Below are 55,114 nucleotides of genomic sequence, written 5' to 3'. Positions count from 1 at the left end.
TCTCGTCGCCCGAGAGATTCTGCCCGATCTCGATGATCTTGCCGCCGTCGATTTTCACGTCAGCCTTGTAGGTGAGGTCGGCCGTGACGATGGCGCCGTTCTTGATGACTGTGGTCATGGCTGCTGTTCCTTTCCCCTCGATCTTATTGCTCTTACGGCTCCACTGCCATTGTGGGTGTGCCGTTTCTAAAGAGGTCCGCACCCTTGGCGATCAGGCTGTAGACGGCCTTCTCGCTTAATTCATTCGGCTTGTCGTGCTTCTCCTCGTGGTACCAGTCGGGCTGATCAAGGACGTCAACGCCGCCGATCGACAAGGACCAGACGCCTTCGCATTCGCGAAAGTAAAAATCCTTGCCGTCGATCAACCCGGTTGACTGTACGGGTTGGCTGCCCTTGGGACGTTCGATCAGTATGCTGGGCATGGAAGCGCCAAGTTCGATCCGAACGACGTCAATGGAACCAGGCCGCCCATAGACATAGTAGGTTTTATGGTGGTCGCGGTCATCTGAAACGGCCAACTGAATGTTAGAAGGCTCATATCGCCAAAAACTCGATATTTGCGGAAGCCTGATCCGTTCGCCTGCCGGGTTGATGCCAATGTAGAAGATCTGCACGGCGGGGACATCACCCCACGGACCTTCGTTCACCGGCGTCGCATTGGCATTAGCCCATGCAAGATCGTCGGCAGTTTGCTGAAAGTAGAACTTAAAAGCATCCGGATAATCGAGATAAGTCGCTGGCAAGTCCGACGCCATCACACCACAATCTCCGCCGTCTCGACCACCGCATGAAACAGCACATCGGCGCCCGCCATCGCCCATTCCTTGGAGATTTCTTCCGCCTCGTTATGCGAGAGCCCGCCGACGCAGGGGCACATGACCATCGTCGCAGGTGCCACTTTGGCGGCCCAGCAGGCGTCATGGCCGGCGCCGGAGATGATGTTCATGTGGCTGTAGCCGAGCCGCTCGGCGGCTTCGCGCACCGACGTGACCAGTTTCGGATCGAAGGTGATCGGTTCGAAGTGGCCGATCGCCTCGATGGAACAGCCGACGCCGAGTGCATTGGTGATCTCAGGCGCCTTTGCCTCGATCTTTGCCCGCATACGGTCGAGCTTCTCCTTGTCGGGCGAGCGGATGTCGACGGTGAAGACCACCTTGCCGGGTAGCACGTTGCGGGAATTCGGCGAGAAGAACACCTGGCCGACACCGCCGACGGCACCCGGCTGTTCGCCCATCGCCACGTCCTGGACCATTTCCAAAATGCGGGCCATGGCGAGGCCGGCATTGACGCGCAGGTTCATCGGCGTCGAGCCGGTATGGGCTTCCTTGCCGGTCAGTGTGAATTCCAGCCACCAGAGGCCCTGGCAATGGGTGACGACGCCGATCTGCTTTTCCTCGGCTTCGAGGATCGGTCCCTGCTCGATGTGATATTCGAAATAGGCGTGCATCTTGCGGGCGCCGACCTCTTCGTCGCCGACCCAGCCGATACGCTTCAATTCGTCGCCGAACAGATTGCCCTCGGGGTCCCTGCGATTATAGGCAAAGTCCAGGCTGTGCACGCCGGCGAAGACGCCTGACGCCAGCATGGCAGGGGCAAAACGCGCGCCTTCCTCATTCGTCCAATTGGTGACGACGATCGGATGTTTGGTCTTGATGCCGAGATCGTTCATCGTGCGCACGACTTCGAGGGCCGCAAGCACGCCGAGCACGCCGTCATATTTGCCGCCGGTCGGCTGGGTATCGAGATGCGAGCCGACATAGACCGGCAAGGCATCGGGATCGGTGCCGGGGCGGGCGGCGAACATCGTGCCCATCCGGTCGACACCCATGGTCAAACCGGCATCGTCACACCATCTTTTGAAAAGACTGCGGCCCTGCGCATCGGCATCTGTCAGTGTCTGGCGGTTGTTGCCGCCTGCTATGCCGGGGCCGATCTTCGCCATGTCCATGAGACTGTCCCAGAGACGGTCGCCATTGACGCGCATGTTCTCGCCTGGTGCTGCCACCATTCTTTATGCCCTCACCTGTTTGCGGCAGTCATGCAAAGAGGCATGCCCGCTCGTTCCCGTGGTCCTTTCCTGCGCCCCCTTATTGGTTTTGTCGAGCGCCGGAAAATCGCCAGTTGCCTTTGTTTTACATCTGACGGATAATTTGACCGATTGGTAAACATTACAACTTCCATCGCCGGGCTCAAGACGAAAATCACGAAAATTGCCGATAAAAATGCGGGCAGTTGCTCAAGGAAGCGGCGAGGGTCGTCCCTAGCCAAAACTTGAGCGAAGAAGTTGAATTTCAAGGGGAAACGACAGCCTGTGACAATACCGAGAGCAGCGAAAACCCTGAGGCGGACGCGAATCCAGGAAGAGAAGGAAGAGCAGATCCTGGAAGCTGCGCTCGATGTGTTTTCGGCAAGCGGCTTTCGCGGCTCGACAATCGATCAGATTGCCGAAGTGGCCGGCATGTCGAAACCCAACTTGCTCTATTATTTCCGCACCAAGGAAGCCATGCACCGGGCGCTGATCGACCGGGTACTTTACACTTGGCTGGAGCCGCTCCGCGCCTTCGACGCCGAAGGCAATCCAGAGACGGAAATCCGCAGCTACATCCGCCGCAAGCTGGAGATGGCCCGCGATTTTCCCCGCGAGAGCCGGCTCTTCGCCAACGAGGTGCTGCAGGGCGCGCCACATATCGAAGACGAGTTGAAGGGGCCGCTGAAGGAACTGGTCGACGAGAAGGCGGAGGTCATCCGCGCCTGGGCGACATCAGGCAAGATCGTCAAATGCGATCCCTACCACCTGATCTTCTCCATCTGGTCGACGACGCAGCATTACGCGGACTTCGACGTTCAGGTGCGTGCTGTGCTGGGGCAGGAACATTCGGGCGAGGGGCGCTTCGAGGATGCGGCGCGGTTTCTGGAACAGCTCTTCATCGGTGGGCTGCGACCGGATACCCTTGGAGGATGAGGCTTTACCCTCTCCTCGGAAGCGACACCCGGGCAAGAATATGCGTCATGCCCTCCATCGTATAAGGCTTCTGCAGCACGGGCGCGTCGGAGTGGCTACTCGCCTGAGCGATGCCCTCCCCATACCCCGTGGCAAATAAGAAGGGCACGCCGTCAGCAGCCAGTCGATCGGCAATCCCGAAACTCGTCTCATCGCCAAGATCGACGTCAAGAAGCGCCAGATCGAAGGACTGTCCGGTCAGGATCTCAATCGCTTCGGCGACACTTGGCGCCGTTGCCACGTCGGCGCCTAAACGGCGCAGGATATCCTCGCCATTCATGGCGACGACTAGATTGTTTTCCACCAGGGCGCTGCAAAGTGACATGCTGACGTTTTTCCGAGTGATATGGCGGCCGCCCACAGTGGACGGTGAATGAGCGGATGTACTGCGCCATCGCGTTATTTCCAGAGAAACGCCTAGGAATAACATGGGTTTCTAGTCGCTCGCAGACCCGCGGCGAGCGCTTCAGCCCATCATTGCCGGCAATCCCGCAGCGAGCGTATCGATCGCGAGCCGCACCTTCGGCAGCATGACCGGTGAGCGCAGCCAAACGGCATGGGCATCGGAGATATTGGCCGGTTCGTGCTTCAATACCTGAATGAGCCGGCCCGCCAGCACCTCCTCGCGGACCAGCCAGCAGGGCAGCCAGGCAAGACCGCGCCCGGCGACGGCCGCATCGGAAATCGAAGCGAGGTCGTCGAGCCGCAGTCGCGCCTGTGGCACCAGCCGCCGCCCGGGATCGGCCGCAGTCGGAAATATCCAACCCTTGTCATCATCGCCCCGCCTGTAGACGATGCCTTCATGCCGCGGAATATCGAAGACCGTCTGTGGCGCGCCGTGTTTTTCCAGATAGGCGGGCGATGCGCAGACGGTCATGCGCTGGCGGGCAATCGCCCGGGCCATCAAATCCGGATTGTCCTCCAGTGGCCCATTGCGGATGACAAGATCGAAGCCGTCCTCGAGCAGGTCGACGATACGGTCGTTGAAGGAAAGGTCGAGTTCGAGGTTCGCATGTTCATCGAGCAGGCGTGCGAGGGTCGGCGCGATGCAGTGGCGGCCGAAAAGCACGGGCATCGAGATGCGCAATCGGCCGCGCACGTCACGCCGGCCGGATTCCAGCATGGCTTCCCCGAGGCGGATTTCCTCAACCGCGCGCAGGCAGCGCTCGTAGAAGAAGCGGCCTTCCTCGGTAAGGCTCTGCATGCGTGTCGTACGGTTGAAAAGCCGCACGCCGAGACGCTGTTCCAGACGTGCGATCGTCTTGCCGACGGCCGAACGCGTGAGATGGAGCCGCTCGGCGGCAGCCGAAAAGCCACCTGCCTCGACGGCTTCGACAAAGATCGAGATACCCTTCAGCTGTTCCATTTGTTTCCTCTTCGGAACCATTCTGGTGAATTAATATCGCAACTGGTGCGAAATATTCAACGATATCCTTGTGCTCCCTGCAATGAACAAGGAGCAAGGCAATGCAAACAACACGGCAATGGCAGATCGACGCAGTTGGGCCGGAGCGCCAGCTGGCGATCGGCGAGCGGAGGCTCGAACCGGTTTCGGGAAACAGGATTCTGGTCCGGACGGAAGCCGTCTCGCTCAATTTCCGCGATCGGCTGGTGATGGAGAGCGGCATGGGGTTGCCGCTACAATTTCCCTTCGTGCCGGCTTCCGACATGGCGGGGGTCGTCGAGGCAGTCGGACCCGACGTCAGCCGTTTCAAGCCGGGCGATCGGGTCATCTCGACGTTTTCGCCCGACTGGATCGACGGACGCGGGTTGGGCGATGCGCGCACGCCACCTTACAAGACGCGCGGCGGCTTTTATCCCGGCGTCCTCTCGCAATATACCGTGCTTTCCGAAGAATGGTATTCACGCGCGCCTGACACGCTCGATGCGGCGCAGGCGAGCACCTTGCCCTGCGCCGGGCTGACTGCCTGGTTCGCACTGATCGAACGCGGCGGTCTGAAGGCCGGCGACAAGGTGCTGGTGCAAGGCACCGGCGGGGTGGCGCTCTTCGGTCTGCAGATCGCCAAGGCGCATGGTGCGGAGGTCTTCATCACATCAGGCAGCGCCGAGAAACTCGAGCGCGCCGTTGCCCTCGGCGCCGATCACGCGATCAATCGCCATGAGGGCGACTGGGTGGAACAACTCTATCAGTTGACCGGCGGCTATGGCGCCGATCACGTGCTCGAGATCGTCGGCGGCCCGCATCTCGGCCAGGCGCTGAAGGCGGTGGCGATCAATGGCCGCATTTCCGTCATCGGCGTGTTCGAGGGTTTCGAGGTTTCCGGCCCGGCCGGCCCGTTGCTGCTCAAGGCGCCTGTTGTGCAGGGCATTTCCGTCGGCCACCGCCGTGCGCTTGAAGATCTGGTGCGGGCAATCGACCAGACCGGGCTGAAACCTGTGATCGACAAGCGTTATGCCTTCGACGAATTCCCTGAGGCACTCGATCATCTCTATCGGGGGCCCTTCGGCAAGGTGGTCGTCGAGTTCTGACGGTCGCGATTTTCCTTCTCCCCGCTGCAATAATTGTAGGGGAGAAGGGAGGCCATCAGGCGGCAGCGGGGATGCCCTGTTCGAAGGCGAAGCCTTCATCGGCCCAGCCGGTCATGCCGCCGATCATCAGCTTGGCCTGGAGGCCGAGATTGGCGAGCCGGAAGGCAGCCTTGTCGGCGCCGTTGCAGTGCGGACCGGCGCAATAGACGACGAAGAGTGTATCGCTTGCCCATGTCGACATGCGGTGCGCCGTCATCTTGCCGTGCGGCAGGTTGATCGCTCCGGGAATGTGGGACTCTGCGAAGAGCTGCGGCGATCGCACGTCGAGGAGAACGAAATCGGCTTTCCCGGCCGCAAAGGCGGCATGCACGTCCGAGCAATCGGTTTCGAAAGCGAGCTTGGCGGCAAAGTGAGCGACAGCGGCATCCGGGGCTGCAGCAGGTATTTGGGAAACGGGGCTTGGCATCGGGTTTTCCTTTTTCTGAAGTTGCCGCCTGGTATCGCCGATGCTAGAGCTTTGCGAAATTGGCCATCATGACCGACAGCGTAAATATCATGCCAAACTCATCGTCGCAGCAGACCAAAGGACCGCTGGTCGCCGCACTTGCCTATGACGGGCTCTGCACCTTCGAATTCGGCATCGCCTACGAGGTCTTCGGCCTGCCACGGCCGGAAATGGGCGAAGGCTGGTATCGCTTCTCAGTCTGCGGCATCGAACCGGGTCCGCTTCGCGCAGCGGGAGGGCTGACGGTCGCAGTCGACCAGGGACTGGAAGTGCTTGACGAAGCGGACCTGATCGTCGTGCCGGGCTGGCGGTCGATCGATGCCGTCGTTCCCGAGCCGCTTGTTTCAGCGCTCAAGGCAGCGCATCAACGCGGCGCACGGATCATGTCGCTTTGCTCGGGTGTTGCCGTTCTTGCCGGGTCGGGCCTGCTAACGAACCGCAGGGCGACGACGCATTGGCGTTATGTCGCCTCGATCGCCGCGCGTTATCCCGATATCGCACTCGATGCCGACGTTCTCTACATAGACGAGGGCAGTCTGCTGACGGCAGCGGGCAGTGCTGCCGGCATCGATCTCTGCCTGCATGTGGTGCGCGGCGATTTCGGTTCGGAAGCAGCAAACAGCGTTGCAAGACGCCTCGTCGTGCCGCCGCACCGCGAAGGCGGACAGGCGCAGTTCATTCACGCGCCGGTTCCTGAGGAACGCGAGGGCATCCGCTTGGGGCCGCTGATCGAATGGATGCGCGAAAGCCTTTCCGAGGATCAGCCGATCAGCCTGCTTGCGAAAAGAGCGGGCATGAGCATGCGCACCTTCCAGCGGCGCTTCGAAGCGACGACGGGCCTCAGCGTCGGCGAATGGCTGCTCACGGAGCGGCTGCGGCATGCCCGCGACCTGCTGGAGAAGGAACTTGCTGTTTCGCTCGACGACATCGCCGCCGCCAGCGGCTTTGGAACACTGGCAACCATGCGGCATCATTTTCGCAGGCGGCTCGGGACAAGCCCTCATGCCTATCGAAAATCATTCGGTGGCTAAGGCATCCTTTGCCTGCATTTAACCTAAATGGCCGCTCTCGATCGCATCTCGAGATGGCGCGTGATGATGAGCGACATCTCAGCGCGCTCCGAGACAGCAAGAGCTGACTGAAACGGCGCGATGTCCGCCGGCCGGGAACTTCAATGGCGCCGGGTTGTTGCGCAGAAAGGGTAAATCGAAAGGACGCTTCGACTATGACAACCAATCTCGAGGATGCTGTTGTCGTCATTACCGGCGCATCGAGTGGTATCGGTCAAGCCGCAGCCGAGGCATTCGCCAGGCGGGGTAGCAGGCTGGTGCTCGCGTCGCGCAACGGTGCCGCATTGGAAAAAGTGGCAGAGGTCTGCCGCCGCCTCGGCGGCGAGGCCACTTCAGTTGTTGCGGATGTCACCGACCCCGATGCAGTCAAGGCTCTTGCCTCGAAAGCTGCCTCGTTCGGCAAGATCGATGTCTGGGTCAGCAATGTCGGCGTCGGCGCGGTTGGTCGGTTCGAGGAGACGCCAATTGAGGCGCATGAGCAGGTCATCCGCGCGAACTTGCTGGGACATATCAACGACGCACACGCGGCTCTCCCGGTGTTTCTACGCCAGGGTACGGGCGTATTCATCAATATGATTTCGCTCGGCGGTTTTGCAGCGGCGCCGTTCGCCACAGCCTACAGCGCCAGCAAGTTCGGGCTTCGCGGATTTTCCGAGGCCTTACGGGCGGAGGTGGCGGATAAGCCTCGCATTCATATCTGTGACATTTACCCCGCCTTCGTCGACACCCCCGGCCTGATGCATGGTGCCAACTATGTCGGCCGGAAGGTCTCCGCGCCGCCGCCGCTGATCGATGCCCGGCGCGTTGCCGAAGCCATAGTCCAGGTGGCAAAACACCCGCGAGCAACGACCACCGTTGGCGCAGTAACCAATGCAACACGTCTCGCTCACCTGCTGGCGCCAAACCTGGCGGCGCGTTTGCTCGGCCGCTTCATGGCCGCCTATTTCAACCGAGCATCACCTGTCGCGAAAAGCGACGGTAATCTCTATCGGCCTTCCCAGGACACGGCGCATATCGATGGCGGGTTACGCTCGCGCTCGCGGCCATCGCTGTCGACGCCTCTGATGCTGGGCCTTGCAGCCCTTGCTTCCATCGCGGTCGGCGCGGCCATTGCATCGAGAGGCAGCCGGCGCCAGCCTCTTTCGCTGCCCCGGCGCTTGCGATAGCCGAGAAGATCGCAGCACCGAGCACTATCAAAAAGCCCGAGCAACTGTGACCGGATCCCAGCTTCACCTAGACGCTATGGCGAAGGCCTCGTAGGGGCTGAGTTCAATGGTCTCGTTGATCTTGTGCACCGGTTCATAGTTGCAAATGAGACATTCTCCGTTCATCCCGAGCTCCGATGGCAAACTCAGCCCAATGTGCCGCGGGGTGAAATTAGCGATGACAATCATCCGTGTCCTGTCGAATGTACGGGTATAGACGAAGACATCAGGATGTTGGTCGAGCCAGGATCGGTATTCCCCGTAGACGATGACAGGGCAGGTCTTCCGGAGCGCGATCAGTTTGCGATAGTGGTTCCAGATCGACTTCTCGTCTCCGATGGCCGCTTCGGCGTTGACCTTCGGATAATTGGGATTGACCTCGATCCAGGGTACGCCGGTCGAAAAACCGCCATAGGGGGCCGCACTCCATTGCATCGGTGTGCGGGCGTTATCGCGACCGTTCTCGTTTGCTCCGCGAATAAACTCTTCTGGGGAAAGGCCGGCCTCCACGTGCAGCCTGTGCATGTTGAGGGTTTCGATGTCCCGGTACTGATCGATGGAGGTGAAGGGGACGTTTGTCATTCCGATTTCCTCGCCCTGATAGACGAAGGGCGTGCCTTTCAGCAGATGCAGCACGGTGGCCAGCATCTTGGCCGACTCGATATGATAGCCGGTCACGTCGCCGTAGCGGGAGACGGCGCGCGGCAGATCGTGATTGCCCCAGAAGAGCGAATTCCACCCGTCTTCCGATAGAGCAAGCTGCCATTTGCTCAGGACGGTCTTGAGATTCACAAGGTCGAACGGTTTCGGGCGCCATTTGCCATAGACCGCGTCCCATTGCTGGGTGACGTGCTCGAACTGGAAGATCATCGAGAGTTCTTGGCGGTCGCGTCCGGAATAGAGGAGGGCTGCACCGGGAGTGGCGCTCCAGGCTTCGCCGACCGTCAGGATATCGCGGCTGCCAAAGGTCTTGGCATTCATCTCCTGCAGATAGTCGTGCAGATGCGGTCCGTCCTTTATAAGCTCCTGGTCCACCTGCTTGCCGATATAATCAATGACATCCATGCGAAAGCCGGCAATGCCTCGCTCAAGCCACCAGTTCATCATGTCATAGATTTCCGCCCGCACCCTTTCGTTCTCCCAGTTGAGATCCGGCTGGCGGCGAGAAAACATATGCAGGTAATATTCGCCTGTTGCCGGGTCGAGCGTCCAGGCCGGTCCGCCGAAGGAGGACTTCAGGCCGTTCGGCGGTCCTCCGTCCGGCGCAGGTTTGCGCCAGATGTAGAAGTCGCGGAATGGGTTGTCCGAACCGTGACGGGATTGAAGAAACCACGGATGCTCGTCCGATGTGTGGTTGACGACGAGGTCGAGCATGATGCCGATTTCTCGGTCTTTCGCCTCAGCCACCAGCCGGTCGAAATCTTGGAGCGTGCCAAACTCGGGGGCAATGTCCCGGTAGTCCGATATGTCATAACCATTGTCGTCCATCGGCGACTTGTAGATCGGCGACAGCCAGATGATGTCGATCCCGAGCTTTTTCAGGTAGTCGAGCTTTGAGGTGATGCCGGGGATATCGCCAATGCCGTCTCCGTTGGAATCGCAAAAGCTGCGCGGATAGACCTGGTATACAGTTGCGGTATGCCACCATTTCGGTTGGAGAGGTGATCGCTCGGGACCTGCCAGCGGTGTCGTGGAGTAATCCATCGGAGGCTTCCTATCTGTTGGGGATATCGGGAAAACACTGGTGATGTCTGCAGGTTCCACCGGGCCAGACCTTCCTTCCGCATCCCCCGGCATCCTTGGACTTGGCGCAATCCGAGGAACCCCCTCCTTCCGGACCGTTAGAAGGGTTGGCAACAGAGATTATCGGGAGACCGTCGCGGTGCCGAACCGAAGCAGCAGCTGGTATGAGGAGGCGGTGATCTACAGCATCGATGTCGAGAAATTCGCCGATGGCAATGGTGACGGCATTGGCGACTTCGCGGGCCTGACGGAAAAGCTGGCCTACCTTTCGGAACTCGGAATTACCTGCATCTGGCTACTGCCGTTTTATCGCAGTCCGGATCGCGACAATGGTTATGACGTCAGCGATTTCTATTCGATCAATCCAAAGGTGGGAACGCTTGACGATTTCCTGACATTTCTGCACGGTGCCGGTGAGCATGGCATTCGGGTGATCATGGACCTCGTCGTCAATCATACATCCGATCAGCATCCCTGGTTCCAGGCCGCTAGGCGGGATGACGAGACGCGCTACCGCAGTTATTATGTCTGGAGCCCCGATCCTGCACCTGTCGCTTCAGGGGCCAAATCGATTTTTCCGGGCGAAGTGGACAGCCTCTGGACCTATGATGAGGTGGCGAGGGCCTATTATTTCCATAGCTTCTACGAGTTTCAGCCCGAATTGAACGCTGCAAATCCGCAGGTGCGCGAAGAAATATTGCGCATCGTCGATTACTGGATCGCATTCGGCGTCAGCGGGTTCAGGCTGGACGCCGCCCCGCTCATCATCGCCGATAAAGGACTTGAGCATGCTAATCCTCGCGATCCCCACGGCATCCTGAGGCAGATCGGCAGCTATCTGCAAAGCAGGCGATCGGGTGGTGTGCTCCTCGGAGAAGTCAATCTTCCGCCGGAAGCTTCCGACGCCTTTTTTGGCGAAGGAGACCAACTCCAGCTTCTGCTCAACTTCATGCTTGCCTGCTATCTCTTCGCAGGCCTCGCTGGGGAAGACGCGGCCTCGATCAATCAGGGACTGAGCCTGCTTCCGGAGCCACCGCCCGGTTGCGCATGGGTTAATTTCCTGCGCAATCTCGATGAGCTCGATTTTTCCCGAGTTCCCGCGGATTTGAAGAAGAACGTCTTCGACGCCTTCGCTTCGAAGGAAGAAATGCAGGCATTCGGCCGCGGCATCCGCCGTCGCGTTGCGCCCATGTTGGGCGGCGACCAACGACGGACGGAACTCGCCTTCAGCATCATCTTTTCTCTGAGCGGGCCGCCGCTTATCGTCTACGGCGACGAGATCGGCATCGGCGAGGACCTTTCCCAGCCCGGACGCAATGCAGTGAGGGTACCGATGCAATGGTCGGCGGAGAGGAATGCCGGTTTCTCCAGTGCCGACGCCGGAAAACTGTGTCAGCCGATCGTCTCGGACGGGCCGTTTTCCTACAAGAAAGTCAATGTTGTCGACCAATTCAATGATCCTAATTCCCTGTTGAACAAGATCAGGCGTTTTATTTCTCTTCGCAGGAATCAGCCGATCTTCACAAAAGGGCGGCTGGTGAGATTGAGCGCCGAGGATCCGGCTGTTTTGGTCCACGGCTTTGAAGACGCCGGGTCGCTTCTGCTGCTCGTCCACAACCTCGCTCGCCGGCGTATTAAGACGGAAATCAATTTTGGCGGAATGCAGCCTCGGAAGTTCCGAGATCTGATCGGCGAGGTGGAGTACGCAGGCGCCATCCAACCACGCCTGCAACTCGAGCCCCATGCCTACCACTGGTTTATTTCCGAGGGCAACGGATCATGACGCTCATCGGCTATCACGCGTCCCATGAGCAATTTTCGCCAAGCGAGCTCCTCGGATATGTGCAGGCTGCGGAGGCTGCAGGTTTCGGCGCCGTGATGTCGTCCGATCACCTGACGCCATGGAGTGAGAGGCAGGGTCAGTCGGGCTTTGCTTGGGCCTGGTTAGGGGCCGCGCTCCAGGCCACGCAATCTATTCCCTTCGGTATCATCACAGTCCCTATGGGCTGGCGTTATCATCCGGCGATTACCGCACAGGCTGGTGCGACGATTGCAGAGATGTTTTCGGGCCGGTTGCCGTGGATAGCGGTGGGCAGCGGGCAGGCCATGAATGAACATGTCATCGGCGAACGCTGGCCCTCCAAGGCAGAACGAAATGAACGGTTGCTGGCTGCGGTCGAGATCATGAGGGACTTGTGGTCGGGGAAGCTGGTCAGTCGGACAGAACCCATCAAAGTCGATCAGGGCCGCGTCCATACTCTCCCTGATGAGATCCCGCGCATTGTTGCCGGCGCTCTTTCGCCAGAAACGGCCGAGTGGGCGGGAGGCTGGGCGGATGCGCTTATCACCATCAACCAGCCGACCGGCAAGCTCGACAAAGTCGTCGAAGCCTTCCGGCGCGGCGGCGGGAGGCAAAAGCCGCTCTACTTGCAAACACATATTTCCTATGCCGGCTCCGAAGAGGAAGCTAGGGCTAATGCCTTCGACCAGTGGCGCAGCAACGCGATTTCCGCTGCAATCTCGGAAACGCTTCGTTTGCCGGAGGAGTTCGATGAGGCATGTCTGAAGGTGCGGCCTGAAGATATGGACCAGCATGTGCGCATCTCGGCCGATCCACGACAGCATGTCGAGTGGTTGAAAGCCGATGTCGCGATGGGATTTGACGAAATCTATATTCACAATGTCGGGCGCAATCAGCGCGAGTTCATCGAAGTTTTTGGTCGAGAGGTACTAAGCTCATTCAGGACTGATGCGCCGGTCGATCCATGCGATCTTTCAACGGGAGATGGCTTCAAGGGCAGTCCAGATATCAGTTGATGAGGAGCGAATGCGGCTGGCCGTCGCAATTGCCCGCACTGTCGGGAATATGCTGCTCCAAAGAACAGCGAACTCCAAGCCGAAGTGCGCTACCGAGTGCGCTACCGCACAGAAACAAGTCTCTCCAGACGACGTTCGGTCTTACGGTAGTCAGGAGGATGCGTGCCACACGACAAACAAATATCGGCGATTGCCACCGCGATTGAACGCCGGCAGGCCGTTTTGTTCGTTGGTGCAGGAATATCGATGAACGTCGGCCTGCCCTCATGGAGCTGTCTCATCGATCATATGCTGATGGATCTCGGCCTGCCTTCGTCGTTCGCCGCCACGCACGGCGCAACCTATCAGGAAATTGCCGAATATTACCGTTTGAAGCACGGCTCGTTGTCTCAGTTGGTCGAATGGATGAAACGCGAGTGGCAGATCTTGCCTGAGCAACTTGAGAACTCCGAGCTGCATAGGCTCATCGTCGAATTGGACTTTCCTCTCGTGTACACCACAAATTACGATGCAAATCTCGAAATCTCCTATGAGGCGTTCGGGCGGCCATTCACACGGATCACAAGCGCGAAAGATATGGCGACCGCGCCAGTCGGCGAAACTCAAATCGTCAAATACCACGGCGACTTCTCCGATCCGGACACACTGGTGCTGACAGAGTCGGATTACTTCGATCGCCTATCGTTTGACGCTCCTTTGGACATAAAATTCAGGAGCGATGCCTTCGCCTCGACATTGCTGTTTGTCGGCTACAGCATGTCCGATCTGAACATTCGCTTTTTGCTCCATCACCTGTGGTCGACATGGCGGCGGACCGGACTAGACCGACACCGGCCGCCGCTATTTCTCTTCATGCACGAGCCGACCGAGGTTCAGGTGCATGTTCTGAAGAGGTGGGGCGTTACCGTCCTCAGCGGCGATGGCGAGAGTTCAGGCGACTCCCTCTCTCATTTTCTCGAACGTCTGCTTCAACGACGAAAATCGAATGCCGGCAGTTAAGTGCTAGGGTCCCCGGCTCGCAAGATGCCGGCTTGCCAGTCCTCAATTGGCATTGCTGAGACGTTTTGCCGGTTCTGGAGTTTAAAGGGGGCGACGACCAGAGCAATATCCCCGTTCAATACCCAACGCTTCCAAAAATCATATGGGCGGCGTCCACTGCCACCGTAGGCGGCATCTTCACTTGACCAAGAGAGATGCCATTGGTGAGCTTCCGGCGGCGCAAAAAGCGGATCCGGCAGACTATCGATCACGAGGTCATTGCCGAAGTTGATCAACAATATTCTTTCGTCCGACGGCTTCTCCGCGAAGAACCTCAGGAGGAAGGCGGAGCTGGACAAAACATTACCGTCCATTTGGCCGTCACGAGCGCAAGCTTGGCGAGAAAATGCCTTGTTCGTCTGACGAAGATTCAGCAGGTCGCGATGAAGCAGCACGACTGCCGCGTTTCTCTCCCATTCGGCCCAATCGAGCTTCACCTTCTCAAACGTCGTGCGAGCACACGGATCCGCCATCTGTCTGATGAGCTCTTCATCCCTCAGGTTCGGGAATTGGCTGAGGAAACTGCGCCGCCCCTGCCGGACCATGTCGGCGATTTCTCCAGCGTGATCTGCGAAATAATAAAACGGAGAAGAGGCACCAAATTCCTGTCCCTGAAAGAGCATGGGCGTCTGCGGCCCCAGCAGTTGCAGCGCCGTCATGGCCCGAAGACGGGCTGGCGATGTTAGGTGGCCGATCCTGGCGCCCGTGCCGGAATTGGCGACTTGGTCGTGATTCTGGAGGAAGTGCACGAAATTCCACGGCTTGAGGTCGAGCCCAGCCGTTCCGCGCGGTTTATCCTGCCAATCATATCGCTGCCCCTGAAACAGGCAGCCATATTTGGCGGCAGAAACGAGTTCCTGGGCCGTACCGCGGTGATCATGATAATAGGCTTCGTTGCGGCCGGTCAGCGCCACTGTCGCGGAGCGGTGGAAATCATCGTTCCATAAGGCGTTCAGCCCATGCCCTCCCGCGCTCTCCGGCCGCACCATTTCGCTTTGCTGCGGCTCATTTTCGCTCACGAGATAGATCTGCCGCTGTCCCGCTGCTGCTCGAGCTTCCCTAGCAATGACCGTGACGATGTGTTCGTGGCTTGAGTCGAACAACGCCTGCGTTGCATCGATACGCAGTCCATCGAAATGGAATTCGTCGATCCAGTAGGCCGCGTTCTTTGCTATATATTCCCGAACACCGTGGCTGTTCGGACCGTCGAAGTTGATCGCCTTGCCCCATTCGTTCGAGTACCGCTCCGTGAAATAGTCGGGCGTGAATTCAGAAAACCGCTCGCCGACACCGAAGTGGTTGTAGACCACGTCGAGGATCACCCCGATGCCGATCCGGTGGGCTTCGTCGACGAAAGCGCGCACATCATCCGGTGTTCCATAGAGCCGCGTCGGAGCATAGAGCAATGTTCCGTCGTAGCCCCAGCCGAATTCGCCTTCAAACTCATTGATGGGCATTACTTCCAGGCAGTTGATGCCGAGTGCGCGAAGTCTTTCCAGCTTTTCCCGGGCTGCCGCAAAGGTACCTTCCCTTGTGAAGGTGCCGATGTGCATCTCGTAGAGAGCAGCTCCGAAGGCGGGCATTCCTTGCCAGTCGTAATCACTCCACTGATACCGCGCCGGATCTACGACGACTGATTGCCCCGATGGACCATCTGGCTGAAAACGCGAGGCAGGATCGGCAAGAAGATCATCCGCGTCTCCAAAGTGAAACTGGTATCGCGTTCCTACATCCAAACCGGGCAGATACAGGCAGAAGTAGCCGCCGTCCTCCGCCGTCATCTTATGTTCGGAATTTCCCTCGATCACGAGGAAACAGCGTTCTCTGGCAGGGGCCCATACTCGGAACGAAACGCCGCCGGCATCAACCTCCGCTCCGATCGGGGAGCGTCGGCTCCAACTGCGAGGCTTCGATTTCGACTCTTCGCTGCTTGAGTGGTCGTGCATGGCTCTCTCGTGGAATCGCCTGCGCTAACTTCGGCAGCCTTATGATGTTCCCGTAATCGCCTTTCGCCAGCTTTCGGGCCCATCCATCAAGCCCGAAACTTGCATTTGCGGTGCAGCGCAATGCCGCGGACCGAGCTTGCCCGTGGCGTTGAAGCTCCATCACTCCGCCGCCTGGCGCGCCATTGGGTTGTTCGGATGCGTGGTCCAGTTGGCATAGTTGGGGTCGACAACCCGGCCGGTGCGTTTGTCGAGGGCGCCGGCGGGAAGCTGCTCCATGGTGATGCAGTTCTCAACCGGACAGACGCTGACGCAGAGATTGCAGCCGACGCATTCCTCATCCATCACCTCGAAATGGCGAGCGCCATCGACGAAGTTGGTGATCGCCTGGTGCGAGGTGTCCTCGCAGGCGATGTAGCAGCGGCCGCATTTGATGCAGGCGTCCTGATCGATCTTGGCCTTGGCGATGTAGTTGAGGTTCAGATACTGCCAGTCGGTGACGTTGGGCACGGCGCGGCCGGTAATGTCGTCGAGGCTGCGGTGGCCTTTTTCGTCCATCCAGTCGGAGAGGCCGGTGATCATCTCCTGGACGATCTTGAAGCCGTAAGTCATCGCCGCGGTGCAGACCTGGACGTTGCCGGCGCCGAGCACGAGGAATTCGGCAGCGTCCCGCCAGGTGGTGATGCCGCCGATGCCCGAGATCGGCAGGCCATAGGTTTCGGGATCGCGGGCGATCTCGGCCACCATGTTGAGCGCGATCGGCTTTACCGCCGGGCCGCAATAACCACCATGGCTGCCCTTGCCGCCGACCGTCGGGTTAGGGGCGAAGTTGTCGAGATCGACGGAGACGATCGAATTGATCGTGTTGATCAGCGAGACGGCATCGGTGCCGCCGGCCTTGGCGGCGCGGGCGGGGCGGCGGACATCGGTGATGTTGGGCGTGAGCTTGGTGATGACGGGCATGCGGGTGTACTGCTTGCACCAGCGCACGACCATCTCGATATATTCCGGCACCTGACCGACCGCGGAACCCATGCCGCGCTCCGACATGCCGTGCGGACAGCCGAAATTGAGCTCGATGCCGTCGGCGCCGGTTTCTTCGACCAAGGGCAGGATCGCCTTCCAGGCCTCTTCCTCGCAAGGTACCATGATCGAGGCGATCAGTGCCCGGTCCGGCCAGTTCATCTTCACCTGCTTCATTTCGCGCAGGTTGGTGTAGAGGTCGCGGTCGGTGATGAGCTCGATATTGTTCAAACCGAGCAGGCGGCGGTCGGCGCCCCAGATCGCGCCGTAGCGCGGGCCGTTGACGTTGACGACGGGCGGGCCTTCCTCGCCCAGCGTCTTCCAGACCACGCCGCCCCAGCCGGCCTTGAAGGCGCGCTCGACATTGTAGGCCTTGTCGGTCGGCGGCGCAGACGCCAGCCAGAATGGGTTCGGGGACTTGATGCCGACAAAATTATTACGGAGATCAGCCATTGTTCATTCTCCCCTTTAGGCAACCGCGACAGCCGGAGCGGCTGCTGCGGTGAGGGCACGATGGATGGATTCAGCCGCATCGCGACCGTGGGCGACGGCGGAAACCGTGAGATCGTCGCCGCCGAAGACGCAGTCGCCGCCGGCCCAGACGCCGTCGAGCGAGGTATGGCCTTCGCCATCGACAGCGATGCGGCCGGATTCCATGCGCAGCGAACCGAGACCAGAGGCGTCAAAGCTCTGGCCGATCGCCTTGAAGATCTGGTCGGCGGCAATCACACCGGTCTCGCCGGTGCCGACGAGACGGCCATCGAGGATTTTGGTATATTCCACTTCGATCGCGGCGACTTTGCCGTCCTGCGACAGGATCGATTTCGGCGCCAGCCAGTGGCGGATGATGACGCCCTTGGAGCTTGCCAGATCCTGTTCGAATTCGGAGGCGTTCATGTGCTCCTTGCCGCGGCGGTAACAGATCGTCACCTCCTCGGCACCGAGCAGCTTTGCCTGCACGGCGGCGTCGATCGCCGTCATGCCGCCGCCAAGGACGACGACGCGGCGGCCGATGGCGATTTCGCCCTTGTCTTCGGCTTGGCGGAGTGCGGCGATGAAATCGACGGCGTCGTCGACGCCTGCAAGGTTTTCGCCCTCGATGCGTAGCGCGTTAACGCCGGCAAGGCCGATACCGAGGAAGACGCCGTCATATTGCGCCTGCAGATCGGAAAGTGAAAAATCGCGGCCGAGACACTGGCCATGCCGAACCTCGATACCGCCGATCGAAAGGACGTAATCGACTTCCTTCTGGGCGAAGTCGTCGACGGTCTTGTAAGTGGCGATACCGTATTCGTTGAGACCGCCGGATTTTTCCCTGGCATCATAGATGACGACGGAATGGCCATTCACGGCCAGGCGATGGGCGGCGGCAAGGCCGGCCGGGCCGGCGCCGACAACGGCGATCGTCTTTCCGGTCGGCTCGGCCCTGGCATAGAATTGCTTGTCGGCCTGCATGGCGGCATCGGTGGCATAACGCTGCAGGCGGCCGATCTCGACCGGCCGCTCTTCAGCCGTGTTGCGCACACAGGCCTGTTCACAGAGTTCTTCGGTGGGACAGACGCGGGCGCACATGCCGCCGAGGATGTTCTGGTCGAAGATCGTCTTTGCCGAGCCGATCGGATTGCCGGTCGAAATCTGGCGGATGAACAGCGGAATGTCGATCGAGGTGGGACAGGCCGTCATGCATGGCGCGTCATAACAGAAATAACAGCGGTCAGCGGCGACCAGCGCCTCATGATTATCGAGGCGCGGATGAAGATCGGAAAAATTAGCCTCATACTCGGCGGGCGAAAGCCGGCCGGGATGAATCCCGGTTTCCAGTCGTTCCATTGAAGTTCCCTCATTATTGGTAAACGGCCTGTGAGGGAAAGCGTAACTCAGGTTTAAAAATTTATCAAACGGTAAAATTTTGACGATTTTCCCTTGCTGACTCGCAAGTAATCCTCTGTTTTTGCTGAGAAAATTTATTCGACCTAAATCGGTGAAACGGCTGAGCGCGTGATGAGGGAAGGGCATCCGAAAAAAGATTCAAAAAAGTCGAATTTTTTTTCGGATGGCAGGGAACCAAAGTTTGAGGTCGTCGTTATTGCGATATCCGGATGGTGATCGCATCGACCCAACATGCGCGCCCCCAACCCACTATCCGGACGTACTCACGGTCCCCTCCCGGTGAGTGAAGACAGCTGGTGCGCCGCCCTCGCACCAGCTGTTTTTCGTCCTCGGCTGTCTCCAGGGCTTTTCACACCCGCTTGAAGATCTCGAATTCGGTTTCCGGAATGGTCAGACGGTACTCGATGCGGCCGGGAACGAGGTTCAACTCCGCTTTGCCATTGACCGATGAAGGCACGACACGCTCCAGCACAGTGCGGCCGAAGCTGTTGTCGCTGAATTCGTGGACTTCCGACTGATCATGCAGAACTTCCGCCCAGGCAACTTCGATCGCCCTCCTGTCGTTGATCATGGCTTCGCGGCAATTCAGCGTGATGGAGGCGGCGCCGCCTGATATTGCGCCGAATGAGGCGGAATTGACGATGAGTTCGTGGAGGGCGAGCCCGAGGTGCACGGCGGCATTCGGTGTCAGATGAGCGTTGATGCCATAGATCGGCATGGAGCCGGCCGTCTCCGGCCAATAGGGGGCGAATTGCTTTTCGGCGAGTTCGAAGAGGTAGGCGCCGCGCCAGCTCGAATCCGTGATCAGGTCCTGCGAATTGGAAAGCGATTGCAGCCGCCCGCGGAACTTGAGGAGGAAGCTGTCGAGAGAGAGCGTGTTGCGCGCCGTCTGCGTGGCAATGCCCTGGATGATGGCGAGAAGGTTCTTCGAGCGGTGTGAGAGCTCGCGCAGCAGCGATTTCAGAACTTTTTCCCGATGCCGGCTTTCGGTGACTTCAGTCATGACGGACAGAAGTCCATGTGCGCTGCGTTCGCCGGTGCGCTGGATCTTCAGTTCATAAGTGCGCCTTTCGCCGTCGACATCGATTTCGACTTCAGCATTGTTGGGAATGCCGGTTTCCAGGACCTTGTGTTTCAGCGCTGTCAGATATCGCCCATGGGCCTCGCCGAAAAGGGCGGCGTCGCTGCCGCCGGGCATAAAGAGCGCCGCGAAATGCGGCGGCAGATTTTCGACGTAGAAGATCGACAGTCGAGCATCCTGGCAGAGGATCGAAACCCCGGCGCTGCCGAGCGCGCGCTCCATCATTGCGGCTTTGCCTTCGAAGGTAAAAGGCATGCCGGACAATGGTTCAGTCGTATTCACTCGGCCGCCTTTCCTTGTGACATCTTGACCGTCGCTGAAGGGAGCGCCCTTCCATACAGCGCCTGCCAACTCTAGAACAAAGCGCTGCAAAAACCGTTAAAGCCATCGGAGCGTCCCGGTAGCACCGGAACGCCTGTTTTGGCGATTTGGTTCCGAAAGCCGGAAAATTACGTCTCAGGCGGCCACTCTGGTCGATTCATTGAAGAAAAGAGCCTGGCTGATCAGTGCCTTGACCATGTCCGGATTGAAGGGCTTGGTGACAAGGAAAGTCGGTTCCGGGCGCTCGCCGGTCAGAAGGCGTTCCGGGAAAGCGGTGATGAAGATCACCGGCACGCTCGACGTCTTGAGGATGTCGTTGACTGCGTCGATACCGGAGCTGCCGTCGGCAAGCTGAATGTCGGCCAGCACCATGCTCGGCTTGGTCTTATTGTAGAGCGCCACGGCCTCGGCATGCGTACGGGCAATGCCGGTGACGCGATGGCCGAGGCTCTCGACCATCTGCTCGATATCCATGGCGATCAGCGGTTCGTCCTCGATGATCATGATATCGGTTGCGACCTGACGGGAGATCTCCTGCGACGCTACGTCGAGCAGCTGCACGACATCCTGCTCCTCGGTTTCCAGGATTTCGGCAATTTCAGCGACGCGGAAATTCTCCACGGAGGCGAGCAGGAAGGCCTGACGGGCGCGCGGCGAAACCTTGGAAAGGTTCAGCGTGGCGCGTTGCTCCCAGGCATAGGGCGAGGTCGGCTCCGGAATCTGGACTGCGGTGGAACCAAACAGTTGCGTGAACAGTTTGTAGAGTGCGACCCGGTCATTCGCCGTATCCGGGAAAATCGACAGATCGGCGATGATGGCTTCGAGAACGGCGGCGACGTAAGCGTCGCCCGAAGTCTGAGTGCCGGTAAGGGCGCGGGAATAGCGGCGCAGATAAGGAAGGTGCGGCGCAATTCGAGTAGAAAGTGTCATTAATGGCTCCTGAATGCAGACCGGCATTGGCTTCAATGAGCGGTTAACGCTGCCTTCATAAAAAAGTTCCGGAATGACAGGAACTTTTTTCGTCGCGCCGCATTATTCCAGCCGACGAAGAAAGGGCGTAGCGTTTTGACCCATGCAGCGGCAAATACCAGCGATATCGATCGAACGTTCGATGTCGCTGGTTGAAATCGTGATTGATCCCATCCACGCCCCCTAGAACAGGATGATTTTCGGCCGGGTCGGCCTAAAATCCGAATCCTGTTCTAAATTAGAAAGTTAGGGCATGATGTCATCCGAAAACCGCCCACACTTTTCGGCATCATACTCTGGACAGACAACCGGCGAGAAGACGAATTGATGACTACACGCAAGAAAGAAGCAGCCGATCAGCGAAAGCTGGAGCTGCGGGCGAGCGACATCCTGGACCCGAACAATCAGATCGGCGTCAGGCTGCGGTCGCTTTATGCGGCCGCACAGGGTGAGGCGATCCCCGATCGTTTTCTCGACCTTCTCGAAAAGCTCGACCATGCTGAAATGATGGCTTCTGCCAAGATGGCCGAATAGGATCTCGCCGCATGGAAGACAAATCGCAACCCAGCTTCAAGCGGGAACTGCTGGCGGCACTCCCAAGTCTTCGCGCCTTCGCGATCTCGCTCATCGGGCGGCACGACCGTGCCGACGATCTCGTCCAGGACACCATCATGAAAGCCTGGGCCAAACAGGATCATTTCGAGATGGGCACCAATATGAAGGCCTGGCTGTTTACGATCCTGCGCAACGAACTCTACAGCCAGATGCGCAAGAGCGGTCGCGAAGTGCAGGACAGCGACGGGCTGTTCACTGAATCGATGGCGATGCACCCCTCGCAATATGGCGCGCTCGATCTGCAGGACTTCAAGAAGGCGCTCGACCAGCTGCCGCCGGATCAACGCGAGGCAATCATCCTCGTCGGCGCCTCGGGTTTTTCCTACGAGGAGGCGGCCGAAATCTGCGGCTGTGCCGTGGGTACCATCAAGAGCCGCGTCAACCGAGCCCGGCAGCGGCTGCAGGAGTTGCTGCAGATATCAGGCGAGGCCGATTTCGGCCCCGACGCCACCTCGGCGCCGCTGACGTCGAAGGCCTTCGCATTCTGACAAGAGTTACATTTGGGAAGGCAAGCCGGTCGCCCGTCGGGGAGCGGGCTTTTTTGCGTTGTCGACTATATCATTGATATGATTGTGGATCCGCCCCTCATCCGGCTGCCGCCACCTTCTCCCCGTAAACGGGGCGAAGGGGATATGCCGCAACCTCTCCGCCCCTCTCTCGCGTCTCGTATGGCGCGTCCCCTCTTCCCGTTTTTACGGGGAGAGGGCTAGGGTGAGGGGCCGCCGCCTGTTGCCGTCTCCTCAATCAATCCTCGCGCTTCGATCCCACCAGATTGGCTGCGACAATTGCCGCCAAAACACCGGCGGTCAGGAGCGGCTGGGCGCGGATAAGGCCGAGCCCGACCGTTGCCAGCGATTCCAGCGCCGCGCGGCGTTCCCGGGTGCGGCGGGCTTCCCGGGCGTTGATGATCGACATTACCACCAGCGCGATGATGGCGATCAGCAGCGCGCAGGCGGTCAGGAAAAGAGCAGCGCCGACCGGGCCATATATGCCGGCGAGCCAGATGGCGCCGGCGGTAACAGCCAGCGCGTAGGCAGTAAGGAGGAAGAGCACGGCAAACGCAATGAAGATGCCATTGCGCTTGGCGCGCGCAACGGTTCGGTGCACGCTTGCGCCCGTCAGCAGGCCGAGGATCGAGAAGAGCATCGCGCTTCCTCAGCGCCGGGCGAGGAAGGCGATGGCAAGGCCGAAAGCGGCTGCAGCGCCGATGGTCGCTAAGGGATGCTTGCGCACCGTCTCCCGCATTTCCGTCGCTCCACGCTCATAGCCGTGCTGCAATTCGCGCAGCAGATCCTCGCTGCGGCCGAGCAGTTCCTCATAGCCGGCGCCGGCCTGACTACGGATTTTCTCACCCTGGTGGCGCGAACTCTTGCCAACGAGGCGCGTCAGTTCTGCGAGTTCGTCGCGCAACGCTTCGATCTGTTCCTCGATGCCGGATTCCAGATTGTGGAAGGTGCCGTTGCGGCGGCTGCGGCCGGACTGGAAGATAGAATAGCTCATGGCTGTCTCCATTGGCTGGGGCGCGCACAAGCCCGCCTGTTTCGCACGAGGGTCACCACCGTCCGTTGCATGAATGATATCGCTCGGCATTGACCCAGATCATGCCGGAAACGTGCCGGGCGATCAAAAGTTCCGCTCGCGCTGTGCTCAGGAGCGCGAAACGGCGCTGTGGGCGAGCACGAAGGGCGTGCCGTCTGACGGTACCTGGTTGATCCGCAGCGCGCAGCCGAACACCGAGAGCATCGTTTCGTTCGTCAGCACTTCGCGGATGCTGCCAGCGGCGGCGAGTCGGCCGGATTTCATCAGCACAATGCGGTCGGCAAAGAGCGCCGTCAGGTTGAGATCGTGCATGACGGCGATGACACCGCCGCCACGTTCGCAGAAATTGCGGGCAAGCGTCATGATGGTCAGCTGGTGGCTAATGTCAAGGCTCGAGACCGGTTCGTCGAGCAGCAGCCAGCAGGGCTTGCCGTCGACGACGGGTTCGGCGATCTGGCAGAGCACGCGGGCAAGCTGCACACGCTGCTGCTCGCCGCCGGAGAGCTCCTGATAGAAACGGCCTTCGAAGCGGCTCAAGTCGACGGAGGCAAGTGCTGCGGCGGCCGTCTGCTCGGCCTTGTCGGGATGCAGGTCGAGGCCCGAAGTCAGGCCCATGCGGACGATCTCGCGCACGGTGAACGGAAAGGAGATCGTGCTTGCCTGCGGCAGGACACCGCGAACGGCAGCAAGCTGCCAGGGCTTCAGAGCCCTCACCTCGTCGCCGCCGATGCGCACCGAGCCGCCATAGGCAAGTTCGCCGGAGATGGCTTTCATCGTCGTCGTCTTGCCGGAGCCGTTCGGCCCGGCAATCGCCGTCAGCTCGCCGGCTCTTGCCGTGAAAGTGACGTCGCTGATGATGGTCTTGCTGGAAAGGCGCACGGAGACGCCGGAAATTTCGATCATCTCAATGTCACTCACGGGGGTCACTCACGGGGGTCACTCACGGGGTCACTCACAGGGCAAGGCGCGAACGCTGCCTCAGCAGGATCCACAGGAAGAACGGCCCGCCGACCGCCGCGGTGATGATGCCGATCGGCAGCTCGGCCGGGGCGACCAGGGTGCGCGCCAGGACGTCCGCGAAGATCAGCAGGGAGCCGCCGAGAAGAGCTGCTGTCGGCAGCAGGAAACGATGATCGGGGCCGATCGCCATGCGCAGGATATGCGGCACGACGATCCCGACGAAACCGATGCCGCCGCTGACAGCGACGGACGCGCCGGTCGCCGCGGCGACGCCGACGATCGCGACATTCTTCAGCCGCTGCACCGGCACGCCCATATGAAAGGCGGCCGCCTCGCCGAGCGTGATGGCATTGAGGCCGCGGGCCATGAAGGGCAGGGTGGTGAAGGACAACAGGATGATCGGGCTGGCGGCGGCGATCTTCGTCCACGTGGCGCCGGCAAGCGAACCCATGCTCCAGAAGGTCAGGTCGCGCAGCTGCTGGTCGTTGGCCATGTAGATCAGCAGCCCGGTGATGGCGAGGGCGAGTGCGCCGAGCGCGATGCCCGCAAGCAGCATCGTCGCCACCGAGGTCTGGCCACGATGGGTGGCGATCCTGTAGAGCAGTAGCGTCGTGACGAGGCCGCCGCCAAAGGCGGCCGCCGGCAGAGCGTAGATGCCGAGAAGCACCTGGAGCGGAGCAGCGATGCCGCTGCCGAGTACGATCATCGCGACTGCGCCGAGGCTTGCACCGGAGGAAACGCCGACGAGGCCGGGATCGGCCAGCGGATTGCGGAACAGGCCTTGCATCACCGTACCGGAGACGGCAAGCGAGGCGCCGATCAAGAAGCCGAGGATCGCCCTTGGCAGGCGGATATCGAAGATGATGATCCGGTCACGCGTACTGAGCGCCATCTCGGAACCGGCCATGTTGCTGATGACGTCGAGGATCGAGGCATCCGAGGCGCCTGTCGTCACCGAAAACAGCATCGAGAAGACCGAGCCGGCGACGAGCAGCGCGATCACCAGCAAGGCCAGCCGGGTCCTGTCGCCCGCCTGCCTGATTTCGCGGATGTCCGGCATAGGGAATGGTCGCCTTCGTTCCGTCATTGCAAGCGGCAGGGCCATGATCAGCCTCCGTAGATCGCCGTGTTGAGCTGACGCGCGGCGGCTGCAGTGCGCGGGCCGAAGCCGAGCAGGTAGACGCCATCCATTCGGATGATCGCTTTCTTCTCGCCTGCCGGCGTCAGCGCGATCGCCGGCTGAGCCAGCAGGTCTTCGCTCTTGGTGCCGGCGCCATCGCCGCGGTTTATCATCAGGATGATGTCGGGCTTGGCTTCGATAAGCGCCTCGTCCGTCAGCGGCTTGTAACCCGGGAATGCGCCAACGGCGTTGATGGCGCCGGCGAGCTTGACGATGCCATCGGCGGCCGTGCCGGTGCCTGATGCCATGATCCGGCCGTTCTGGGCGCTGAGGATGAAGAGAACGCGCTTGCGCTCGGCCTTCGGGCGCTTCTCGGCGTCGGCGATCATCGCGTCGAGATCGGCTGCGACCTTTTCTTCTAGCGCCTTGGCCTTGTCGGGCACGCCAAGCAGCGTGCCGACACGGTCGATCTTGGCGATGATGCCGTCGCGGGTAAAGGCGCTCGGCACGGTCTCGAAGGGCACGCTGGCATTCTTCAGCACGGTCAGCGCCTCCTGCGGGCCTGAACCTTCGACGGCAATGATCGCCGTCGGGTTCATGGCGAGGATGCCTTCCGGCGAGAGCGCGCGCATGTAGCCGACGTTGGGCAGCTTCAGCGCCGCCTCCGGATACATGCTCGTCGTGTCACGGGCGATCAGCCGGCTTTCCTCTCCGAGCGCATAGACGATCTCGGTAATGTCGCCGCCGACCGAAACCAGGCGCGACGTGTCGAGCTTCTTTTCGTCAGCATGGGCGGCGCGGATGAAGGCGAAGCCTTCGACCGTCGGCGCCATCGGGATCAGCGGCAGCGCCATGACGGCCGCCGTCAGGGCCAGTTCCCAAGCACGGATCCGGCGCAGATTGTTACGCATCGTCATCGTTGCGATCCTTATGCTGCCACGCTTGCTGCCCGCGGCAGGTTTTCCATGATCTCGCGCCATGCGGCGCGTTCGTCGGAACCTTCCTGCCGCTTGCCGAAGAACTGGATGATCATCTCGCCTTCGGCGTTGTAGGCCTCCAGCGAGGTGACGTGGCCGTCCGTGGTCGGCTTGCGCACGGCCCAGGTCTCGGCAATATGATCCTGGCGCAGATGCAGGTGGAAGCTCGGGTCCATGATATTAATCCACGGACCCATGGCCTGCACGTTGAAGATCGGGCCGGAATGGATCTGGACGATGCCGTCATTGGCGACGAAGCACATGATCGGCAGGCCAGATTTCACAGAGGCATGCATCATCTCTGCCGTGGCGCTGATGTCGAGCTTCCAGGCATAGTCGTCGCCGACAGTGCGCACGGCCGCCTGGCGGCCGATCTTCAGGCGCTTCAGCATGCCGAAGAACTGATGCGTATCGGTGAGCTTGCTCCAGTTGTCGCGCAGTTCGTCACGGCTGATGTCGGCGGTCTCATCGGCGGCGTTCGAGGTTTCAGCCTCGACAAATTCCTGCGACTGGTCTTGCAACTTCAACTCGGCGACGATCGCGTGATAGGCCTCGACATTCGAGCTCGCGCGCAGGTGCACCTTGTGCACGGCGTTGCCGGCCTTGTCGAAATATTGCAGGCTGAGGCGCTCCTGATCGCCATCCTTCTTGGATACGGCGAAACCATGCTCCCAGCGGCTCGGGAAGATGCGCAGGTCGATGTTCTCGCCGAGAACGATCGCGGCCTGCGCGCCGCTCTTGATGTTTTCGAAGACGCCGATCTTCTCGTGCACGGCACTTTCGTTGCGCGACAGCGCCATCACTTCACCGAGCCCGGCGACGCGCTCGAGAAGCTTCAGCGCGCTGCCATCGATGCGGGTCACGCTGATGCCGGTTTCGGCGGCGACGAGGGCTGCCTCGGAAATCTTCAGCTGGGCGGCGATATCGCGCTCGCGCATCTTCGGATTGTCAGCGCGAAACGCGCGGATTTCGGCTGGCGCCGGTCTTGTCTGTTCGGTCATGTCCTACCCTACTTATTGAGAATGAGCTTGCCCTGACGGGTGATCTTCAGGCGGTAGACCAAGCCGTCGTGTCTTATCATGATCTCGTTGGTACCGCGGAAAAGGTCCGCGCTTTCGACGATCCGGTACTGCGCTGCAGGTTCGCTCTGCAGCGGCACATGCTTAAAGTTATCTGGCTTTTCAACCATCATTTCGGTTGGCAATTCCGTGAGGCCGGTGATCGGGATCCCCGGTTGTGATGAAAATTATCTTGACTTTCTTACTCATGGTTTTTTAAAGATGCAATAGGAGACTAATACAGTCAAGTTTTTGAGATTGCTGATATGAAGCCGCCTGGCGGCGGTTCGCGACAATGGCGGAGAAGATGATGACGGTTAGGTTTGTGGCTGTTGCGGCCGGCATGATGATGGCGGTTTCAAGCGTATGCCAGGCGCAGGATGCGGCAACCGCCAAGCTCGATATCGAACTCAACGCTCTGGCGCCGTCGCAAAAGGGCTGCATGATGACCTTCATCGCCGAGAACAATCTTCAGGCGCCGATCAACAAGATCTCCTTCGAGCTCGCCTTCTTCAACGACAAGAATGCCGTCGACCGCATCACCGTGCTCGACTTCCGCGATCTACCGCAGGGCAAGAAGCGCGTGCGCCAGTTCGATATGCCGAATGTGAAGTGCGAGACGGTCACGCGTATCATCATCAACGACACGCCGGTCTGCGATGGCCCGGCGGCGGGTGAATGCATGAAGGGTCTCGTCACCCGTTCGCAGATTTCCGTTCCTTTCGAGGGGTAGAGCGGTTCAGCTTTTCACGGAAGCGCTGAACCGCTCTATCCGTTTTTTTACGCAATTCCGGACGGAAAGCCGCTTCACACCTTTCCTGGAATCGCTTTGAGGATACGCCGGGGATGAACCCCGGCCGACATGTTTCAGGCTGTCCGAGGCATACAAATGGCAATTTCAGCGAAGACCAGATCGAGACAGGTGGTCATCGGGAAGCCGGACGCTGACGGCGGTCTGAACGACAATAACATGCATCCCGGCCATGAGCTTTCCGACCTGCGCAGCGTGCAGCGGCAGCCGGCCGGCGAGGCTGTGGTCCACTATGCGCGGTTCGCGCAGATATCCTCCTTTCCCGAACATCCGGAAGCCGAATCGACAGCCTCTGTTTCTGCGCCGCCGATCGATGCGGCGGTGGAAAAGCAGGAGGACGAGAAGGCGCCGGTGCGGCGACGGGTGGCGCTTGCCTGCGTTAGTTCGCTGATTTTCCACGCGACGCTGGCCGCTGCATTGATCATTGCGTTCCCCAAGGCGCCGGAGGAGGCACTGATGGAGGCAGGCGAAGCGATCAGCGTCGTAATGCTCGGCAGCTCTGACGCCGATCAGAGCGCCGCCGGCGAGCCCGAGGTGACTATACAGCAAGAAATTGTTCCGGAAGCTGTCGAACCCGATACGGTCAAGCCAGTGGAAACAACGGAAATACAGCCGGAGGCCCTCCAACCGGAAACTGTCCGGCGGACTGATGTTGTGCCGGTCGAGGCCGTTCAGCCCACGCAGGAGGTGACGCGTCAGTCAGCGGAGACGGTGACGACTGTGGAACCTGAGGTAATCGTATCGGAAATCCCTGCAGAAACGTCAGTTGCGCAGCCAATGTCGACAGTGGTGCCGGAGCAACCCCCGGAGATGCCGACAACATCCGCCGAACCACCCGCCGCAACCGCGACGCAATCCGTGTCGGAAGAGATCAAGCCCGTCGAAGCGGCCGCGATTTCTCCCGAGCCGGAAGCGCCGGCAGAGATTGCCACGCCACAACCAAAACCGAAGCTGGGAAAGCCCGCGGAAAAGAAGTCGGTCGAAAGAAAGCAGCCCCCAAAGAAGGCACAGGGTTCAGAGGGAGAGGCCAAACAGGAGTCACGCAAGGGCGCTGCGGACGGGCAGGCAGACGCTAACTCCGACAGTAATTCACGCACCTCGGGCGGAAGGAGTGAATCGGGCGGTGCATCCGAAGCCAATTACAAGGGCAAGATCGTCTCGCGACTGTTCCGTTGCGTTGACCGGATTGAATCGCGATATCGTCGCGATTCTGCATATTTGAATGTTCGCATCACGATCAACCGCAACGGAGATATCACCGCATCGGGGCTTATCCGAGGTTCGGGCTTGGCCGAGGTGGACGGTGCCGTTATGTCCCGGATCGCTGCCTGTAATCTTCCCGCTATGCCGGATGGCTGGGCCGGATCCTCGCGCTCGTACAGTTTTCCGGTGCAAGTCACTGCTCGTTAAAATATGATAAAAATAGTCAACTTTGTACTTTACTCTAAAAATCAAGTTTAATAAGGTGCCGCTCGCACACGCAGGAATCGTGTGACGATCAACGAGCGAACGGGTGGCATATGGCTCGCAAGGGCAAGAAGGGTTCGAACCGGGAGGTCCGCGACAGCGCGGGCGAGGACGCCGGCCAGGCGTCCTCCGGGCGATCCAAATTGGATGGCCGCAGTTTCCTCTATGTCGGCGGACGCGACTGCCAGGTGGCGCATCTTCGCCAGATCTGCAGCAATTTTGGTGCCGAGCTCATTCATCACGACGGCGGGCTGCGTGAAGCGGTTTCCCGCATCGATACCGTCCTTCCCTCGGTCGACTGCGTGTTCTGCCCGATCGACTGTATCAGCCACGATGCCTGCCTGCGCGTGAAGACCGGCTGCAAGAAGTTCGGCAAGGCCTTCATCCCGCTTCGCAACGGCAGCAAGTCCAGCCTGGAGCGTGCGTTGCATACGATGAACGAACGAGACAATTCCCGATGAACGACCAGCGCCCCGACGGCTTCACCATGATCGGCCTGCACAAGCTTGCCGCGCAGACAGGCGAGGGCCTCGTGCCCGAACTCTACGAACTTTTCCAGCAGCATGCCGAACGCCAGCAGATCTACCAGAATGTGACGCTGTTCCCGACCTGGGAAGCGCGTATGCCCGGAGAAGCGGCAACAAGACCGCTTGGCCTGGCGGCGGCAAGCGGTGATAATGTTCTCGCCTTTCCCTCGCGTGTGGCTAGAGCGGGCCAAAGGAAGGTCTAAAGCGCGTCGCAATCCTTCAGATTTGCTTATCGCACTTTAGGTCTTTGTTTTTACGCATGTCGTTGTCGCAAAACCGCTACACACTTTTGCGCGACATGCTTTAGGAGATTTCATGTATATCGCAATGAACCGCTTCAAGGTTGCAACCGGGAGCGAAGGCGATTTCGAGACGGTCTGGCGCAACCGCGATTCCGGCCTGCCCGAGGTGCCCGGTTTCGTCGAATTCCGCCTGTTGCGCGGTAAGGTCAACGAAGAGGAAGGCTATACGCTCTATTCCTCGCATATGGTCTGGAAAAGCGAAGCGGATTTTCAGAACTGGACGAAGTCCGAGAGTTTTCGCGCAGCGCACCGCAATGCCGGCGATCACAAGGCGATCTACAAGGGACCGCCTGTTTTCGAAGGCTTCAACGTGGTTGATGGGATCTAATTGCGGTTGATTAAGAGCGACTTGGCTCTTCGCTAAAATCTTGATTTTTTGCTCTTTCTCAACTCCGGCGGAGAAAGGAGCCTGAGGCGCTGCCACAGGTCTCTTCTCCCCAGCGGGGAGAAGTGCCGGAGCGATAGCGAGGCGATGAGGGGGTGAGCGGCTAAGCCGCGAATGCACTGAGAGTAAGCGAAGGGCAATAATGGATGGCGTGCCGTGCGGCCCCTCATCCGACCCTTTGGGCCACCTTCTCCCCGAGGGGAGAAGAGGGAGCAAGCCGCGGGCCCCAGCCATTCCTCGGGATGGTATATCTACTCTGTGAACCTTCATTAAGCCTCTGAGCAATATCGGCAGAGCGCTATGCCGAACCGACAATCCTAGGCCCGGACGCGAAAAACCGCTCCGGCGGCAACGGCCAGCCAGCCGAACATCATGGCGAAACCGCCGGTCGGGGCGGCCATCGGGAAGAGGCCTGAACCGGCAAAACGCAGCGAAACGAGATCGCCTGAAAAGAGCAGCGTGCCGATGCCAATCAGCAAACCGGCCAGCCAGGCGGTATAGATTCTGTCGGCGGCGAGCGCCAATGCCAGCAAGGCAGGCGCATGCGCCAGGCACATTGCCGAGGCCGAGGCGAGCAGGTGGGCATCGCCACCGCCATGCGCAGCCGCTGCCGCAAGCGCCACGCCGGCAAAGCCGAACAGGCCCGACAACAAGTAAAACAGCGGCACGAAACGGTCATTGAGGCGCATCGGCTATTCCTTGTTCTGCATGTGATAGGCGAGACGTTCCACCGGCGCCCAGATAAGATCGCGCAACGCCTGGCTCGATATCGTCTCGTCCAGGGCGCGGCGAAAGCAGAGCAGCCATTCGTCACGCTCGATAGGGCCGATCTCGGCGACGAAATGGCGGCTGCGCAGACGCGGATGGCCGCGCTTGTCGGTATAGAGCGGCGGGCCGCCGAGATAACCGCTCATATATTCGTAGAATTTCACTTCACTGCCCGTAAGGCTCGGCGGATGCACGGCGCGCACGTTGCTCGCCTCCGGCAGCGTGTCCATCAGCTCGTAGAAGCGGTGCGTCAGCGCCCGCACGACCGGATCGCCGCCGATCGCCTGATATAAGGTGGTGACCTTCTCCGTCACGAACCATCCCCACTGTCTGGACCAACCCCGGCCTCTTCATGCACCGGGCGGAAAATGATCGCAACTGTCATCAAGGTGCCGCGGCATTTCGCGCATAATGCCGAAGCAGGGGTAGCCGCCGATTCTGTTTGACAAAACCGTCCGGACGGTATCTTGTAATTTGCATGTCAAACGCTCATCATCGCAAGAAGCAGCCCGCCCTCGTGCGCCAGCAGTTGCTGGATGTCGCCGCGCGCCTTGCTGCCAGCGAAGGCATGGCCGCCGTCACGCTCGACGCGGTTTCCGCCGCGTCCAGCGTCAGCAAGGGCGGGCTGCTGCATCACTTCCCGACGAAGAACGCGCTGCTCGATGCCCTGTTTGAAAGCCTGCTCGAAAAGTTCGACGCCGATATGGAGGAATTGATGCGCGGCGATCCGCTGCCGCAGGGCCGCTTCACCCGCGCCTATCTCAGGGCGGTATCCGGTCTCAAGGATCGTCCCGACGATTCCCGGAGTTGGACGCAGGTGACGATCGCGCTTCTTGCCGAACCCCGGCTGCGTCTTCGGTGGCGCCAATGGGTGCAGGCGCGGGCGGAGGAATATATCGGCACCGACTCCTCCCTCGACGCACAAGTCGTGCGTTTCGCCGCCGACGGACTTTGGTTCGCAGATACATTGGAAAGCCATGATATCAGCGGCGTTCTGAGGCGGGATCTCATCGATCGCCTTGTCGAACTGACCGGCAAGTAATTCGAAAAGGAATTCGCCATGAGCCAGGCCGCCGTCTACGGGCTGCTGTTTGCAGCCATCGTGCTCGAAGTCATCGGGACGACCGCGCTGCAACTGTCGCAGCAGTTCACCCGCATCGGGCCGACGGCACTCGTCCTCGCCTGTTATGCGGCTGCCTTCTATTGCCTATCGTTGACCCTGAAGAGCATCCCCGTCGGTATCGCCTATGCGATTTGGAGCGCTTTGGGAATCGTGCTGATTTCCTCGGTAGGTCTGGTCTTCTTCAAGCAGCGTCTCGATTTGCCAGCAATTGTCGGGCTTGGGTTGATTATATCTGGCGTTTTAGTCGTCAATCTATTTTCTAAAGCGGTTTTGCATTGATATTGCTGCTATATTGCCAGCCGGTTTTTCCGTCTTCAGTCGGTAAATTTTCCCCTTTGTCAAAATACTGACAAAGGTCTATGTGTTCCTTGGACGTGGAGGAGACGAGGCGCAGTCGGCGCCGTTTTCCAAAGCGCTTTGAATCCTGACTTCCCGCCTATCGATACTTCCAGGTTCTACAGGAGCACATCATGGCCATTCGCACCGTCGTCTGGGGAGAGAATATCCACGAGAATACCAATGCCGTCGTCCGGAGTATCTATCCCGAGGGCATGCACACGACGATCGCCAACGCGCTGAACACCGATCCAAGTATCTCGGCGACGACAGCGACGCTGCAGGAGCCGGAGCACGGTCTCAGCGAAGCCCGCCTTGCTGAGACCGACGTCTTGACCTGGTGGGGCCACAAGGATCACGGCGCGGTCTCCGACGTCGTCGTCGAGCGTGTTGCCAAGCGTGTCTGGGAAGGCATGGGCCTGCTGGTGCTGCATTCCGGCCATTTCTCCAAGATCTTCAAGCTGCTGATGGGCACGCCCTGCGCGCTGAAATGGCGCGAGGCGGGTGAGCGCGAGCGTCTGTGGACGATCAACCAGCGTCATCCGATCGCCGCCGGCATCGGCGAGCATTTCGAACTCGAGAACGAGGAAATGTACGGCGAGCAGTTCTCGGTGCCGGAACCGCTTGAAACGGTGTTCATCTCCTGGTTCCAGGGCGGGGAAGTGTTCCGCTCGGGCCTGACCTGGCGTCGTGGCGCCGGCAACGTCTTCTATTTCCGCCCAGGCCACGAGACCTATCCGACCTATCACGACGTCAATGTGCAGAAGGTGCTGATCAACGGCGTGAAGTGGGCCTATAGCCCTGAGGGGGCGTTGACTGGTATCACCGACGCTCCAAATGTGCCGGTAGAAAAAGCACTGGAGCCGATCGTCGAACGCGGCCCGAGACTGCACCAGGCCGGCGAAGCCGGTTACCGCTGAGGAGCATCCATGCGACTACTCGTTCTTGGCACGGGGGTGATGGCGAAAAACCAGCTCGCCCGCTTCCCCCTCATCGACGGCGTGACGGTGGTCGGCGCCGTCGACACCGATTCCGAACGGCTTTCGGCCTTCGCGGACAAATTCAACATCGAAAAGCGGTTTCTTTCGCTGGAGGAGGCGATCGCCTGGGGTGAATTCGATGCGGCGACAAATGTCACGCCCGACCGCATCCATCACCCGACGACGATGGCGCTGATTGCTGCGGGCAAACACGTTTTCTGCGAAAAGCCGCTGGCGGAGAACTATGCAAAGGCGCTGGAGATGACGGAGGCCGCCGAAAAGGCCGGCGTCATCAACATGGTCAACCTCACCTATCGCAACGTCGCGCCGCTGCAGCGCGCCCGTGAGATGGTGCTTGCTGGCGAGCTCGGCACGATCAGACATGTGGAAGCCTCCTATCTCCAGAGCTGGCTGGTGTCGCGCGCCTGGGGCGACTGGCGCACGGAATCGACCTGGCTGTGGCGGCTTTCCACCGGCCATGGTTCGAACGGCGTGCTCGGCGACGTCGGCATCCATATTCTCGATTTCGCCGCCTATGGCGCGGCGACCGACATCGATCACGTCTTTGCGCGGCTGAAGACCTTCAACAAGGCGCCGGGCGGCCAGATCGGCGAATATCTGCTCGATGCCAATGACAGCTTCACCATGTCTGTCGATTTCGCCAACGGCGCGCTCGGCGTCATCCATGCCAGCCGCTGGGCGACAGGGCATCTGAACGAGTTGAAGTTGCGCATTTATGGCGAGAGGGGCAGCCTTGAGGTCATCCATCGTCCCAGCGGTTCGGAGCTGCATGGTTGCCTCGGCGAGGATGTCGAAACCGCGACCTGGACGAAGATCGAGGTTGAACCGGTGGCGACCAACTACGAGCGTTTTGCCGAGGCCGTGGCAAGCGGCATCCAGCCGGACCCGAACTTCCGCCACGCCGCCAACCTGCAGAAGGTGCTCGACCTTGCGATGGTGACCGAGCGCGAGCGACGCGAGTTGAAGGTTTGACCCTGTCCGCTGGATAAGCTGCCGTTCATCCGACGGTGGCTTATCCAGCGCATCGGCGCACCATCGGCTTTCAGTCCGCAATATTTTCGCGCTATGCTCTGGCAATGAGCAGCTCAAGGCTTTCGTTTGGTCCGTTCCTTTACGATCCCGTGACAGGAAGCCTGTGGCGGGACGGAAAGTCCGTTGCGGCGGGACCACGGCCCGTAGCGCTGCTCGGCTTGCTGCTGGAGGCTGAGGGCCGCGTCGTCACCAAGGCGGATCTGATGGAGCGGGCCTGGCCGGGACTTGCCGTAGAAGAAGGCAACCTGACGGTCCAGATTGCCACGCTCAGGAAGCTTCTCGGCGCAAACCCGGATGGCACGGAGTGGATCGTCACCGTTCCCAGGGTTGGTTATCGCCTGCCGCGCCAGGACAATGCCGGGATGGCGCCCGTGGCGCCGCAGGCGCCGTCGGTTGCCGTTCTTCCCTTCGCCAATCTCGGCGGTGACGCCGACCAGGATTATTTCGCCGACGGCGTGGTGGCGGAGATCATCACCGCGCTTTCGCGCTTCCGTTCCTTTTCGGTGGTCTCGCAGAACTCCGCCTTCGTCTACAAGGGACGCAGCGTCGATGTGCGAGAGGTGGCCAGGGAATTCGGTGTGCGCTACGTGCTCGAAGGCAGTATCCGGCGAGAGGGCGCGCAGCTGCGCATCAACGTGCAACTGGTCGACGGCCTTTCGGCGGCCAATCTCTGGGCCGATCATTTCGAAGACGGCATCAGCCACGTCTTCGCCTTCCAGGACCGGATCACCGAGCGCGTTGCCACGATCGTCGAGCCGGCGATCGAGATCGCCGAAATCCGGAGATCGCGGCGAGACCGGCCGAACAGCCCCGCGGTCTATGATCTCTATCTGCGTGCGCTTGCTGCCATCACCGACGAGTCGATCGAAAGCAATGCCGTTGCCTATGCGCTGCTGCGCGAGGCCCTGGCCATCGAGCCGGAAAATGCGTTGATCCTGTCGCTTGCCGCGTGGGCGCTCGAACATCGCACGACCATGGGCTGGCCGCCGCTCGGAGAAGACGACAAGGCGGAATGCCTCAGGCTTGCACGCAGCGGCCTCCAGCATTCGGCCGGCGATCCCCGGGTGATGGTCCATTGCGGTATGGCGCTGCTGCAGACGGGCAAGGACTACGACGGCGGCATGGCCGTCCTGGAGGCTGCCGCTGCCGCCAATCCCAATGATCTTCGCGTCGCGGCATGCTCCGGCATCGCGGCCCTGCACTGCGGCGATATCGATGACGCGCTCGAGCGTCTGCACCGCGCCTTGATGCTGGGGCCGCGAGATCCGGACGCGCGTTTTTCGCTGACGGGCATCGCGATGGCCGAGATCTTTCGCGGCAATTACGAGGCGGCGGTCTCTTTCGGCGCTCGCTCGCTGGCGCTCAATGCCCATTTCGACCCGACCTACTGGATGCTGATCGCAGCACATGCGCATCTCGGCAACATGGCCGAGGCGCGGCAGTACCTGCATGCGCTTGAGGCGATCGCACCCGGCGCGACCCTTGAGAAAATTCAAGCCGGTCAACCGGCCAGGGACCCGCGGCGCTTTGTTCCGGTTCTGGCAGGACTGGCGCGGGCCGGAATGCGACCGCGCTGAAAGCTCTTGGAAGTTTTAGTAGCCCTTAATCGGTCTCTTAAGGACCCAAAGCGGACGTTTCGGCGATGCTGATCCCGTCAATCGATGGAGGATCGGCTCATGCTTTCCACCGTGCATATTCTATCGCTCAGGCAGGGCAAGCTTTACGGCGACCAAATTCCGATAGAGGCGCTGCCGCGGGGGTTCGAGTTGCCAGAGTACGCCGTCGTTCTGTTCTCACTGATCGGCAGGTGGCGCGAGCGCACGAAAAAAGGCTCCGCCGAAGCGGAGCCGGAAGTTGCCGAACCACAACGGGCGGCTTCGGTTGCCTGATTATTCGATGACCTGCACCACACGGTGGGTGCGGGGTTCGACAATCACGCGTTGATTGTTGATGACCGTATAGGCATATTTCGGATTGTCAGGTACCGGCGTCACCACGACGTCTGCCGGAAGCGGCTTGCCGACGACGATCGGTTCCTGGACCACCACGGAGGCGGTCGGGGCTGGCTGCTGCTGGACATAAGTGACGACCTCGCGCGGCGGCGGATCGACAACGGCACCGGCGACACCGCCGGCCACACCGCCAATGGCAGCACCCACAGGGCCGCCGACGATTGCGCCGGTGATGGCGCCGCCGGCTGCACCGGTCACGGCTCCATCAGCGAGCGCATTGGTTGCAAATGACGACAGCGCAAGGGCGCTGGAAACAACGAGAATCTTGTACATTTTGCTTCTCCTTTTCTGGGGATTGCACTGGGGTAACGACCGCGCCAATCCGAGGTTCCGGCAGGAGAGTGTCACGCTTTGGACGGCCGGTTCACATTATGTGAGGCCGCTAAAGTCCGGGTCGGAATGCGTTATTCCAGCCGCCGGCGGAAAAGCCAGGCGGCGGCACTGAGCGTAACAGTGGCGATCAGCGCCAGTGGGATCGTCTGGTTCACCACCTCGCTCAAAGGAATATCCTTGAGGAAGACGCCTTTGACGACGACCAGGAAATAGCGCAGCGGATTGATCAGGGTCACCGGCTGCAACCATCCCGGCATGTTCTCGATCGGCGTCGCAAAGCCGGAGAGCAGCATAGCCGGGACCATGAAAAGGAAAGCGCCGAGGATCGCCTGCTGCTGCGTCATCGACAGCGCCGAGATGAAGAGGCCGAGGCCGGCGACCGAACCGAGATAGAAGATCGCGCTGCCGTAAAGCAGGAAGAGCGAGCCGCGCAGCGGCACCTCGAAGAGGAAGACGGCGGCCAGGATATAGACGGTGATGTGGAAGAGGCCGATCATCATCGGTGGAATCAGCTTGCCGATCAGAATCTCGTGCATACGCAGCGGCGAGACCATCAGCTGGTCGAAGGTGCCGAGCTCGCGCTCGCGAGCAATCGACAGCGCCGTGACGATCAGGCCGATGAGGAGCGCGATGCTGGCGATCAGGTTCGGCACCATGAACCATTGATAGGTGAGGTTCGGGTTGAACCAGTTGCGCGGCAGTGTCGAGACGATGTCGGCGCCGGCACGTTTGCCGGCCGGTGTCTCGGCGGCAAGGGCGGCGCCGATTTGCGAGAGATAGCCCGCGACGATCTGCGAGGCGTTGGAGCGACGGCCATCAAGCACCATTTGCAGGTCGGCTGGCGTCCCGGCCTCGATATTGCGGGAAAAGTCTGGGCCGATCTCAACGGCGGCAATGGCCGTCTGATTGTCGATCGCCACCCGGACCTCCGCCTGACTTTCTGCAATCTCGATCTTCCTGAAAGTCGGCGAGCCGTCGATGCGCTCGATCAGTTCCTGGCTCCAGTGACCGCTGTCGCGGTTGAGGATCATCACATCGACATTGCGCACTTCGAGCGTCGCGGCATAGGAGAAGACGAGAAGCTGGACGATCGGCGGGCCGATCAGGATGGCGCGGCCCTTCGGATCACGCAGGACGGCGAGCAGCTCCTTGACGATCAGGGCGTAAAGCCTTGTCCAACCCATCTCAGCCGATCCTCTTTCTGGTGCTGCGCGCCGCAAGCACGAACATGATGACGCCGATCGTCAGCATCACGCCGATCGCCTGCAGGAACATCGGCCAGATATCGCCGGCGAGGAACACCGTCTGCAGGCTGGGGATCAGGTAACGCGCCGGCACGATGAAGGTGACCCACTGGATCACGGTCGGCATGGAATTGATCTCGAAGAGAAAGCCCGACAGCAGGAATGCCGGCAGAAAGGCCGAGATCAGCGCCAACTGTGAGGCGAGGAACTGATTCTTCGTTGCCGTAGAGATCAACAGGCCCTGGCCGAGCGCCGGGATCAGGAAGGCGACCGATAGGGCATAGAGGGCAGCGACGGAGCCACGGAACGGCACGCCGAAGAGAAAGACCGCAAGCAGCACGCAGAGCGTCATCGAGGTGAGGCCGAGCAGAAAATAAGGCAGGATCTTGCCTGCGAGCAGCTCGACCGCTGTTACCGGCGTTGCCATCATCGCCTCCATCGTGCCCCGCTCCCATTCGCGGGCGACGACGAGCGAGGTCAGAAGTGTGCCGACCAGCGTCATGACGATGGCTATGGAGCCAGGCACGAGGAAATTGCGGCTAGTCAGTTCAGGATTGAACCAGAAGCGCTGCTCGACCGAGATGGCAGGACTATGGGAGGCGACGTCCGCTTGCCTCTGCCGCTCCCAGTTGGCAATGGTGCCCCGCGCATAATTCTGTACGAAATTCGCCGTGTTCGGATCCGAGCCGTCGACAATCATCTGAATATCGGGACGGTTGCCGGCGGTGTAGCGTGTGGTGAAATCGGCGGGAATGACGACAATGCCGCGTACCTTGCCGAGCACAAGATCGTCCTCGAACAGGCGCCGGTCGCGGCTGACGGCGACCTCGAAATAGCGCGAGGCTTGGAAACTCGCCGACAGATCCTGTGTCAGCGGCGTCATCTCCTCGGTCACGAGGCCGATGCGAGTGCGGGTGGTATCGAGCGAGACGCCGTAGCCGAAGAGAAAGAGCAGGATCAGCGGCAGCACGAAGGCGATGAGGATGCTGCTCGGATCGCGAATCGCCTGAAAGCTTTCCTTGCGCACGAGGGCCAAGAGACGCCGCATCCGGCCGGAGGAGGTGCTCATGCGGCATCCTCCTTCTCGGATTGCTGCACCAGGGCGATGAAGGCGTCCTCCATCGTCGGGTCCGGCTGCTCCTTGGTTGCAACCCGGGCTTTCAATTCATCGGGCGAACCGAGCGCGATCGAACGTCCGCGATAAATCAGCGAGATGCGGTCGCAATATTCCGCCTCGTCCATGAAATGGGTGGTGACGAGCACGGTCACGCCCTTTTCGACCAGCGCATTGATATGCGTCCAGAATTCTCGCCGGGTGATCGGATCGACGCCGGAGGTCGGTTCGTCGAGGAAGAGGGCGCGCGGCTCGTGCATGACAGCGCAGGCAAGCGCCAGGCGCTGCTTCAGGCCGAGCGGTAGATCTTTCGCCGGCTGGCTGGCATGGCGGCCGAAATCGAAGATGCTGGCCATCAGCTCGATGCGTTCGCGCCTGTGCGGCCCGCGAAGGCCATAGACGCCAGAGAAGAATTCGAGATTTTGCATGACAGTCAGATCGCCATAGAGCGAGAATTTCTGCGCCATGTAGCCGAGGTGGTTGCGGGCCTCGGCGGCATCGCGGCGAAGGTCGAAACCGGCGACGCGGCCTTCGCCGCTTGTCGGCTTCAGCAAGCCGCAGAGCATCTTGAAGGTGGTGGATTTGCCGGCGCCGTTTGGGCCGAGCAGGCCGAAGATCTCGCCGCGGCGGATATCGAAGCTGATATTGTCGGCAGCGGTGAAATCGCCGAAGCGCTTGGTCAGCGCCTTGGCCTCGATCACCGGCCGGTCATCCTCGCCTTTCGTCGGCTCTTGCGCCTCGGCCAATCTCGAGCGGCCGCCAGGACCACCACCCAGCATGTCGATAAAGGCATCTTCGAAGCGCGGCGGGGCAGGGGTGAGTGTCGCGCCATCGCCGGCCGAGCCTATATCCGGTTTCCTGTCCTTGGCGGCGACGAGGCGGATCGCCTCGCCCTGGATCACGCCATCGATGACGCCATCAGCCTGCAGAAGTCCGGCGAGCACCTGCCGGCGGCGCCCTGTCAAGCCCGAGACGCGGAAAACCCGGTCGCTGACGCGGCCGGTCATGTCAGCCGGTTTCCCCGAAAAGAGCAGCTTGCCCTGGTTCAAGAGCAGCACATGATCGCAGGCTTCGGCCTCGTCGAGATAGGCGGTCGACCAAAGGACGCCGATGCCTTCCTTCGTCAGGTTCTCAACCATCTTCCAGAGGTCGCGGCGCGAGATTGGATCGACGCCGACGCCCGGCTCGTCGAGCAGCAGCAGGCGCGGCTTCTTCAGAAGCGCGCAGGCAAGACCGAGCTTTTGCTTCATGCCGCCGGAAAGCTTTCCAGCGAGCCTGCCGGTGAAACGCTTGAGATCGGTAAAGGTGAGCAGTTCGTCGAAGGCGCTCGCACGTTCGCTCTTCGGCAGGCCACGCAGATCGGCGTAAAGGTCGAGGTTTTCCTGTACCGAAAGGTCCTCATAGAGACCGAAGCGCTGCGGCATGTAGCCGATCGCCGCCTGGATGCCGGCGGCATTCTTCCGGGTATCGAAGCCGAGAACCTCCATAGCTCCCGTGTCGGGCAGCATCAGGCCGGTCATCAGGCGGATCAGCGTCGTCTTGCCGGCGCCGTCAGGGCCGACGAGACCGGTGATCGCGCCGCCACCGATGACGCCGGAGACGGCGTCAAGGACGGCCGGCGCATCGTCGAAGCGCTTGGTGACGCCGTCGATCCGGACAAGCGGCTTGTCGCCCCGGCCGGTCTCGGCGGCGGTCATCGTTCGTCCGCCGTCGGCGTAGGAAAACGCATGGTGACTGGCATGCCCTGGCGCAGATCCGGGCCGGGCTTATCGATGACAATCCGCAGGCGATAGACGAGGTCGGTCCTGAGCTCCGGCGTCTCCACCGATTTCGGCGTGAATTCGGCAACCGGCGAGATGAAGCCGATCGTACCTTCATAGGGTTTGTTGGACGCCGTATCGGAGGTGACCGAAACCTTCATGCCGGGATGGATGCGGCCGAGATCGGGTTCGGCGACATAGGTGCGAACCCAGACGGGTTCTGTCAGCGACAACACGAAGACGGTGTCGGCGGGGGAAACAATCGCGCCATTTTCCCGGACGCGGGAGAGCACGACGCCGTCGTTCGGCGCGCGCAGTTCGGTGTCATCTAGCGAAGTGCGGGCGGAAGCGAGTGTTGCCTGTGCCGCCTTCAATTGGGCGTCGGCAGCGGCAATATCCTCGACACGGGAGCCTTCCAGCAGCAGTTTCAGCGCCTCGTTGGCGGAATCGGAACGTGCGGCGGCCATGGCCCTTGCAGCGGTTGCCTGATCAAGGCTCGCCTCGGAAATCGTCCCCTGCGGTCGCAACTGGCGGGCGCGGTCATAGGCGAGGTTGGCATTGCGGAGATCGGCGATACTTTCGTCATAGGCGGCGCGTGCCTGGGCGATCTCGGTCGGCCGCGGACCGGCTTTCAGCTTGTCGAGCGTCGCCCGAAGGGCTGCGACATTGGCCTCGCCGGAGCGGACCGCGAAGTCATAGGGGGTTGCGTCGAGCTTCGCCATGACCGTTCCGCTCTTGATGACGTCACCTTCGTCGGCAAGGAGTTCGGAGAGGCGGCCACTGACGCGGAAGCCGAGCGAGACCTGGCGGATATCGATATTGCCGTAAAGGACGAACTCGCGGCTGGCCTCAGGCAACCAGCCGAGCTTTTGGGGCAGGCCGTACCACCAGCCGGCGGCACCTGCCGCAACGAGAAGAAGGATTGCGAGGGGAAGGATGCGTTTCATGCTGCACTTCCTTTCGGCGAGCCGATGCAATCGACCAACTCTGCGGCAAGGCCGCGCACCGTTTCCACCTGTTCCGGGCCGACTCCGTCCCACTCCATCTGGGCGAGCACGGCCGCGTGGGCGACGCGGAAGACGAGAATGCTGCCGAGAAGGGTGAAAGTGCGAAGGCGCACATGTTCCGAGGCGGGATCCTCGTGAAGGATGGCTCCGATCAGCCGCCGGCCCACCTCGATCATCGGCCGCATGAGGCCCTGATAGACCCGTGTGAAGGCTTCGGTCGGCTCCATCTGCTCGCGGATCAGGAAACGCGCCCAGGATTCGGATTCCCCGCCGACGAACAGCGTCACCATGGTCTGCAAAATCTCGATCAAGAAATGGCGGGCCTCCGCTTCCCCAAGCGGTTTGCCCGCAGCGTCGAGCGCCAGCAGATGCGCACCGACGCGCGCCCTCATGTCACCGACATGCGTATTGATCCGCATCATCAGATATTCGGCCGTGGCGATGTAGAGACCTTCTTTGCTGCCGAAATAATAGGGGATCGCCTGCAGGTTGACGCCGGCCGCATCCGCGAGCTGGCGCGTCGAGGCGCCATCGAAGCCATAGCGGCCGAAGACGTCGAGGGCAGCGTCCAGCATCTTCTGGCGCGCGATCTCGGCGCGGGCGGAGGCCGGTGGCTGGCTGTTAGCTTCTCGGGTCATGGCAATTTGTAACATTAGTCGAAAAGTAAGTCAATCGATTGATATATTTGCCAAGGCAAGAAGATGACATTGCTCGTGGAACGTGTGGTCTGGTTTGGGATCGAGATATGCCGTTCAGCGGTCCAACGTCAATTCGGATCAGGCGATCTCACAGTTATGGAAAAACGCTTGGAAAGAAGCAAAGAGGCCCGTGGGAACGGACCTCTCAGGGTTCTCGGGGTGGGAAGAGGAACCAAGCCTCGGGGTCGGCTGCTAACAGGTAGCAGTGCAATATCACTAATTTTCACGACACTAATATGTCTGGTGCCAGCCGGCTGCAAAACAAAGAACGCGCCACTTTTTCGTGATCCCTGTGACTATGTTTTGACACAAAACTGCCTTGCTCTTTCCGTATCGGCAGTTCGATGCGTATTCAGATCTATATTATCGCTCTGCTGCTCAGCGCCATCATGTGGTCGATCTCGTTCGATGCGGCGCGAGAATCCTATCATGCTGCGCAAAGTGCGGGATTGATGCCGAACCTGCACATCAACAAGAAGCTGGATCGTGTCCTGTAGACTGCGATGCAGCGTCGAGGCCATCGGCATTTCCGCGTTTTTTCCGTGGATTCCCGACCGGTGCGACCGGAAAATCAAATTTCTTAAAATTTGACCGATCTGCTTAAAAACCCTGAAAATACTGATGTGTAGAGTGGTCTCATGAAAGCGACCGAAGCGTGGACAGACGCGTCGATCGTTTGGAGCCGGGCAAAATGAAGCCCGCCGATCCGCAAACGGGGACTTCGACATGCACAGAACTCTTGCCACCATCGCCTTGACCCTGACGATCACCGCCGCCGCCGAGCCGGCCTTCGCCATCGGCCCAGCCAGCCTTGCCCGCGACCTGATGTACACCTCAGCCATTGGCCATTCGCCCGAGGTTCCGTTGACGACACGCGCCGGTTTCATGCGCCCAGGCGTTCCTTTCGTCCTGCGCGGCCCTGCTACGGTCGAGGGCGAGGGCTACCGGCTCAAGACCTATTCGCAGAGCCTGACCGTTGTCGTCGGTTACGTGTTTGCGACGGCGGTCGCTGCCGTCGACGCCGTCACGTTTCTCCGCTGAAACATTGGGCCGGCTTCGGCCTGTCGCATCCTCTGCGACACCTAGCGCATGATACCGAAAAGTGTGAGGGGTCTTCGGACGTCACCCTGTTCTAAGCGTCGAGTTCGCCGCGCACGTCGAGATACCAGTCGACGAAGGCCTTGACGCCGATATCCAATGTCGTATCCGGCCTGTATCCCGTCAGCGCGACGAGCAGATTGGGGGCTGCGAAGGTGCGCGGCACGTCACCCTTCTGCATCGCCAGCATCTTGCGGATGGCGGGACGGCCGAGCGCTTTCTCCACCGTTTCGACGAAATCCATCAGGCTGACCGGCTTGCCCCCGCCGATATTGACGACGCGGAAGGGCGCCTGGCGCGAAAGCGTTTCGACAGCTACGTTGTCAAGACGATTTTCCTCGCTCGGAGCGATTGCCGAGAGCCTGACGATCGCTTCAATGAGATCGTCGATATAGGTGAAGTCACGGCTCATATTGCCTTCGCCGTAAATCTCGATCGGCTGGCCTTCGAGCATGTTCTTGGTGAATTTGAACAGCGCCATGTCCGGGCGGCCCCATGGGCCATAAACCGTAAAGAAGCGAAAAGCCGTGGTCGGAATCTTGTGAAGATGGGCATAACTATGCGCCATCAGTTCCATTGATTTCTTCGTCGCGGCATAAATGGTCAGCGGCTCGTCGGCGCGATCGGTCTCGTGAAAGGGGACGGTCGGATTGGCGCCATAGATCGAGGATGTCGAGGCCAGCATCAGGTGACGGATTTCGACGCTCCGCGCGATTTCCATGATGTTCCACGAGCCTTCGACGTTCGAACGAAGATAGGCCTCGGGATTTTCCAGGCTGTAGCGGACGCCAGCCTGTGCGGCGAGGTGGATCAAAATGTCGGGCTTGGCCTCCAGAACGGCGGCTTCCAGCGATGGGCGGTCCTCAAGCATAGCGATGACAGGTTTGAAAGCCGGAAACTGGGAGAGTGCCGCATGGCGCATCTCCTTGAGCTTGACGTTATAATACGGAGTCAGGCCGTCGAAGCCTGTGACGTCGTGCCCTTCCTGCAGCAGGCGCCTGGCCAGATGAAAACCGATAAAGCCGGCAGTCCCTGTAATGAAGTAGCGCATTCCCACCTTTTCTCGGCTCCCTGCCGACGGCAAAGAGCCGATTCCGTATCAAGTGACCCCACTTACAAGATAAGAAGAGGCCGAGTCGATAGGTCTTTGAAAGAGAAGGCCACAGCACCGTCCCCGCTGCCGTCGGTCTATCCGCCGCTGTTTTGCCGGACGCCGGCTCCCGGCTGTTTTGTTGCATTGCACCATAACTGATCGCATGTTATGGCCGGACGGCCGTCTGCAAGCAGGTCAGGATCGATGAGAGATATAATTTATTGGATTCTCTGCGCGTTTCTGACCGTTGCCATCGCGATCGTATCGTTACGCTATGTCACGAACTTCTGGCTTCTGTCCTTCGTCTACAGCTTTCAGCTTCACCTCGGCGTCGTGTTCGTCGCCGCCAGCATCATCATTCTGGCCATCAAGAGACAGATCTACGGCTTTATCCTTCTGATTGCCTCGCTTATTCTCATCGCTCACGGCATCATCATGCTGCGCGAATTCGCGGAGGGCGACAGAAGCACCGACACCCCGCCGCTTTTCCGTCTGATGTCGTTCAACATCGCGATCGACAACTGGAAAAACTCAACTGAGATCACCAACATGGTGATCGCGTCGAATGCCGACGTCGTCAATCTGCTCGAAGCAAAGCCGTTGACGTTTCACCTGCAGCAATTGTTCAAGGCCTATCCCTACCATATCGGCTGCGATACCGGGAAGGATACATGCGATACGCTTGTGCTCTCCAAACGCCCGTTCGTCAGCCCGCAGGTTGCAAGCATGGGCAGTTTGCGAAAAAATAGGCTGGTGATAGCAAGCGTCGATTTCGGCGGCGAGACCATCAATCTGGTTTCAGCGCACCTGACTAAACCATACTTCGACGATTTTCAGATGGCTGAATTGGAAGATCTCGCCAAAGCGCTCGGCTCAATCGACGGCCCTCTGGTGGTGTCAGGCGATTTCAACTCCTCGGTGATCGCTCCGAGCATCCAAGCTTTCCTGCGCGACCAGAAGCTGAAGACGATCACGCCGGAACCGGCAACATGGCCGGTCGGCGCCGGCCGGCTCGGGATCGCCATCGATCACATATTTGCGCGCGCGCCGCTTCATCTGACATCGCTGAAACGTGTCGATGATAGTCTCGGCTCGAACCATTCGGGTCTGATCGCCGACTTCGTTCTCGACAAGGACAGTGCAACTTCACCCGCAAAATGATTTTGCCTGCGGGAAGACAAGCCCGGGCAAGGAAATTGCCGGCCACAAATCAGAATCTGGTTCGGCCGCCTTTTTTGTCGATCATCTGAAAGGTCTTGCCGTCGGTCTTCACGTTGACGCAATCGGTCTTCTTGCTGGGGAACAGGACGCACACCTGGCCATTGTTTATCTTGTAGCCATTCTTATTGCCGTCGCGATATTCGTAGCCATTCTTGCCTTCTTTCAGTTCGGACGTACCGGGCAGGTGCTGGCGAATTTCGGACTCGCTTGCGGTTCGCATGCTTGCCGTTTCGGCAAACGCCATTCCCGGCACCATGATTGCAAGAAATCCGGCGAGGACGGGCAACGTACGCATCAGGGGGATATCTCCGGTCATGTCTGTCGGTACATCCATTCTACGAGAACCCCAAGAGGAAATTCAACAGCGAGGATGGTCGCGCCGGAAAAGACCCGACCATCGCTCCGGTTGCGATTTTACGTTCTTCCGAACTCATCGACGATACGGATGATGTCGTCCTCGCCGAGATAGGAACCCGTCTGCACCTCGATGAGTTCGAGAAGGATCTTTCCGGGGTTGGCGAGGCGGTGGACTTCGCCGAGCGGAATGTAGACGCTCTCGTTCTCACGCAGCATCCGCACGGTCTCACCGACCGTCACCTCGGCCGTTCCCTTGACGACGATCCAGTGTTCGGAGCGGTGGTGGTGTTTTTGCAGCGAAAGCTTCTTGCCCGGTGTAACGAAGATGCGCTTCACCTGGAAGCGATCGCCGTTGAAGATCGAGGTATAGCCGCCCCAGGGGCGATAGGATGTCGGATGGGTTTCGGTGAATTTCGCGGTGGCGGACGTGGACGCCAGCATCTTGACCAATTGCCCGACGTTCTGGCTGTCTTTGAGCGGCCCGACATAGACGGCGTCTTCGCTGGCGATGACGGCGACATCATCCATGCCCTGGACGGCAAGATGCACGCCATGCGTCATGACGAGCGAGTTGCGGGTATTGACCACGGTGGTGTTTGCGGCGGCGACATTGCCGTTACCGTCGCGTGCGCCTGATTTCCAGACGGCATCCCAGCTTCCCATATCAGACCATTTGAAGGGCGAGGGGACAACGGCGGCCTTGGAGGTCCTTTCCATGATCGCGTAGTCGATGGAGATGTCGGGGCTCTTGGCGAAATGGTCGGGGTCGAGGCGGGTGAAATCGAGGTCGCGGCTTGCCTTCGAAACGGCCTTGCTTGCAGCCTTCAGCACGTCAGGCGCATATTCCTGCAGTTCGGCGATAAGTTCCGCAACCGGGAACATGAAGATGCCGGAGTTCCAGTAGAAGCCGCCTGCGGCGAGCATCTGCTCGGCCTTCTCAAGCGCCGGCTTTTCGACGAAGCGCTTGACCTTGTGCGCACCATTTTTGAGCGCATCGCCGATTTCGATATAACCGTAACCCGTCGCCGGCTCCGTCGGACTGATGCCGAAAGTCACGAGCTTGCCGTCGCCTGCGGCATCGCGGGCGATGCGGATGCAATCGAAATAGGTCTCATCGGCCAGGATCTCGTGATCCGAGGCGAGCATCTGGATGATGGTGTTCTTGCCGAAGAGCTCGCCGGCAAGGTTAGCGGCGGCGGCCACCGCTGCCGCGGTGTTGCGGGCAACCGGTTCCAGCAGGACGGCGGCGAGCGGGATGGCGAGTTCGCGGGCCTGCTCGGCGACCAGGAAGCGGAATTCCTCATTGGTGACGACGATCGCGGCTTCATAGAGATCCGGATTGGAAACCCGGTCGAGGGTCTCCTGAAACAGCGTCTTGTCACCGACGAACTGGATGAACTGTTTCGGTGCGGTGGCACGGGAAAGCGGCCAGAGCCGGGTGCCTTTGCCGCCGGCCATGATCACGGGAACAATTTTCTGCGTCATAGGCGGGTTCCTTGAAAAAAGCGTGTTCGTCGCATGTTTAGCGGGTATCTCCGCCCAGTCTCGTATACGGGTCAGCCCGGCGGTCAGAAGATCCAGGGCTGCGGTTTCGCTCTCGGCTTCCACGTAACAGCGCATTTCCGGCGCATTGCCGGACGGGCGGAAATGGATAATCCTGCCGTCCCTCAGCGTCAGGCGAAGTCCATCGATGTCGGACTTCGCAGCCACCTCGCCGATCGGCTGCAGGAAGGCCGAAAGATTTTCATCAGAGGCACGCAGATACTGCATCAGCGCTGCGCTCGTCTCGACCGGAAAACTCTCCAGGCGGTCGGCGGCTGCAAATGGCAGATGATAAGAGGCGGCAACGGCCGAAAGCGGCTGCCTGCGAATGGCGGCGAGCGACAGGATCGCGAGCATCGGGATAAAACAATCGCGTGTCGGCAAGGCACGCACGTTCCGGCCGTTGATATCAAAGGCGGTTGCGGTCAGCAGTCCGCCATTGGCTTCAAAGCCCATGACATGATCCTTGCCGGCCGTCACGGCCTCTTCCATGCCTGATATGACGAAGGGTGAGCCGACGCGGGTGCGTCGGACGGCGAAAGAGCCCGCGGCCTCGATGCCCGAATTGGAGGTAACCGGCGTCACCACCGTGCCGGCGCCGAGGAAATTGGCTGCCACGAGGCCGAGAAGGTCACCGCGCAGCGGCGTGCCTGTTTCGTCTGCGACCAGCGGACGGTCGCCGTCGCCATCGGTCGAGACGATCGCATCGAACTTGTGGTCGGACACCCAACGCCTCATCAGCGCGATCGTCTCGTCGGAAACGGCTTCGGTGTCGACGGGAATGAAACTCTCCGAACGTCCGAGAGCGGTGATCTCGGCGCCGTAATGAGCGAGAACGTCCACCAGCAGGTCGCGGGCGACGGTGCTGTGCTGGTAGACGCCGATCTTCAGGCCGGCAAGCGCGCCTTGCGGAAGCAGAGCGGCATTGCGTTCGAAAAAGAGCTGCCGGCAGATCGCTTCATGATCCTCCGTCCCGGTCGGCGCCTGCGTTACCGTTTCGCCGGTTCGTTCGATCTCGGCTGCCAAACTGGTGATCGCTGCCTCGTCCGCCTTGTCGATCTCGCCATCCGGGCGATAGAATTTGATGCCGTTGCGGTCGGCCGGAATATGTGAGCCCGTCACCATCAGACATGCGGCGTTGCTTTCGAGACCATAAAGGGCAAGGGCGGGTGTGGGGACATTGCCGCAGTCGAATATCCGAAAGCCGAGCGCGGCAAGCGCACCGGCACAATTTCCCGAGATTTCAGGGCTTGAATCGCGAAAATCGCGGCCGATCAGAATGACGTCGCCGGTCCGCGCCTTACCGGTCTGCAGCAGATATTTGCCGAACGCGGTGGCGTAGAGGGCAGAGGCGCGCCCCTTGAGATCGACTGAAAGTCCGCGAAGGCCGCTCGTGCCGAATTTCATAGGAAGACATGGCTCCGATTTCACAATCAAGGTTCTACTCAGGCCGCCTGCCGGCGTAAATACCGAAGCTATCATATAGTTAAACACGGACGACGGTGCCCCGGCCAGCCTCTCGCAAATCCTCTCTCCGAATTCTGAAGGTGTAGACCTATTGCCGAGCCGACGGGCATTGCAGCGTAGATCGATTTTGCTAGAACCGTGTGACCGTTATTTCGTCATATGCGAAGGGTTTCCGGGATGAGCGATCCATCCGTCAGTCTCGAGGAGAGCTGGAAGGCTGCGCTGGAGGGGGAATTTTCCAGCCCCTACATGCAACAGCTCAAGTCTTTCCTCGTCGCGCAGAAGCAGGTCGGCAAGCGGATATTCCCCAAGGGCAGCGAATATTTTCGCGCCCTTGATCTGACGCCGATCTCCAACGTCAAGGCCGTCATCCTCGGCCAGGATCCCTATCATGGACTTGGGCAAGCCCATGGGCTGTGCTTCAGTGTCCGGCCGGGCGTGCGCATACCACCCTCGCTCGTCAACATCTATAAGGAGATGGAGACGGATCTCGGCATAGCGCCGGCACGGCACGGTTTTCTCGAACATTGGGCAAGACAGGGTGTGCTCCTGCTGAACAGCGTGCTGACCGTCGAGGAGGGGCAGGCAGCGGCCCATCAGGGCAAGGGGTGGGAGCGCTTCACCGACGCCGTTATCCGCAAGGTCAACGATGAATGTGAATCCGTCGTCTTCATGCTCTGGGGTTCCTATGCCCAGCGCAAGGCCGCCTTCGTCGATACGACGCGGCATCTCGTGCTCAGGGCGCCGCATCCCTCGCCGCTTTCGGCCCATAACGGTTTTTTCGGCTGCGGGCATTTTTCAAAGGCAAATGCCTTCCTGCAGTCGCGCGGGCGCGCGCCGATCGACTGGCAATTGCCGGCCGATCCCCACGGGGCATAGGTGTGAACGCAATCTGATGTTCGTTCACTAATAGAAGACAATGCGTTTTGGTCTGCGGGTCTGTTCCGTGAGAGTTTCAGCGCGCATCTTAGCCTCATCGAAAGCCCGCAACGGCGGGCATGAAAAGGGGTCTCAAATGCTCGATCAGATCAAGGGTCTGCACCACGTCACGTCGATGGCGCAGGACGCCCGCACCAACAACCAGTTTTTCACCAATGCGCTCGGTCTGCGTCGCGTCAAGAAGACTGTCAATTTCGACGCGCCTGACGTTTATCACCTCTATTACGGTGACGAGACCGGCACACCCGGCAGCGTAATGACCTATTTCCCGTTCCCGAAGATGGCGCAGGGCCGTCCCGGCACAGGCGAGGTCGGCACGACGGTGTTTTCCGTTCCGCAAGGCTCGATCGGCTTCTGGAGCGATCACTTTGCCGCGCTTGGTGTCGGCGGCCTGAAGGCTGAGGAAAGTTTCGGCGAGAAACGCCTGAATTTTTCCGGTCCCGACGGTGACGGTTTTGCACTTGTTGAAGTCGAGGACGATAACCGCCAGCCCTGGACGCATAGCGGCATCAGTGAGGATCACGCTATTCGCGGCTTCCATTCCGTTGCCATGCGGCTGCGGGACGAGGGCGCCACGGCCGAGCTCCTGAAGTTCATGGGCTACCAGGTCGCTGAAGAAAGGGACGGCGTCAAGCGGCTGATCAAGCCCTCCGGCAATGGCGCGCATCTCATCGATCTCGAGACCATGCCGAACATCGCCCGCGCGCTTCCCGGCGCCGGCTCGGTTCATCACGTCGCCTTCGCCGTCGAAAACCGCGAGAAGCAGCTCGAAGTGCGCAAGGCGCTGATGGACACGGGTTATCAGGTCACGCCGGTGATCGACCGCGACTACTTCTGGGCCATCTATTTTCGCACGCCGGGCGGCGTGCTGTTCGAGGTCGCGACCAATGAGCCAGGTTTCGACCACGACGAGGACACGGCCCATCTCGGCGAAGCCTTGAAACTGCCGCAGCAGCACGCCCATCTTCGCGCGCTGCTCGAGCAGCACCTGCAGCCGCTCGAAGCGTAAGGAGAGGCGATATGACCGAAACTGGATATGTGCACCGGCTGCATGCCGGTGCACCTGATAAACCTATTCTGCTGGTGCTGCACGGCACCGGGGGCGACGAAAACCAGTTTTTCGACTTCGGTCGGCGCCTGCTGCCGGAAGCGACGATTCTCTCCCCGCGCGGCGATGTTTCCGAACACGGCGCGGCGCGGTTCTTTCGCCGCACCGGGGAAGGGGTCTACGACATGCCCGACCTTTCGCGCGCGACCGAGAAGATGGCTGCCTACGTCAAAGCATTCGCTGACGAGTACCGGGCTTCCGAGATTCTCGGCCTGGGATTCTCGAACGGCGCAAATATTCTTGCCAACGTGCTGATCGAGAAGGGTATCTTCGATGCCGCGGTTCTGATGCACCCGCTCATTCCGTTTCAACCCGAAGCCCAGGTAACGCTTGTGGGAAGAAAGGTGCTGGTGACGGCGGGACGACGGGATCCGATCGCTCCCGTCTCCATGACCGAGGCGCTGTCCGAGCATCTGAAAGACCGAGAGGCGGAGGTCAGGGAGGTCTGGCACCCCGGCGGTCACGAAATTGCGCCGCTCGAGATCAATGCGGTTCGCGATTTCCTCGGCAATTATTGACCGCGCGCCGCGGCAGCGCCGCGTCTTTTTAGACACGCAAACGACGCCGTAGCATTTTGAAGTGCGGCATAATTTGTCCTTCAATCGATCCCGATTTAAGGAATTATGCAAGTGCTGGCGGGAAACTGATTTGCGGGACCGGCGAATGCCGGTCCCGCATCTTTGCTGGAACGATGATACTATCATCCGTTCTCGATAAGGCATTAGGGACGGGGAGGATATTTGCCCCGGATTGCCTTCATATAAAAATTTCCTGGCGATGCCGCCATCGTCAAACCGACGACGACACCCTTGGGAACGCCTTCATATTCTCGCCTCTGACCGTTGGTCAGATAGACCCTTAGATGCCGGCTGTCTTCGTCGTAGGTGATCGCCTCGATAAGCTTCGAATCAACCGCAGTTTCCACTTTGCACCCCGCAGTTTTGGATCTGAGATTCCTGACCAAGAATGTCATTCACGCTCGCAACGCGCCATCATTATGCTGCGCCGCAAGGGCGTCAAGCGCGATCTGCTTTAACGTTCATTTTTTCCCGCGGCCTCTCGTTATAGTTGATTTTTGCAGCTTCTCGAAGGTCACCCCTGTGGAAATCCGATGCCTGTGGCTCCTCCATTTGAGGAATATTAGCCGATAATGTCGCGAGAAACGCAATAATCGCCGGCTTAACGCCGGATTAATCATCATATAGCAAACTATAGCGTATTATTAACCGCAGCACCCTCCCAAGCATGAATGACTACATCCGCAAGGCGGAGCGTGACCTCGCCGCTGCAACGGTCAATATCGGCGCTGCCGAGTCGCAGCTTTATCCGAGCATCACTCTCAATGGTTCGATCTCGCCGTCATCCATAAAACAAGCGGGTAGCGCTCCCGGTGGCCTGACCACCTGGTTGTTTAGGCCGGCTCTCAACCCGCCAATTTTCGGTGGTGATCGGCTGCGCCCGAATGTGGAGATGTCGAGATCCAATGCGAAGGTGCAGTCTCTTGCGTGGAAGCAGATTGTTCTGGCCGCCCTCGAAGAGATTGAGCGCGCTCTATCGTCCGTTCACCGCGACGCGCAAACCATTCAGGCGCTGCGGGCGCAGGTGAAGACCACGCAGGAGACTCTTGCGCTTTCAATCGGGAGCTACAAGGATGGACAATCATCCTTGCTTGATGTGCTGGATGCGCAGCGTTCAGCCGTGACCAGTCAGGCCAACCTGGCGCAGGCGGTGCAGCAAACGGCGAAGAACTATGTCACTCTGAATGTGGCAATTGGTTCGGGTTACAACTTCGGTGGGGCCGCGATCAGGCCAAATTCTTATGAACAGTGAGCCTCATGCCGTTTCAGCGATGGATAAGAGATGGATTATTTCCGCAACCCGCCATTCGGTCGGGTCTCATAAATGGGTTCCATGTTTAACTATCTAGCGCCGTGGCGACAACACATACCGATACTGGCCGGCAACCGTAAAAGACGCGCTCGGCTGACGTTTGCCGAAGGCGAATTCGCTGCGGTCTACGCGATGAGCGATGTTCACGGATGTTATAACGAGCTCGTCGAGGTGCATCGCCGCATCGTCGAGGATGCCGCGCGCATCCCGGGACCGAAACTCATCGTCATGCTCGGCGACTATGTCGATCGCGGGCCTGATTCGAGTGCGGTGCTGGAGTTCCTGAGCAAGACCCCGCCGCCGGGATTTCAGCGCTTCGTCCTGTGCGGCAATCACGACGCGGAACTGGTCAAACTCTACCGCAAGCCGGCACGCATTCTCGAATGGCTCGGCTTTGCCGGAACGGAGACGCTGCACTCATACGGTATCGACATCGAGCATCTGCTGGAATCGGCGGCCGGAAGCGAAACAATTGCCCGCGTCATCCGCACCATGATACCCGAGCGGCATATCAAATTCCTGGAATCGCTGCCGATCATGCTGCGGATAGGAAGGGTCGTCTTTGTTCATGCGGGCATCAAACCGGGCATCGACCTCAAAAAGCAGAAAGACAGCGACCTCATGTGGATCCGTCAGCCCTTCCTGGATGAAGGGCCGCAGCTTCCTGTCCTCGTGATCCACGGGCATACGCCGGCACGAATCCCGACATTCGGGCCGCAACGCATTGGTATCGACACTGCGGTTTCGGCGACGGGCCGGCTGACCGTGCTGACGATAAAGGGGACGCGGGTCGGAATCCTCTAAATCGGCAAGCATGGTGTCGTCCGAAAACGCCTACACTTTTCGGCGTCATGCTCAAAACCAAACGCCGCGGATTATGCTCCGCGGCGTCAGGACAATAAAAGTTCACGGAGCTATCTCAGGCGCCGGTCGCTTCCTGATAAAGGTTGGTGCCGATACCGGTATAGGTAAAGCCGTGTTTGCGGACCTCGTCGCTGCGGTAGATATTGCGCAGATCAACCAGGATCGGAGCGCGCATCGACTGCTTCAGGCGATTGAAATCGAGCGCGCGGAACTGGTTCCATTCGGTGACGATGACAATGGCATCCGCACC

Annotated in this window: 58 protein-coding genes and 3 pseudogenes (2 of these 61 cut by a window edge); 28 read left to right on the top strand and 33 right to left on the bottom strand. The window is 60.0% G+C overall.

Annotation, left to right across the window (positions count from 1 at the left end):
- The 3 genes in view from hydA to N2600_RS17110 are tightly spaced (at most 34 nt apart) and all read right to left on the bottom strand, a layout consistent with a single transcriptional unit that may run on beyond the window.
- Positions 1-118, bottom strand: partial view of a dihydropyrimidinase gene (gene hydA / locus N2600_RS17120; RefSeq protein ID WP_260296880.1) — the beginning only. The gene continues 1,337 nt to the left of window position 1, outside the view; 118 of the gene's 1,455 nt are visible here — the first part of the coding sequence; it begins with the start codon at positions 116-118; its stop codon lies off the left edge, out of view.
- 34 nt (positions 119-152) lie between these two features.
- Complete coding sequence (locus N2600_RS17115; protein WP_260296879.1) at positions 153-755, bottom strand: hypothetical protein; 603 nt, start codon at positions 753-755, stop codon at positions 153-155.
- Complete coding sequence (locus N2600_RS17110; RefSeq protein ID WP_260296878.1) at positions 755-2,008, bottom strand: Zn-dependent hydrolase; 1,254 nt, start codon at positions 2,006-2,008, stop codon at positions 755-757. Before N2600_RS17110 ends, N2600_RS17115 begins: the two co-directional genes overlap by 1 nt.
- A 276-nt stretch (positions 2,009-2,284) precedes the next feature.
- On the opposite strand from N2600_RS17110, the gene N2600_RS17105 reads away from it, so the two are divergent.
- Positions 2,285-2,962, top strand: coding sequence for a TetR family transcriptional regulator C-terminal domain-containing protein (locus tag N2600_RS17105; protein WP_170262109.1), 678 nt, complete (start codon positions 2,285-2,287; stop codon positions 2,960-2,962).
- Between the two features lie 4 nt (positions 2,963-2,966).
- On the opposite strand, the pseudogene N2600_RS17100 reads toward N2600_RS17105, so the two are convergent.
- Together N2600_RS17100 and N2600_RS17095 are read right to left on the bottom strand one after the other, a co-directional pair.
- Positions 2,967-3,308: pseudogene (locus N2600_RS17100) on the bottom strand (response regulator); the annotation flags it as partial.
- A 159-nt stretch (positions 3,309-3,467) separates the two neighbouring features.
- Positions 3,468-4,367, bottom strand: coding sequence for a LysR family transcriptional regulator (locus tag N2600_RS17095; RefSeq protein ID WP_260296877.1), 900 nt, complete (start codon positions 4,365-4,367; stop codon positions 3,468-3,470).
- Positions 4,368-4,468: 101 nt separating this feature from the next.
- Between N2600_RS17095 and N2600_RS17090 the strand changes: the two genes are divergently transcribed.
- The gene (locus N2600_RS17090) at positions 4,469-5,491 is read left to right on the top strand and encodes a zinc-dependent alcohol dehydrogenase family protein (protein ID WP_260296876.1); all 1,023 of its coding nucleotides are present in this window, start codon (positions 4,469-4,471) and stop codon (positions 5,489-5,491) included.
- Between the two features lie 55 nt (positions 5,492-5,546).
- Here the strand turns inward: N2600_RS17090 and N2600_RS17085 are convergent, their stop codons facing one another.
- Complete coding sequence (locus N2600_RS17085) at positions 5,547-5,957, bottom strand: rhodanese-like domain-containing protein (RefSeq protein ID WP_260296875.1); 411 nt, start codon at positions 5,955-5,957, stop codon at positions 5,547-5,549.
- Between the two features lie 68 nt (positions 5,958-6,025).
- Here N2600_RS17085 and ftrA point away from each other — a divergent pair, with 68 nt between their 5' ends.
- Positions 6,026-7,027 (top strand): transcriptional regulator FtrA, encoded by a 1,002-nt coding sequence (ftrA, locus tag N2600_RS17080; protein ID WP_260296874.1) that lies wholly within the window; start codon positions 6,026-6,028, stop codon positions 7,025-7,027.
- A gap of 194 nt (positions 7,028-7,221) precedes the next feature.
- Positions 7,222-8,232, top strand: coding sequence for an SDR family oxidoreductase (locus N2600_RS17075; RefSeq protein WP_222280946.1), 1,011 nt, complete (start codon positions 7,222-7,224; stop codon positions 8,230-8,232).
- A gap of 63 nt (positions 8,233-8,295) precedes the next feature.
- On the opposite strand, the gene N2600_RS17070 is transcribed toward N2600_RS17075, so the two are convergent.
- Entirely contained in the window at positions 8,296-9,975 is a 1,680-nt protein-coding gene (locus tag N2600_RS17070; protein ID WP_170262114.1) for a glycoside hydrolase family 13 protein, read from the bottom strand.
- A 178-nt stretch (positions 9,976-10,153) separates the two neighbouring features.
- Here N2600_RS17070 and N2600_RS17065 point away from each other — a divergent pair, with 178 nt between their 5' ends.
- The 3 genes from N2600_RS17065 to N2600_RS17055 all read left to right on the top strand — a co-directional run bounded on the left by N2600_RS17065 (position 10,154) and on the right by N2600_RS17055 (position 13,830).
- A complete protein-coding gene (locus tag N2600_RS17065; protein ID WP_260109265.1) occupies positions 10,154-11,797 on the top strand; it encodes an alpha-amylase family protein in 1,644 nt (547 codons plus the stop codon).
- Entirely contained in the window at positions 11,794-12,831 is a 1,038-nt protein-coding gene (locus tag N2600_RS17060) for a TIGR03885 family FMN-dependent LLM class oxidoreductase (protein WP_017965797.1), read from the top strand. Before N2600_RS17065 ends, N2600_RS17060 begins: the two co-directional genes overlap by 4 nt.
- Positions 12,832-12,993: 162 nt before the next feature.
- The gene (locus tag N2600_RS17055) at positions 12,994-13,830 is read left to right on the top strand and encodes an SIR2 family protein (RefSeq protein ID WP_170262116.1); all 837 of its coding nucleotides are present in this window, start codon (positions 12,994-12,996) and stop codon (positions 13,828-13,830) included.
- Here the strand turns inward: N2600_RS17055 and treZ are convergent.
- The 5 genes from treZ to N2600_RS17030 all read right to left on the bottom strand — a co-directional run bounded on the left by treZ (position 13,827) and on the right by N2600_RS17030 (position 21,057).
- A complete protein-coding gene (gene treZ, locus N2600_RS17050; RefSeq protein ID WP_260296873.1) occupies positions 13,827-15,815 on the bottom strand; it encodes a malto-oligosyltrehalose trehalohydrolase in 1,989 nt (662 codons plus the stop codon). The genes N2600_RS17055 and treZ overlap by 4 nt on opposite strands.
- Before the next feature lie 159 nt (positions 15,816-15,974).
- Positions 15,975-17,288 (bottom strand): NAD-dependent dihydropyrimidine dehydrogenase subunit PreA, encoded by a 1,314-nt coding sequence (gene preA, locus N2600_RS17045; protein ID WP_170262117.1) that lies wholly within the window; start codon positions 17,286-17,288, stop codon positions 15,975-15,977.
- A gap of 15 nt (positions 17,289-17,303) precedes the next feature.
- Entirely contained in the window at positions 17,304-18,665 is a 1,362-nt protein-coding gene (locus N2600_RS17040) for an NAD(P)-dependent oxidoreductase (RefSeq protein WP_260296872.1), read from the bottom strand.
- Positions 18,666-19,074: 409 nt separating this feature from the next.
- On the bottom strand, positions 19,075-20,070 hold the full coding sequence (locus N2600_RS17035; protein WP_017965792.1) for a sensor histidine kinase: 996 nt from the start codon (positions 20,068-20,070) through the stop codon (positions 19,075-19,077).
- A gap of 192 nt (positions 20,071-20,262) precedes the next feature.
- Positions 20,263-21,057 (bottom strand): response regulator, encoded by a 795-nt coding sequence (locus N2600_RS17030; protein ID WP_017965791.1) that lies wholly within the window; start codon positions 21,055-21,057, stop codon positions 20,263-20,265.
- Positions 21,058-21,423: 366 nt separating this feature from the next.
- Here N2600_RS17030 and N2600_RS17025 point away from each other — a divergent pair, with 366 nt between their 5' ends.
- Positions 21,424-21,630, top strand: coding sequence for a NepR family anti-sigma factor (locus N2600_RS17025; RefSeq protein ID WP_017965790.1), 207 nt, complete (start codon positions 21,424-21,426; stop codon positions 21,628-21,630).
- An 11-nt stretch (positions 21,631-21,641) separates the two neighbouring features.
- Positions 21,642-22,199, top strand: a complete 558-nt coding sequence (locus tag N2600_RS17020; RefSeq protein WP_003542247.1) for an RNA polymerase sigma factor — start codon at positions 21,642-21,644, stop codon at positions 22,197-22,199.
- Positions 22,200-22,455: 256 nt separating this feature from the next.
- On the opposite strand, the gene N2600_RS17015 is transcribed toward N2600_RS17020, so the two are convergent.
- From N2600_RS17015 to hemP, 7 genes are all read right to left on the bottom strand, one after another.
- Positions 22,456-22,857, bottom strand: a complete 402-nt coding sequence (locus tag N2600_RS17015) for a hypothetical protein (protein ID WP_260296871.1) — start codon at positions 22,855-22,857, stop codon at positions 22,456-22,458.
- Positions 22,858-22,866: 9 nt separating this feature from the next.
- The gene (locus tag N2600_RS17010; protein WP_017965788.1) at positions 22,867-23,211 is read right to left on the bottom strand and encodes a DUF883 family protein; all 345 of its coding nucleotides are present in this window, start codon (positions 23,209-23,211) and stop codon (positions 22,867-22,869) included.
- 147 nt (positions 23,212-23,358) lie between these two features.
- On the bottom strand, positions 23,359-24,153 hold the full coding sequence (locus tag N2600_RS17005; RefSeq protein WP_260298842.1) for a heme ABC transporter ATP-binding protein: 795 nt from the start codon (positions 24,151-24,153) through the stop codon (positions 23,359-23,361).
- Between the two features lie 49 nt (positions 24,154-24,202).
- Positions 24,203-25,315, bottom strand: a complete 1,113-nt coding sequence (locus tag N2600_RS17000; protein WP_222386755.1) for a FecCD family ABC transporter permease — start codon at positions 25,313-25,315, stop codon at positions 24,203-24,205.
- 2 nt (positions 25,316-25,317) lie between these two features.
- Positions 25,318-26,247: a heme/hemin ABC transporter substrate-binding protein gene (locus N2600_RS16995; RefSeq protein WP_260296870.1), complete on the bottom strand. Its 930-nt coding sequence runs from the start codon at positions 26,245-26,247 to the stop codon at positions 25,318-25,320.
- Between the two features lie 11 nt (positions 26,248-26,258).
- On the bottom strand, positions 26,259-27,308 hold the full coding sequence (locus N2600_RS16990) for a hemin-degrading factor (protein WP_260296868.1): 1,050 nt from the start codon (positions 27,306-27,308) through the stop codon (positions 26,259-26,261).
- A gap of 8 nt (positions 27,309-27,316) precedes the next feature.
- Positions 27,317-27,499 (bottom strand): hemin uptake protein HemP, encoded by a 183-nt coding sequence (gene hemP / locus N2600_RS16985; protein WP_162118042.1) that lies wholly within the window; start codon positions 27,497-27,499, stop codon positions 27,317-27,319.
- A gap of 176 nt (positions 27,500-27,675) precedes the next feature.
- On the opposite strand from hemP, the gene N2600_RS16980 reads away from it, so the two are divergent.
- The 5 genes from N2600_RS16980 to N2600_RS16960 all read left to right on the top strand — a co-directional run bounded on the left by N2600_RS16980 (position 27,676) and on the right by N2600_RS16960 (position 30,800).
- Entirely contained in the window at positions 27,676-28,098 is a 423-nt protein-coding gene (locus N2600_RS16980; protein ID WP_162117983.1) for a hypothetical protein, read from the top strand.
- Positions 28,099-28,254: 156 nt separating this feature from the next.
- Positions 28,255-29,586: a TonB C-terminal domain-containing protein gene (locus N2600_RS16975; protein ID WP_260296866.1), complete on the top strand. Its 1,332-nt coding sequence runs from the start codon at positions 28,255-28,257 to the stop codon at positions 29,584-29,586.
- A gap of 110 nt (positions 29,587-29,696) precedes the next feature.
- Positions 29,697-30,104, top strand: a complete 408-nt coding sequence (locus N2600_RS16970) for a DUF2325 domain-containing protein (RefSeq protein WP_018481661.1) — start codon at positions 29,697-29,699, stop codon at positions 30,102-30,104.
- A complete protein-coding gene (locus tag N2600_RS16965; RefSeq protein ID WP_260296864.1) occupies positions 30,101-30,373 on the top strand; it encodes a hypothetical protein in 273 nt (90 codons plus the stop codon). Before N2600_RS16970 ends, N2600_RS16965 begins: the two co-directional genes overlap by 4 nt.
- A 112-nt stretch (positions 30,374-30,485) precedes the next feature.
- Positions 30,486-30,800: an antibiotic biosynthesis monooxygenase family protein gene (locus N2600_RS16960; protein WP_260296863.1), complete on the top strand. Its 315-nt coding sequence runs from the start codon at positions 30,486-30,488 to the stop codon at positions 30,798-30,800.
- A 374-nt stretch (positions 30,801-31,174) separates the two neighbouring features.
- On the opposite strand, the gene N2600_RS16955 is transcribed toward N2600_RS16960, so the two are convergent.
- Together N2600_RS16955 and N2600_RS16950 are read right to left on the bottom strand one after the other, a co-directional pair.
- Positions 31,175-31,546, bottom strand: a complete 372-nt coding sequence (locus tag N2600_RS16955; protein ID WP_222386751.1) for a DUF423 domain-containing protein — start codon at positions 31,544-31,546, stop codon at positions 31,175-31,177.
- 3 nt (positions 31,547-31,549) lie between these two features.
- The gene (locus N2600_RS16950) at positions 31,550-31,939 is read right to left on the bottom strand and encodes a group II truncated hemoglobin (RefSeq protein WP_162118043.1); all 390 of its coding nucleotides are present in this window, start codon (positions 31,937-31,939) and stop codon (positions 31,550-31,552) included.
- A 164-nt stretch (positions 31,940-32,103) separates the two neighbouring features.
- Between N2600_RS16950 and N2600_RS16945 the strand changes: the two genes are divergently transcribed.
- The 6 genes from N2600_RS16945 (at position 32,104) to N2600_RS16920 (ending at position 37,006) form a co-directional block, all read left to right on the top strand.
- Positions 32,104-32,667, top strand: a complete 564-nt coding sequence (locus N2600_RS16945) for a TetR/AcrR family transcriptional regulator (RefSeq protein WP_170257287.1) — start codon at positions 32,104-32,106, stop codon at positions 32,665-32,667.
- Between the two features lie 18 nt (positions 32,668-32,685).
- Positions 32,686-33,027, top strand: coding sequence for an SMR family transporter (locus N2600_RS16940; RefSeq protein ID WP_260296861.1), 342 nt, complete (start codon positions 32,686-32,688; stop codon positions 33,025-33,027).
- A gap of 191 nt (positions 33,028-33,218) precedes the next feature.
- A complete protein-coding gene (locus N2600_RS16935) occupies positions 33,219-34,004 on the top strand; it encodes a ThuA domain-containing protein (RefSeq protein WP_260296860.1) in 786 nt (261 codons plus the stop codon).
- 9 nt (positions 34,005-34,013) lie between these two features.
- On the top strand, positions 34,014-35,057 hold the full coding sequence (locus tag N2600_RS16930; protein WP_017965774.1) for a Gfo/Idh/MocA family protein: 1,044 nt from the start codon (positions 34,014-34,016) through the stop codon (positions 35,055-35,057).
- 104 nt (positions 35,058-35,161) lie between these two features.
- Entirely contained in the window at positions 35,162-36,694 is a 1,533-nt protein-coding gene (locus N2600_RS16925) for a winged helix-turn-helix domain-containing tetratricopeptide repeat protein (protein ID WP_260296859.1), read from the top strand.
- 99 nt (positions 36,695-36,793) lie between these two features.
- Positions 36,794-37,006, top strand: a complete 213-nt coding sequence (locus N2600_RS16920; RefSeq protein ID WP_017965772.1) for a hypothetical protein — start codon at positions 36,794-36,796, stop codon at positions 37,004-37,006.
- Here the strand turns inward: N2600_RS16920 and N2600_RS16915 are convergent, their stop codons facing one another.
- The 6 genes from N2600_RS16915 to N2600_RS16890 all read right to left on the bottom strand — a co-directional run bounded on the left by N2600_RS16915 (position 37,007) and on the right by N2600_RS16890 (position 43,225).
- Positions 37,007-37,402, bottom strand: a complete 396-nt coding sequence (locus N2600_RS16915) for a DUF1236 domain-containing protein (protein WP_162117989.1) — start codon at positions 37,400-37,402, stop codon at positions 37,007-37,009. It lies immediately after the preceding gene.
- Between the two features lie 131 nt (positions 37,403-37,533).
- On the bottom strand, positions 37,534-38,646 hold the full coding sequence (locus N2600_RS16910; protein ID WP_260296858.1) for an ABC transporter permease: 1,113 nt from the start codon (positions 38,644-38,646) through the stop codon (positions 37,534-37,536).
- Between the two features lies 1 nt (position 38,647).
- Entirely contained in the window at positions 38,648-39,775 is a 1,128-nt protein-coding gene (locus N2600_RS16905; protein WP_260109253.1) for an ABC transporter permease, read from the bottom strand.
- Complete coding sequence (locus tag N2600_RS16900; RefSeq protein WP_260109252.1) at positions 39,772-41,517, bottom strand: ATP-binding cassette domain-containing protein; 1,746 nt, start codon at positions 41,515-41,517, stop codon at positions 39,772-39,774. The genes N2600_RS16905 and N2600_RS16900 overlap by 4 nt, the downstream gene beginning before the upstream one ends.
- A complete protein-coding gene (gene hlyD, locus N2600_RS16895; RefSeq protein ID WP_222386744.1) occupies positions 41,514-42,527 on the bottom strand; it encodes a secretion protein HlyD in 1,014 nt (337 codons plus the stop codon). The genes N2600_RS16900 and hlyD overlap by 4 nt, the downstream gene beginning before the upstream one ends.
- Positions 42,524-43,225, bottom strand: coding sequence for a CerR family C-terminal domain-containing protein (locus N2600_RS16890; protein WP_222386743.1), 702 nt, complete (start codon positions 43,223-43,225; stop codon positions 42,524-42,526). Before N2600_RS16890 ends, hlyD begins: the two co-directional genes overlap by 4 nt.
- A gap of 404 nt (positions 43,226-43,629) precedes the next feature.
- Between N2600_RS16890 and N2600_RS16885 the strand changes: the two genes are divergently transcribed.
- Both N2600_RS16885 and N2600_RS16880 read left to right on the top strand, forming a co-directional pair.
- Complete coding sequence (locus N2600_RS16885; protein ID WP_003581757.1) at positions 43,630-43,782, top strand: hypothetical protein; 153 nt, start codon at positions 43,630-43,632, stop codon at positions 43,780-43,782.
- Between the two features lie 229 nt (positions 43,783-44,011).
- Positions 44,012-44,326, top strand: coding sequence for a hypothetical protein (locus N2600_RS16880; protein WP_162117995.1), 315 nt, complete (start codon positions 44,012-44,014; stop codon positions 44,324-44,326).
- 91 nt (positions 44,327-44,417) lie between these two features.
- Here the strand turns inward: N2600_RS16880 and N2600_RS16875 are convergent, their stop codons facing one another.
- Positions 44,418-45,434, bottom strand: coding sequence for an NAD-dependent epimerase/dehydratase family protein (locus N2600_RS16875; RefSeq protein ID WP_260109251.1), 1,017 nt, complete (start codon positions 45,432-45,434; stop codon positions 44,418-44,420).
- A 246-nt stretch (positions 45,435-45,680) separates the two neighbouring features.
- On the opposite strand from N2600_RS16875, the gene N2600_RS16870 reads away from it, so the two are divergent.
- Positions 45,681-46,637 carry an endonuclease/exonuclease/phosphatase family protein gene (locus tag N2600_RS16870; RefSeq protein ID WP_260296853.1) on the top strand — a complete coding sequence of 319 codons (957 nt, stop codon included), beginning with the start codon at positions 45,681-45,683 and terminating at the stop codon, positions 46,635-46,637.
- A 49-nt stretch (positions 46,638-46,686) separates the two neighbouring features.
- Here N2600_RS16870 and N2600_RS16865 read toward each other — a convergent pair whose 3' ends face one another.
- The 3 genes and pseudogenes from N2600_RS16865 to N2600_RS16855 all read right to left on the bottom strand — a co-directional run.
- On the bottom strand, positions 46,687-46,992 hold the full coding sequence (locus N2600_RS16865) for a hypothetical protein (protein ID WP_026154312.1): 306 nt from the start codon (positions 46,990-46,992) through the stop codon (positions 46,687-46,689).
- Positions 46,993-47,111: 119 nt separating this feature from the next.
- Entirely contained in the window at positions 47,112-48,539 is a 1,428-nt protein-coding gene (locus N2600_RS16860; protein ID WP_222386781.1) for a mannose-1-phosphate guanylyltransferase/mannose-6-phosphate isomerase, read from the bottom strand.
- A gap of 51 nt (positions 48,540-48,590) precedes the next feature.
- Positions 48,591-50,003 (bottom strand): annotated as a pseudogene (locus N2600_RS16855) (phosphomannomutase); the annotation flags it as partial.
- A gap of 237 nt (positions 50,004-50,240) precedes the next feature.
- Between N2600_RS16855 and ung the strand changes: the two are divergent.
- From ung to N2600_RS16840, 3 genes are all read left to right on the top strand, one after another.
- Positions 50,241-50,942, top strand: a complete 702-nt coding sequence (gene ung / locus N2600_RS16850) for a uracil-DNA glycosylase (RefSeq protein WP_260109249.1) — start codon at positions 50,241-50,243, stop codon at positions 50,940-50,942.
- Between the two features lie 136 nt (positions 50,943-51,078).
- A complete protein-coding gene (locus N2600_RS16845) occupies positions 51,079-52,011 on the top strand; it encodes a VOC family protein (protein WP_017965760.1) in 933 nt (310 codons plus the stop codon).
- Between the two features lie 11 nt (positions 52,012-52,022).
- Positions 52,023-52,628, top strand: coding sequence for an alpha/beta hydrolase (locus N2600_RS16840; protein ID WP_017965759.1), 606 nt, complete (start codon positions 52,023-52,025; stop codon positions 52,626-52,628).
- Between the two features lie 203 nt (positions 52,629-52,831).
- Here N2600_RS16840 and N2600_RS16835 read toward each other — a convergent pair whose 3' ends face one another.
- Entirely contained in the window at positions 52,832-53,083 is a 252-nt protein-coding gene (locus N2600_RS16835) for a KTSC domain-containing protein (RefSeq protein ID WP_162118002.1), read from the bottom strand.
- Between the two features lie 284 nt (positions 53,084-53,367).
- Between N2600_RS16835 and N2600_RS16830 the strand changes: the two are divergent.
- A pseudogene (locus tag N2600_RS16830) lies at positions 53,368-53,940 on the top strand (TolC family protein); the annotation flags it as partial.
- A 72-nt stretch (positions 53,941-54,012) separates the two neighbouring features.
- Complete coding sequence (locus tag N2600_RS16825; RefSeq protein WP_162118004.1) at positions 54,013-54,804, top strand: metallophosphoesterase family protein; 792 nt, start codon at positions 54,013-54,015, stop codon at positions 54,802-54,804.
- A 115-nt stretch (positions 54,805-54,919) separates the two neighbouring features.
- Here the strand turns inward: N2600_RS16825 and N2600_RS16820 are convergent, their stop codons facing one another.
- Positions 54,920-55,114 carry the final stretch of a UDP-glucose dehydrogenase family protein gene (locus tag N2600_RS16820; RefSeq protein ID WP_017965755.1) on the bottom strand. It continues 1,134 nt past the right edge of the window, so the window shows 195 of its 1,329 coding nt (coding positions 1,135-1,329); its start codon lies beyond the right edge, outside the window; the stop codon is at positions 54,920-54,922.

Source organism: Rhizobium sp. WSM1274 (assembly GCF_025200775.1).
GTDB classification, from domain to species: Bacteria; Pseudomonadota; Alphaproteobacteria; order Rhizobiales; family Rhizobiaceae; genus Rhizobium; species Rhizobium leguminosarum_I.
Note: the sequence above shows the minus strand (reverse complement) of the source record. Positions and strands in the feature narration are given on the sequence as shown.

Excerpts from the sequence above, each read along its gene's own strand:
- N2600_RS16955 (WP_222386751.1), bottom strand. The coding sequence starts at position 31,546 with ATGCGCCTCAATGACCGTTTCGTGCCGCTGTTTTACTTGTTGTCGGGC.
- N2600_RS16935 (WP_260296860.1), top strand. The coding sequence starts at position 33,219 with ATGGCCATTCGCACCGTCGTCTGGGGAGAGAATATCCACGAGAATACC.
- N2600_RS16965 (WP_260296864.1), top strand. The coding sequence starts at position 30,101 with ATGAACGACCAGCGCCCCGACGGCTTCACCATGATCGGCCTGCACAAG.
- N2600_RS16865 (WP_026154312.1), bottom strand. The coding sequence starts at position 46,992 with ATGCGTACGTTGCCCGTCCTCGCCGGATTTCTTGCAATCATGGTGCCG.
- N2600_RS16980 (WP_162117983.1), top strand. The coding sequence starts at position 27,676 with ATGACGGTTAGGTTTGTGGCTGTTGCGGCCGGCATGATGATGGCGGTT.
- N2600_RS16835 (WP_162118002.1), bottom strand. The coding sequence starts at position 53,083 with ATGACATTCTTGGTCAGGAATCTCAGATCCAAAACTGCGGGGTGCAAA.
- N2600_RS16825 (WP_162118004.1), top strand. The coding sequence starts at position 54,013 with ATGGGTTCCATGTTTAACTATCTAGCGCCGTGGCGACAACACATACCG.
- N2600_RS16885 (WP_003581757.1), top strand. The coding sequence starts at position 43,630 with ATGCGTATTCAGATCTATATTATCGCTCTGCTGCTCAGCGCCATCATG.
- N2600_RS17020 (WP_003542247.1), top strand. The coding sequence starts at position 21,642 with ATGGAAGACAAATCGCAACCCAGCTTCAAGCGGGAACTGCTGGCGGCA.
- hemP (WP_162118042.1), bottom strand. The coding sequence starts at position 27,499 with ATGATGGTTGAAAAGCCAGATAACTTTAAGCATGTGCCGCTGCAGAGC.
- N2600_RS16840 (WP_017965759.1), top strand. The coding sequence starts at position 52,023 with ATGACCGAAACTGGATATGTGCACCGGCTGCATGCCGGTGCACCTGAT.
- N2600_RS17025 (WP_017965790.1), top strand. The coding sequence starts at position 21,424 with ATGACTACACGCAAGAAAGAAGCAGCCGATCAGCGAAAGCTGGAGCTG.
- N2600_RS16990 (WP_260296868.1), bottom strand. The coding sequence starts at position 27,308 with ATGACCGAACAGACAAGACCGGCGCCAGCCGAAATCCGCGCGTTTCGC.
- N2600_RS16945 (WP_170257287.1), top strand. The coding sequence starts at position 32,104 with ATGTCAAACGCTCATCATCGCAAGAAGCAGCCCGCCCTCGTGCGCCAG.
- N2600_RS16960 (WP_260296863.1), top strand. The coding sequence starts at position 30,486 with ATGTATATCGCAATGAACCGCTTCAAGGTTGCAACCGGGAGCGAAGGC.
- N2600_RS17010 (WP_017965788.1), bottom strand. The coding sequence starts at position 23,211 with ATGAGCTATTCTATCTTCCAGTCCGGCCGCAGCCGCCGCAACGGCACC.
- preA (WP_170262117.1), bottom strand. The coding sequence starts at position 17,288 with ATGGCTGATCTCCGTAATAATTTTGTCGGCATCAAGTCCCCGAACCCA.
- N2600_RS16910 (WP_260296858.1), bottom strand. The coding sequence starts at position 38,646 with ATGGGTTGGACAAGGCTTTACGCCCTGATCGTCAAGGAGCTGCTCGCC.
- N2600_RS16920 (WP_017965772.1), top strand. The coding sequence starts at position 36,794 with ATGCTTTCCACCGTGCATATTCTATCGCTCAGGCAGGGCAAGCTTTAC.
- N2600_RS17115 (WP_260296879.1), bottom strand. The coding sequence starts at position 755 with ATGGCGTCGGACTTGCCAGCGACTTATCTCGATTATCCGGATGCTTTT.
- N2600_RS17095 (WP_260296877.1), bottom strand. The coding sequence starts at position 4,367 with ATGGAACAGCTGAAGGGTATCTCGATCTTTGTCGAAGCCGTCGAGGCA.
- hlyD (WP_222386744.1), bottom strand. The coding sequence starts at position 42,527 with ATGAAACGCATCCTTCCCCTCGCAATCCTTCTTCTCGTTGCGGCAGGT.
- N2600_RS16890 (WP_222386743.1), bottom strand. The coding sequence starts at position 43,225 with ATGACCCGAGAAGCTAACAGCCAGCCACCGGCCTCCGCCCGCGCCGAG.
- ftrA (WP_260296874.1), top strand. The coding sequence starts at position 6,026 with ATGACCGACAGCGTAAATATCATGCCAAACTCATCGTCGCAGCAGACC.
- ung (WP_260109249.1), top strand. The coding sequence starts at position 50,241 with ATGAGCGATCCATCCGTCAGTCTCGAGGAGAGCTGGAAGGCTGCGCTG.
- N2600_RS17005 (WP_260298842.1), bottom strand. The coding sequence starts at position 24,153 with ATGATCGAAATTTCCGGCGTCTCCGTGCGCCTTTCCAGCAAGACCATC.
- N2600_RS16940 (WP_260296861.1), top strand. The coding sequence starts at position 32,686 with ATGAGCCAGGCCGCCGTCTACGGGCTGCTGTTTGCAGCCATCGTGCTC.
- N2600_RS16925 (WP_260296859.1), top strand. The coding sequence starts at position 35,162 with ATGAGCAGCTCAAGGCTTTCGTTTGGTCCGTTCCTTTACGATCCCGTG.
- N2600_RS16880 (WP_162117995.1), top strand. The coding sequence starts at position 44,012 with ATGCACAGAACTCTTGCCACCATCGCCTTGACCCTGACGATCACCGCC.
- N2600_RS17015 (WP_260296871.1), bottom strand. The coding sequence starts at position 22,857 with ATGCTCTTCTCGATCCTCGGCCTGCTGACGGGCGCAAGCGTGCACCGA.
- N2600_RS17110 (WP_260296878.1), bottom strand. The coding sequence starts at position 2,008 with ATGGTGGCAGCACCAGGCGAGAACATGCGCGTCAATGGCGACCGTCTC.
- N2600_RS17040 (WP_260296872.1), bottom strand. The coding sequence starts at position 18,665 with ATGGAACGACTGGAAACCGGGATTCATCCCGGCCGGCTTTCGCCCGCC.
- N2600_RS17090 (WP_260296876.1), top strand. The coding sequence starts at position 4,469 with ATGCAAACAACACGGCAATGGCAGATCGACGCAGTTGGGCCGGAGCGC.
- N2600_RS17030 (WP_017965791.1), bottom strand. The coding sequence starts at position 21,057 with ATGACACTTTCTACTCGAATTGCGCCGCACCTTCCTTATCTGCGCCGC.
- N2600_RS16860 (WP_222386781.1), bottom strand. The coding sequence starts at position 48,539 with ATGACGCAGAAAATTGTTCCCGTGATCATGGCCGGCGGCAAAGGCACC.
- N2600_RS16930 (WP_017965774.1), top strand. The coding sequence starts at position 34,014 with ATGCGACTACTCGTTCTTGGCACGGGGGTGATGGCGAAAAACCAGCTC.
- N2600_RS16915 (WP_162117989.1), bottom strand. The coding sequence starts at position 37,402 with ATGTACAAGATTCTCGTTGTTTCCAGCGCCCTTGCGCTGTCGTCATTT.
- N2600_RS16875 (WP_260109251.1), bottom strand. The coding sequence starts at position 45,434 with ATGCGCTACTTCATTACAGGGACTGCCGGCTTTATCGGTTTTCATCTG.
- N2600_RS17075 (WP_222280946.1), top strand. The coding sequence starts at position 7,222 with ATGACAACCAATCTCGAGGATGCTGTTGTCGTCATTACCGGCGCATCG.
- treZ (WP_260296873.1), bottom strand. The coding sequence starts at position 15,815 with ATGCACGACCACTCAAGCAGCGAAGAGTCGAAATCGAAGCCTCGCAGT.
- N2600_RS16970 (WP_018481661.1), top strand. The coding sequence starts at position 29,697 with ATGGCTCGCAAGGGCAAGAAGGGTTCGAACCGGGAGGTCCGCGACAGC.
- N2600_RS16995 (WP_260296870.1), bottom strand. The coding sequence starts at position 26,247 with ATGACGATGCGTAACAATCTGCGCCGGATCCGTGCTTGGGAACTGGCC.
- N2600_RS17070 (WP_170262114.1), bottom strand. The coding sequence starts at position 9,975 with ATGGATTACTCCACGACACCGCTGGCAGGTCCCGAGCGATCACCTCTC.
- N2600_RS16905 (WP_260109253.1), bottom strand. The coding sequence starts at position 39,775 with ATGAGCACCTCCTCCGGCCGGATGCGGCGTCTCTTGGCCCTCGTGCGC.
- N2600_RS16975 (WP_260296866.1), top strand. The coding sequence starts at position 28,255 with ATGGCAATTTCAGCGAAGACCAGATCGAGACAGGTGGTCATCGGGAAG.
- N2600_RS16900 (WP_260109252.1), bottom strand. The coding sequence starts at position 41,517 with ATGACCGCCGCCGAGACCGGCCGGGGCGACAAGCCGCTTGTCCGGATC.
- N2600_RS16845 (WP_017965760.1), top strand. The coding sequence starts at position 51,079 with ATGCTCGATCAGATCAAGGGTCTGCACCACGTCACGTCGATGGCGCAG.
- N2600_RS17000 (WP_222386755.1), bottom strand. The coding sequence starts at position 25,315 with ATGGCCCTGCCGCTTGCAATGACGGAACGAAGGCGACCATTCCCTATG.
- N2600_RS16870 (WP_260296853.1), top strand. The coding sequence starts at position 45,681 with ATGAGAGATATAATTTATTGGATTCTCTGCGCGTTTCTGACCGTTGCC.
- N2600_RS17060 (WP_017965797.1), top strand. The coding sequence starts at position 11,794 with ATGACGCTCATCGGCTATCACGCGTCCCATGAGCAATTTTCGCCAAGC.
- N2600_RS17085 (WP_260296875.1), bottom strand. The coding sequence starts at position 5,957 with ATGCCAAGCCCCGTTTCCCAAATACCTGCTGCAGCCCCGGATGCCGCT.